The 55,573-nt window shown below is 69.0% G+C and carries 58 protein-coding genes, 1 tRNA gene and 1 other RNA gene (1 of these 60 cut by a window edge); 26 read left to right on the plus strand and 34 right to left on the minus strand.

Going from position 1 to position 55,573, the window contains the following annotated elements; translation table 11 throughout:
- Positions 1-246 precede the first annotated feature (246 nt).
- The 12 genes from A5692_RS28840 to A5692_RS04195 all read right to left on the minus strand — a co-directional run bounded on the left by A5692_RS28840 (position 247) and on the right by A5692_RS04195 (position 10,076).
- Positions 247-411, minus strand: a complete 165-nt coding sequence (locus tag A5692_RS28840) for a hypothetical protein (protein WP_156765921.1) — start codon at positions 409-411, stop codon at positions 247-249.
- Between the two features lie 127 nt (positions 412-538).
- A complete protein-coding gene (locus tag A5692_RS04150) occupies positions 539-733 on the minus strand; it encodes a hypothetical protein (RefSeq protein WP_068052515.1) in 195 nt (64 codons plus the stop codon).
- Positions 730-1,509: an HK97 family phage prohead protease gene (locus tag A5692_RS04155; RefSeq protein WP_068052518.1), complete on the minus strand. Its 780-nt coding sequence runs from the start codon at positions 1,507-1,509 to the stop codon at positions 730-732. Before A5692_RS04155 ends, A5692_RS04150 begins: the two co-directional genes overlap by 4 nt.
- A 1-nt stretch (position 1,510) precedes the next feature.
- Entirely contained in the window at positions 1,511-2,629 is a 1,119-nt protein-coding gene (locus A5692_RS04160; RefSeq protein WP_068052520.1) for a hypothetical protein, read from the minus strand.
- Between the two features lie 158 nt (positions 2,630-2,787).
- On the minus strand, positions 2,788-3,120 hold the full coding sequence (locus tag A5692_RS04165) for a hypothetical protein (RefSeq protein ID WP_068052523.1): 333 nt from the start codon (positions 3,118-3,120) through the stop codon (positions 2,788-2,790).
- Between the two features lie 159 nt (positions 3,121-3,279).
- On the minus strand, positions 3,280-4,428 hold the full coding sequence (locus A5692_RS04170; RefSeq protein WP_156765922.1) for a hypothetical protein: 1,149 nt from the start codon (positions 4,426-4,428) through the stop codon (positions 3,280-3,282).
- A 44-nt stretch (positions 4,429-4,472) separates the two neighbouring features.
- Positions 4,473-4,889 (minus strand): DUF2742 domain-containing protein, encoded by a 417-nt coding sequence (locus A5692_RS04175; RefSeq protein ID WP_068052530.1) that lies wholly within the window; start codon positions 4,887-4,889, stop codon positions 4,473-4,475.
- Positions 4,886-5,137: a hypothetical protein gene (locus A5692_RS27955; protein ID WP_082962351.1), complete on the minus strand. Its 252-nt coding sequence runs from the start codon at positions 5,135-5,137 to the stop codon at positions 4,886-4,888. The genes A5692_RS04175 and A5692_RS27955 overlap by 4 nt, the downstream gene beginning before the upstream one ends.
- Before the next feature lie 155 nt (positions 5,138-5,292).
- Positions 5,293-5,793: a hypothetical protein gene (locus A5692_RS04180; RefSeq protein ID WP_068052535.1), complete on the minus strand. Its 501-nt coding sequence runs from the start codon at positions 5,791-5,793 to the stop codon at positions 5,293-5,295.
- Entirely contained in the window at positions 5,790-6,692 is a 903-nt protein-coding gene (locus A5692_RS04185) for a tyrosine-type recombinase/integrase (protein WP_082962352.1), read from the minus strand. Before A5692_RS04185 ends, A5692_RS04180 begins: the two co-directional genes overlap by 4 nt.
- Positions 6,693-6,849: 157 nt before the next feature.
- Entirely contained in the window at positions 6,850-8,412 is a 1,563-nt protein-coding gene (locus tag A5692_RS04190) for an alpha/beta hydrolase (RefSeq protein WP_156765923.1), read from the minus strand.
- Positions 8,413-8,519: 107 nt separating this feature from the next.
- Positions 8,520-10,076: an alpha/beta hydrolase gene (locus tag A5692_RS04195; protein ID WP_068052540.1), complete on the minus strand. Its 1,557-nt coding sequence runs from the start codon at positions 10,074-10,076 to the stop codon at positions 8,520-8,522.
- 209 nt (positions 10,077-10,285) lie between these two features.
- Here A5692_RS04195 and panB point away from each other — a divergent pair, with 209 nt between their 5' ends.
- From panB to A5692_RS04210, 3 genes are all read left to right on the plus strand, one after another.
- A complete protein-coding gene (panB, locus tag A5692_RS04200) occupies positions 10,286-11,131 on the plus strand; it encodes a 3-methyl-2-oxobutanoate hydroxymethyltransferase (protein WP_068052653.1) in 846 nt (281 codons plus the stop codon).
- A gap of 144 nt (positions 11,132-11,275) precedes the next feature.
- A complete protein-coding gene (locus A5692_RS04205) occupies positions 11,276-12,457 on the plus strand; it encodes a cellulase family glycosylhydrolase (RefSeq protein ID WP_068052656.1) in 1,182 nt (393 codons plus the stop codon).
- A 112-nt stretch (positions 12,458-12,569) separates the two neighbouring features.
- A complete protein-coding gene (locus A5692_RS04210) occupies positions 12,570-14,108 on the plus strand; it encodes a CYTH and CHAD domain-containing protein (protein WP_068052543.1) in 1,539 nt (512 codons plus the stop codon).
- A 7-nt stretch (positions 14,109-14,115) separates the two neighbouring features.
- Here A5692_RS04210 and rnpB read toward each other — a convergent pair.
- Positions 14,116-14,516, minus strand: an RNA gene (gene rnpB, locus A5692_RS04215) — RNase P RNA component class A.
- A 76-nt stretch (positions 14,517-14,592) separates the two neighbouring features.
- Between rnpB and A5692_RS04220 the strand changes: the two genes are divergently transcribed.
- Complete coding sequence (locus A5692_RS04220) at positions 14,593-15,303, plus strand: 2OG-Fe(II) oxygenase (protein WP_068052658.1); 711 nt, start codon at positions 14,593-14,595, stop codon at positions 15,301-15,303.
- 2 nt (positions 15,304-15,305) lie between these two features.
- Here the strand turns inward: A5692_RS04220 and A5692_RS04225 are convergent, their stop codons facing one another.
- Complete coding sequence (locus tag A5692_RS04225; protein ID WP_068052546.1) at positions 15,306-15,935, minus strand: cyclopropane-fatty-acyl-phospholipid synthase family protein; 630 nt, start codon at positions 15,933-15,935, stop codon at positions 15,306-15,308.
- Positions 15,936-15,981: 46 nt separating this feature from the next.
- On the opposite strand from A5692_RS04225, the gene A5692_RS04230 reads away from it, so the two are divergent.
- From A5692_RS04230 to A5692_RS04245, 4 genes are all read left to right on the plus strand, one after another.
- On the plus strand, positions 15,982-16,557 hold the full coding sequence (locus tag A5692_RS04230; RefSeq protein WP_068052549.1) for a helix-turn-helix domain-containing protein: 576 nt from the start codon (positions 15,982-15,984) through the stop codon (positions 16,555-16,557).
- Positions 16,558-16,631: 74 nt separating this feature from the next.
- The gene (locus tag A5692_RS04235; protein ID WP_068052551.1) at positions 16,632-17,801 is read left to right on the plus strand and encodes a cytochrome P450; all 1,170 of its coding nucleotides are present in this window, start codon (positions 16,632-16,634) and stop codon (positions 17,799-17,801) included.
- The gene (locus tag A5692_RS04240) at positions 17,798-17,992 is read left to right on the plus strand and encodes a ferredoxin (protein ID WP_068052553.1); all 195 of its coding nucleotides are present in this window, start codon (positions 17,798-17,800) and stop codon (positions 17,990-17,992) included. Before A5692_RS04235 ends, A5692_RS04240 begins: the two co-directional genes overlap by 4 nt.
- Positions 17,993-18,009: 17 nt before the next feature.
- Positions 18,010-19,545, plus strand: a complete 1,536-nt coding sequence (locus A5692_RS04245; RefSeq protein ID WP_068052555.1) for a molybdopterin-dependent oxidoreductase — start codon at positions 18,010-18,012, stop codon at positions 19,543-19,545.
- Between the two features lie 4 nt (positions 19,546-19,549).
- On the opposite strand, the gene A5692_RS04250 is transcribed toward A5692_RS04245, so the two are convergent.
- The 6 genes from A5692_RS04250 to cobC are packed head-to-tail and all read right to left on the minus strand — an operon-like array spanning position 19,550 to position 24,391.
- On the minus strand, positions 19,550-19,750 hold the full coding sequence (locus A5692_RS04250) for a hypothetical protein (protein ID WP_067921468.1): 201 nt from the start codon (positions 19,748-19,750) through the stop codon (positions 19,550-19,552).
- Between the two features lie 22 nt (positions 19,751-19,772).
- On the minus strand, positions 19,773-20,354 hold the full coding sequence (locus A5692_RS04255) for a TetR-like C-terminal domain-containing protein (RefSeq protein ID WP_068052557.1): 582 nt from the start codon (positions 20,352-20,354) through the stop codon (positions 19,773-19,775).
- A gap of 23 nt (positions 20,355-20,377) precedes the next feature.
- Positions 20,378-21,487: a bifunctional RNase H/acid phosphatase gene (locus tag A5692_RS04260; RefSeq protein ID WP_068052559.1), complete on the minus strand. Its 1,110-nt coding sequence runs from the start codon at positions 21,485-21,487 to the stop codon at positions 20,378-20,380.
- Entirely contained in the window at positions 21,484-22,221 is a 738-nt protein-coding gene (locus A5692_RS04265; protein WP_068052561.1) for a zinc ribbon domain-containing protein, read from the minus strand. Before A5692_RS04265 ends, A5692_RS04260 begins: the two co-directional genes overlap by 4 nt.
- Positions 22,221-23,366 carry a Nif3-like dinuclear metal center hexameric protein gene (locus tag A5692_RS04270; RefSeq protein ID WP_068052564.1) on the minus strand — a complete coding sequence of 382 codons (1,146 nt, stop codon included), beginning with the start codon at positions 23,364-23,366 and terminating at the stop codon, positions 22,221-22,223. Before A5692_RS04270 ends, A5692_RS04265 begins: the two co-directional genes overlap by 1 nt.
- Positions 23,363-24,391, minus strand: coding sequence for an Rv2231c family pyridoxal phosphate-dependent protein CobC (gene cobC, locus A5692_RS04275; protein ID WP_068052567.1), 1,029 nt, complete (start codon positions 24,389-24,391; stop codon positions 23,363-23,365). Before cobC ends, A5692_RS04270 begins: the two co-directional genes overlap by 4 nt.
- Positions 24,392-24,502: 111 nt before the next feature.
- Between cobC and A5692_RS04280 the strand changes: the two genes are divergently transcribed.
- Genes A5692_RS04280 through A5692_RS04290 form a run of 3 tightly spaced genes read left to right on the plus strand, consistent with a single transcriptional unit; the run spans position 24,503 to position 26,457 of the window.
- On the plus strand, positions 24,503-25,141 hold the full coding sequence (locus A5692_RS04280; RefSeq protein WP_068052661.1) for an HAD-IA family hydrolase: 639 nt from the start codon (positions 24,503-24,505) through the stop codon (positions 25,139-25,141).
- Positions 25,134-25,625, plus strand: a complete 492-nt coding sequence (locus A5692_RS04285) for a low molecular weight protein-tyrosine-phosphatase (RefSeq protein ID WP_068052570.1) — start codon at positions 25,134-25,136, stop codon at positions 25,623-25,625. Before A5692_RS04280 ends, A5692_RS04285 begins: the two co-directional genes overlap by 8 nt.
- Position 25,626: 1 nt before the next feature.
- Entirely contained in the window at positions 25,627-26,457 is an 831-nt protein-coding gene (locus tag A5692_RS04290) for an SURF1 family protein (RefSeq protein WP_068052573.1), read from the plus strand.
- Here A5692_RS04290 and A5692_RS04295 read toward each other — a convergent pair.
- Together A5692_RS04295 and A5692_RS28845 are read right to left on the minus strand one after the other, a co-directional pair.
- Positions 26,439-27,383 carry a cobalamin biosynthesis protein gene (locus tag A5692_RS04295; RefSeq protein WP_068052577.1) on the minus strand — a complete coding sequence of 315 codons (945 nt, stop codon included), beginning with the start codon at positions 27,381-27,383 and terminating at the stop codon, positions 26,439-26,441. The genes A5692_RS04290 and A5692_RS04295 overlap by 19 nt on opposite strands.
- A 64-nt stretch (positions 27,384-27,447) precedes the next feature.
- Positions 27,448-27,600 (minus strand): hypothetical protein, encoded by a 153-nt coding sequence (locus A5692_RS28845; protein ID WP_156765924.1) that lies wholly within the window; start codon positions 27,598-27,600, stop codon positions 27,448-27,450.
- A gap of 76 nt (positions 27,601-27,676) precedes the next feature.
- Between A5692_RS28845 and A5692_RS04300 the strand changes: the two genes are divergently transcribed.
- Complete coding sequence (locus A5692_RS04300) at positions 27,677-28,492, plus strand: oxygenase MpaB family protein (RefSeq protein WP_068052664.1); 816 nt, start codon at positions 27,677-27,679, stop codon at positions 28,490-28,492.
- Here A5692_RS04300 and A5692_RS04305 read toward each other — a convergent pair.
- Positions 28,489-29,610 carry an epoxide hydrolase family protein gene (locus A5692_RS04305; RefSeq protein ID WP_068052667.1) on the minus strand — a complete coding sequence of 374 codons (1,122 nt, stop codon included), beginning with the start codon at positions 29,608-29,610 and terminating at the stop codon, positions 28,489-28,491. The genes A5692_RS04300 and A5692_RS04305 overlap by 4 nt on opposite strands.
- A gap of 78 nt (positions 29,611-29,688) precedes the next feature.
- On the opposite strand from A5692_RS04305, the gene A5692_RS04310 reads away from it, so the two are divergent.
- Positions 29,689-30,969 (plus strand): NRAMP family divalent metal transporter, encoded by a 1,281-nt coding sequence (locus A5692_RS04310; RefSeq protein WP_197514349.1) that lies wholly within the window; start codon positions 29,689-29,691, stop codon positions 30,967-30,969.
- 33 nt (positions 30,970-31,002) lie between these two features.
- Here the strand turns inward: A5692_RS04310 and A5692_RS04315 are convergent.
- The 4 genes from A5692_RS04315 to A5692_RS04330 all read right to left on the minus strand — a co-directional run bounded on the left by A5692_RS04315 (position 31,003) and on the right by A5692_RS04330 (position 32,695).
- Positions 31,003-31,077: transfer RNA gene (locus tag A5692_RS04315), tRNA-Val, on the minus strand.
- A 46-nt stretch (positions 31,078-31,123) separates the two neighbouring features.
- Entirely contained in the window at positions 31,124-31,585 is a 462-nt protein-coding gene (locus A5692_RS04320) for a peroxiredoxin (protein ID WP_068052583.1), read from the minus strand.
- Positions 31,585-32,007, minus strand: a complete 423-nt coding sequence (locus A5692_RS04325) for a DUF3052 domain-containing protein (protein WP_068052670.1) — start codon at positions 32,005-32,007, stop codon at positions 31,585-31,587. The genes A5692_RS04320 and A5692_RS04325 overlap by 1 nt, the downstream gene beginning before the upstream one ends.
- Before the next feature lie 106 nt (positions 32,008-32,113).
- A complete protein-coding gene (locus A5692_RS04330; protein WP_068052586.1) occupies positions 32,114-32,695 on the minus strand; it encodes a hypothetical protein in 582 nt (193 codons plus the stop codon).
- A 182-nt stretch (positions 32,696-32,877) separates the two neighbouring features.
- Between A5692_RS04330 and aceE the strand changes: the two genes are divergently transcribed.
- From aceE to A5692_RS04365, 7 genes are all read left to right on the plus strand, one after another.
- Positions 32,878-35,667 (plus strand): pyruvate dehydrogenase (acetyl-transferring), homodimeric type, encoded by a 2,790-nt coding sequence (aceE, locus tag A5692_RS04335; RefSeq protein ID WP_068052589.1) that lies wholly within the window; start codon positions 32,878-32,880, stop codon positions 35,665-35,667.
- Positions 35,668-35,783: 116 nt separating this feature from the next.
- Positions 35,784-37,112, plus strand: coding sequence for a CdaR family transcriptional regulator (locus tag A5692_RS04340; RefSeq protein ID WP_068052592.1), 1,329 nt, complete (start codon positions 35,784-35,786; stop codon positions 37,110-37,112).
- 137 nt (positions 37,113-37,249) lie between these two features.
- Positions 37,250-38,170 (plus strand): ACP S-malonyltransferase, encoded by a 921-nt coding sequence (locus tag A5692_RS04345; RefSeq protein WP_068052595.1) that lies wholly within the window; start codon positions 37,250-37,252, stop codon positions 38,168-38,170.
- Positions 38,171-38,252: 82 nt separating this feature from the next.
- A complete protein-coding gene (acpM, locus tag A5692_RS04350; RefSeq protein ID WP_067917886.1) occupies positions 38,253-38,597 on the plus strand; it encodes a meromycolate extension acyl carrier protein AcpM in 345 nt (114 codons plus the stop codon).
- A complete protein-coding gene (gene kasA / locus A5692_RS04355; protein ID WP_068052597.1) occupies positions 38,594-39,844 on the plus strand; it encodes a 3-oxoacyl-ACP synthase KasA in 1,251 nt (416 codons plus the stop codon). The genes acpM and kasA overlap by 4 nt, the downstream gene beginning before the upstream one ends.
- Before the next feature lie 80 nt (positions 39,845-39,924).
- On the plus strand, positions 39,925-41,184 hold the full coding sequence (gene kasB, locus A5692_RS04360) for a 3-oxoacyl-ACP synthase KasB (protein WP_068052600.1): 1,260 nt from the start codon (positions 39,925-39,927) through the stop codon (positions 41,182-41,184).
- Positions 41,185-41,231: 47 nt separating this feature from the next.
- Positions 41,232-42,653, plus strand: a complete 1,422-nt coding sequence (locus tag A5692_RS04365) for an acyl-CoA carboxylase subunit beta (protein ID WP_068052603.1) — start codon at positions 41,232-41,234, stop codon at positions 42,651-42,653.
- A gap of 77 nt (positions 42,654-42,730) precedes the next feature.
- Here the strand turns inward: A5692_RS04365 and A5692_RS04370 are convergent, their stop codons facing one another.
- The gene (locus A5692_RS04370; RefSeq protein WP_068052607.1) at positions 42,731-44,278 is read right to left on the minus strand and encodes an FAD-dependent monooxygenase; all 1,548 of its coding nucleotides are present in this window, start codon (positions 44,276-44,278) and stop codon (positions 42,731-42,733) included.
- A gap of 100 nt (positions 44,279-44,378) precedes the next feature.
- Between A5692_RS04370 and A5692_RS04375 the strand changes: the two genes are divergently transcribed.
- Entirely contained in the window at positions 44,379-44,810 is a 432-nt protein-coding gene (locus A5692_RS04375) for a nucleoside deaminase (RefSeq protein WP_068052610.1), read from the plus strand.
- Here A5692_RS04375 and A5692_RS04380 read toward each other — a convergent pair.
- Together A5692_RS04380 and A5692_RS04385 are read right to left on the minus strand one after the other, a co-directional pair.
- Positions 44,807-46,351 carry a glycerol-3-phosphate dehydrogenase/oxidase gene (locus A5692_RS04380; RefSeq protein ID WP_068052613.1) on the minus strand — a complete coding sequence of 515 codons (1,545 nt, stop codon included), beginning with the start codon at positions 46,349-46,351 and terminating at the stop codon, positions 44,807-44,809. The two genes, A5692_RS04375 and A5692_RS04380, sit on opposite strands and share 4 nt — an antisense overlap.
- Complete coding sequence (locus tag A5692_RS04385; protein ID WP_068052615.1) at positions 46,348-46,923, minus strand: TetR/AcrR family transcriptional regulator; 576 nt, start codon at positions 46,921-46,923, stop codon at positions 46,348-46,350. The genes A5692_RS04380 and A5692_RS04385 overlap by 4 nt, the downstream gene beginning before the upstream one ends.
- Before the next feature lie 47 nt (positions 46,924-46,970).
- Between A5692_RS04385 and A5692_RS04390 the strand changes: the two genes are divergently transcribed.
- Together A5692_RS04390 and A5692_RS04395 are read left to right on the plus strand one after the other, a co-directional pair.
- Positions 46,971-48,551: an FAD-binding oxidoreductase gene (locus A5692_RS04390; protein ID WP_068052673.1), complete on the plus strand. Its 1,581-nt coding sequence runs from the start codon at positions 46,971-46,973 to the stop codon at positions 48,549-48,551.
- Positions 48,548-49,456 carry a diacylglycerol kinase gene (locus A5692_RS04395; protein WP_068052618.1) on the plus strand — a complete coding sequence of 303 codons (909 nt, stop codon included), beginning with the start codon at positions 48,548-48,550 and terminating at the stop codon, positions 49,454-49,456. The genes A5692_RS04390 and A5692_RS04395 overlap by 4 nt, the downstream gene beginning before the upstream one ends.
- Positions 49,457-49,460: 4 nt before the next feature.
- Here the strand turns inward: A5692_RS04395 and A5692_RS04400 are convergent, their stop codons facing one another.
- The 3 genes from A5692_RS04400 to A5692_RS04410 form a co-directional block, all read right to left on the minus strand.
- Positions 49,461-49,973, minus strand: coding sequence for a DUF3145 domain-containing protein (locus A5692_RS04400; protein ID WP_068052621.1), 513 nt, complete (start codon positions 49,971-49,973; stop codon positions 49,461-49,463).
- Between the two features lie 141 nt (positions 49,974-50,114).
- Entirely contained in the window at positions 50,115-50,933 is an 819-nt protein-coding gene (locus tag A5692_RS04405) for a serine hydrolase (protein WP_068052624.1), read from the minus strand.
- Positions 50,933-51,994, minus strand: a complete 1,062-nt coding sequence (locus A5692_RS04410; RefSeq protein ID WP_068052628.1) for a class I SAM-dependent methyltransferase — start codon at positions 51,992-51,994, stop codon at positions 50,933-50,935. Before A5692_RS04410 ends, A5692_RS04405 begins: the two co-directional genes overlap by 1 nt.
- A gap of 82 nt (positions 51,995-52,076) precedes the next feature.
- Here A5692_RS04410 and A5692_RS04415 point away from each other — a divergent pair, with 82 nt between their 5' ends.
- Complete coding sequence (locus tag A5692_RS04415) at positions 52,077-53,162, plus strand: S-(hydroxymethyl)mycothiol dehydrogenase (protein WP_068052631.1); 1,086 nt, start codon at positions 52,077-52,079, stop codon at positions 53,160-53,162.
- Positions 53,162-53,785, plus strand: coding sequence for an MBL fold metallo-hydrolase (locus A5692_RS04420; protein ID WP_068052634.1), 624 nt, complete (start codon positions 53,162-53,164; stop codon positions 53,783-53,785). The genes A5692_RS04415 and A5692_RS04420 overlap by 1 nt, the downstream gene beginning before the upstream one ends.
- A gap of 45 nt (positions 53,786-53,830) precedes the next feature.
- On the opposite strand, the gene lnt is transcribed toward A5692_RS04420, so the two are convergent.
- Positions 53,831-55,366, minus strand: a complete 1,536-nt coding sequence (lnt, locus tag A5692_RS04425) for an apolipoprotein N-acyltransferase (protein WP_082962354.1) — start codon at positions 55,364-55,366, stop codon at positions 53,831-53,833.
- Here lnt and A5692_RS04430 point away from each other — a divergent pair.
- A protein-coding gene (locus tag A5692_RS04430) for an SDR family oxidoreductase (protein ID WP_068052639.1) crosses the window boundary here: on the plus strand, positions 55,365-55,573 show its beginning. 748 nt of this gene lie beyond the right edge of the window; 209 of the gene's 957 nt are visible here — the first part of the coding sequence; its start codon is at positions 55,365-55,367; the stop codon falls past the right edge of the window. The genes lnt and A5692_RS04430 overlap by 2 nt on opposite strands.

Below are 55,573 nucleotides of genomic sequence, written 5' to 3' on the forward strand. Positions count from 1 at the left end.
TTTTGGTGTCTGTGTTTAATACGCGAAACGCCGTGCTGAGCTGCGGAAATGCCGGGGCGAAAATTGACGTTTTGCATTGTTGCTGGTCAGGGCTCTTTTGGGTGGAAATAGTGAACGGTGCCCGGGCGTGTCGTTTTTCGGAGGCGTCTATCTTCATACAAACAATGGTTGGTACAACGGATACCCCCGGCGGGTAGGGGCGGCAGGCGGGTGTTGGGGTGCCGCCGGGGTGGTTGCTAGCAAACATTAGTCGTGTGGTTGGTGGAGGTCGGTTGCCTGTTGGTGGGTGGCGGTGGCAGCGGCGGTGAAGTCCTCCATCTGCTGTTGGGCCGGTTGGCTGTGGTAGGCGTCGACGGGGTCGCCGGGCCGGGCGTTGGAGTCGTGCTCAGGGCTGAAGGGGTTGGGATTCATGGTTGTTGCCTTTCTGTGGGGGTGGTTGTGGCCCGGCGGGGCGGCCAGCGCCCGAGCTGCTGCTGGCCGGTGCCCCGCCGGGTTTGTGCTCGGCCGCAGGGTGGCCGATCCCTGGGGCCGAGCAGGTTCACTGGCAGCTGCCCGATCGATACGACTGGCGTGGAGTCCCCGGGTAGTCGAATCTGCTTGGGTCGACGGCAGGTTCGCGGTCGACGTCGCTGCCACCGGGATTGCCGTGGTCGGGCCTGTAGTCCTCCTCGGCAAGGCTGCTGTCACGGGGTGCGTCGAACGGGTCGCGGAACGGGTCGATGAAGCCGGTCATCGGTGGGCCTTTCGTGGGTCCATGGCGCGCAGTTTGCGCTGCGCTTCCTCGCAGGACAGGGTGCTGACGATGGGGTCGTAGGGGCGGGTCTGGTAGAGCCGCAACTTGGCTTCTTGCCACGACAGCGTGCCGGCGGGGGCGAAGGCCCGGGCCCGGTCGGTGCGGGTGAACAGTTTCCGCAGTTCGTGGCGCTGGGCCAGGGCCACCACGTCGCCGACCGGAACCCCCTTGTGCGCGGCCAGGCTGCGCAGCCCGACGGTGGTGTCGGAGTAGGCGGCGACGGCGCTGCAGGGCGCGACGTCGAGGACCGCGCCGCTGATCAGGGTGCGCATCGCGGTGCCATCGGCGTAATTCCATTCGTCTAAGGCGTTAGCGAAGGTGAACGACGAAGCGTGGATGTCGCCGCGGGCAATCAGCTCGAGGACGTCGCCGCGGCAGCTCGGCGCGTCCACGCGGTATCTGAGGCCGACGTTGTCGACGTCCAGGCGGAGCGTGCCCGCCGCGGTGGTGCCCAACAGATATTCATCGGAGTGGTTGTAGCGGCACAGCACCCCGGCGCCTTGCTCGCCGGGCCAGCCGGCGGCGCGGGCTTGCTCGAAGAACCCGCGGGCGATGCGTTCGACGAAAGGGACACCCGCGCCACCCGATATCGTCCGCGATTCTCGGTCGAACTTCGCGGCGTAGCCGGCGATTTGACGCCCCTGGGTGCCGCCGAGGCTGCGCAGCTCGACGGCGCCGGACACTGCGCTGCGCTCAATGGTGGACGTCGTGCTCATCTCAAGCTCCTTCGGGGTCGTCGAATGCGACGGTTGACAGGACGTCGGGCTCGGCCTCGGCCTCGGGCTGGTCGGGGATGCGGCGGAAGGCGTCCCTCAGCCTGGACAACGGGCCACGCTTGGGCGCATCAGGGTTAGGAACCTCGCCTTCAGGATCTATGCGCCGCAACAGATGCCGACGCGCGTGCCCGTCCCAGACCGGCGCGACAACAATCGGCGCGGCCTGCCCGAACAGCACCAGCTCGCCCGGGTCGGGGTGCGCGCGGATGACGGCGTCGCACCGCACCAGCCGCGTCCACCGCCCACAGCGGGTGTTCTGCACCGTGTCGGGGGGCTCCGCGGTCACGGATTCGATGCTCAGCGCGGGGGTGTCAGGGTTGAGCGGTTTCGGTTCGGCCCAATCTTTCCAGCTGGCCCACGCGATGCGCTTGTGGATGCCGTCGACGTCCGCGACTAGCGGCAGCTCGAATACGTCGCGGGACACACCCAGACCGGTCGGCAACGTCACCGGCCGCACCAATTCCGCGGCCGCGGTCAGCGCCGGCAACAGGCCGTCGAGCTGGCCGGCGAACGCCAGCGCGTCCCGCCAGGCCCGCACCGTTTTGTCCCGGGCGTTGACCACCTCGCCGGGGTCGGCGCCGGGATCGACAACGCGGGCGCAACGCTCGAAACCCTGCGCGGCGGTGTCGAACTTGGAGGCCAACTCGCGATAGTGGGCCTGCGCGACCGGCATGTACAGGCCGCGCAGCTCTGCCTCCATCGCGTCATGGACCACCGCCAAGACTTCGGAGCGGCGCTCGACCGAGCCGGCCCCAGCTTCGGCCATCGCACACGAAAACCACAGTGCAGGATCACCGGTGCCGTCGCGCAGCGACGCGAACAGCCTGCCGGTCATGATTGGGGCGGCGGTCGCGGCCAGCTGGCTGAACGCCAGGAATCTGTCTCTCATCTCCACGAACGTGGGCGGCAACACGCAGCCAGATTCAGCGACGAGGCCGGTCATCTTCAGTAGCCCGGTCAAACCGACGCTGCGGTTCGGCATCGGGGTGTGGTCGGTGGTCTCGTCAAAGCAGTACCGGATGACGCCGGGGGCGAAACGGGAAGCGGATGGTGCGGTCATTTAGATGATCCTCTCGTGCGAAAGTGGTTGAACTGCTGGTCTTTTCGGGATTTCCGCGTTGGGGTCGGCGCGGCGTGTGGCGGCGTCACGGCCCACCAGGCAGTCCGCGCAAAAGCGGGAGCCGGCCGCGGCCCGCTCACACAAACAGGCGATGCAAATCAGGGCGCCCATGGGCTTTCCTCCTCCTTATCCTCGGGTTGGGTGCCGCCAACGCGACGGTGCCGGCGGGTGGTTTCGACGACACGCCGCAGCACCTCGATCGGTAGCGGGCCCGGCTGCTCGTGCGCGGGCGCCGGCCCGGCCGCGTACGGCACCTCGGGATTGTTGAGACCGGGCAGCCAGGCCAAGACGAGGTCGGTAGACCCATCCGGGTTGCAGACGACCGCGGCCCCGTACGCGTCGCCGCCGACGTCGTGCAGCAAGGCCGAGCGAGCATCGTCGACGAACACGGTGTGCTCAAGCTGGGCCTGCTTGTCAGCGTGCTTAGCCATGGTGGCGCCTTTCGGTGTTTGCTGGACAACCAATATTCGGGGTGCTGCCGGGTGCTGCCCGGTGCTGCCCGGCAGCAGTGCGAAGTGCTGCCCAAAGTGCTGCCCGCTGCTGCTGCCCGCTAGGGCGGGGCAGCAGCGGCAGCACTTGGCATCGGGCGGTCACGCTTCGCCGTCCTGGGCAGCACTCTGGGCAGCAGTGAAAGCGTTTGCTCCGTCGCTGATTAACCGGCCGGATGCGAGCATCGCGTGGACCGTGGCCGAGGCGTCGGCCTCGCGGAAGCTCTGACCCGCGTCGCGCATCAGGGCGTAGAGGGCGCGCTTGGACTTCACGCGATGATCAGGCAGCTGGGTCCAGGTGACTTCCCAGATGGTGTCGGCAAGTTTCGAGCTGGACAGATCCGCCGTGGCTGCGGTGTCCTCGGGTGTCGCCGCGTAGAACGCCAGGTCGAGCGGCTTGAACGGGTCCGAGGCGTCGACGACCAGCGTCCCCAGGTAGGTCTTGCCGACGGTGCTGCGGTCGGCCGAGCCGTGCTTACGCAGGTGGCCGGGGCGGTCCTTGGTCACGTACACGTTGGACCGTCCCCGCCGGTCCCGCCCGAACGGCTCCCGGTTTTCCAGAGCAATCCGAGCGCCGTCGATCGCGTTGCCTTTATGCACCGAGCCGTAAGCGTTCTTTCGGGTGCCGTCGGCGCCGCCGGGCAGGTGATCACAGGCGATCGTCGCCGCGCCGGCCCGCAGGAATGGGGCGATCAGGCGGCGGCGAAACAGCGCGGCGCCTTCGGCCGCGAGGATGTCATGCCCGTTGAGGGTCATCGCCTCGTTAACGCCGTCGTGGATTACTAGCGTCGGCGCTGGGTCGAGGAGGTCGGCGAGGTTGTCGAGCTGGGCGGGCTCGTTAGGGGCGACGAACCGGAACAGCGGACGCAGCATGAGCTTGTCCGGCACACCGAGGTCACGCAGCCGCTCGATGGTGCTCTCAGGGCCTGGCTCTTCGTAATGCACATAGACGACGGGGTTTCCGCGCAGCAGCTCGGCGGCGGTGCAGGCCAGAACGAACCATGATTTGCCGCTCTCGGTCTCGCCGACGACGACGTGCTCGCGGCTGGGGTAGATGAGGCGCACGCCGTCGCTGCGCGCCAGGCCGAGGCTCGGCGGGGCGGGCGGTTGGATTTCGCCGCGGAGGTAGGGGCCGAGGTCGATCGGCTGCCACGACTGGCCACACCTACCTGCCTCTTGGTCGTTGGTGGAGCGGCGGTGGCCGTTGCTGTTGTGCTGCCCAGGCGGCAGGTCGCCGTTCCACTCGCCCACCCGGAACTCCTCCAAGGTGTCCCAGTGTGGTTCAGGCAGCCCGGTCACGATGCGGCCCTGGGGATGTGGGCGCCGTTCCGGCGGCGGATCTCGCCGGCGATTGCCGACCAGTCCGCGGCGGCCGCTACCGCATGGGACGCCTCGCCGAACGTCAACTGCGCGGCCTCCACCCGCAATCCCCAATGCCTCGCGGCGTCGAGCACGGCGGCCCACTTGGCTGGATCGGTGTCGGGAAGCTCTACCCAAGCCGGGGTGCCGGCCATCGGCCAATCTCCAGCAGCGGCAAGCCACGGCGCCACGAATTCGTGCACCGACCACCAGCTGACGGCGCGCCCGTTTACACTCAAAGCGGCGCTCTCGGTTGTGGTGGCTGTAGTGGCGTCAGGTGCGAAGTGGGCGGTGGCCGGTTTCCTAGGCGGGGGCCGGCTTTCGTCATTAGGCGGCCCTAGGCCCCGGTTCATGCCGCGCCGCCGTCGAGGGTTTCGATTGCGGCGCCATCGCGGGCGGCCGCTTCGCGGGCAGCCTTACGCGCTTTACGGGATGCAATTGACTTGAGCGCCATGCGCTTGTAATGCGCTCGGCGTAGCGATTCAGCGCGTTTCGGGTCGCCGTCGGCCAGTTTCAGGAATCGGGCGTCAGCGGCACGACGACCATTCGCCGTGCGGGCCGCGCGATCAACCGTGTTTCCCCAGGACTGGTCGGCGGCCATCGACCGGGCCAAGGAAATTTCTGAATCTGAGCTCAACGCGAGCCTCCGAACTTAAGGCGTGAGGTATCACACCTTCTTCGGAGGCTCCGGCCGGAGGGGCATCCGGCTCGCTTCTACGCACAGCATACAACCAACGCCGTGCAAAGTTTTGTTCGCTACAGCAACCGATCCAGCTTGCGAAGAGAGTCCAGCGAGATTCGCGTAATGCCCTGCTCCCAAAGCCAATTGAATTGCTTGTTGGCCTCCGAACCGCTGCGCCGGACTTGATCGTCACACAGCGGGCAGCGGATACGGTAACGGAGGCCAAGCGGCAAGGCGACATCGGCGTCAAGACCGGAAACCTGACGGGCCCGGTCAATATCGGCCACCAACCGATCGGTTTTGCCAAGAGGATCGTCAGGCGTCACACGTCCCGAATCCCAAGACTGCACAACGCGGCCGGCGGCGTCGATGTACTCGATACCGCCGCCGCGGCGCGGAGACTTGATGTCGCCCTGTTCGCCACCGATGTGGTCGAACAGGTCCGGCATCCATGGGTCTTCACCACGTCGCGAGTAGGTCCGCTCCCACAGCTCATGGGATTGGGCGTCGCAGTACACCGTGATTTCGCCGCTTTTCTCTTCCTCCATGCCCTGAAATGGGCCGTCGGCGTTCACAATTCCGTCAGCCCCAGGCCAAGCCGGTCGAACTCCTCGGCGGCCAGCCTCTCCGAGGCGGTCTTGGTGTAACGGCCGATCATCGAGTTATCCGACCAGCCGCCATGCGCGCGCAGGCCGGTCTCCGAGCCGCCCGATTGCATCCACCGCACCGCAGCCGTGTGCCGCAGCCGGTGGACGTGGAAGCCGACCACCCCGGCATCAGCTGCACGGGCCTTGAGCGTGCCGACCAGGCCGGTGTACGACAGCCGTCGGCCCTGCGCCGACAGCCACACAGGCCCCTCCGCGGGGTGGCGCACCGTATTGCGGCGGGCCCGCAGGTAGCGGTCGATGAGGGCGGCCGTGCCCGGCGAAAACCGCACTCGCCGCGCCTTGCCGCCCTTGCCGTGGCGCACCTGCACCAGGCAGGCGTCCAAATCCAGGTCGGCCATATCCAGGGCGAGCAGCTCAGCCGCCCGCAGCCCCGTCTCGGCGAGCAGAGCCACCATCGCCTTGTCACGCTTGTCGCGCAGGTCCGTACCCTCACACGCCTTAAGCAATCTGCCCACCTCGTTGTCCGACAGGTCCGCGACAGCGGCCTGAGCCATCTTCGGGGGCCGGATAGCCAGAATCGGGTCGGCATCGAAACCCTCCTCGGCGGCCAACCAGGCAGCGAACCGCTTGACCGCGGCCAGCCGCAGCCGCACCGTCGCCGTCGAGCAATCACCCTGGGCGGCCAGCCAGTCCGTCACGGCGGCCTTCGTTAACGCCGCCGGCGCCCCGGTGTCGGCGCAGTAGGCCAGGTAGGCGTCCACCGCGCGGCGGTAAGCCCGCTGCGTCTGCTCGCTGCGCCGCTGGCCACGCAGGTGGCGCATCCACGAATTGAGCAGCTCAGCCAGATCCAGCAAACGCTTTGTCATGTCGTTACCCTACACTTACAACGCTGTGCAGGTTGCCTATCTAGTGTTTCCACAGCTAGAAGGATGTTTAGGCTAGCTCGTTTGGTGTAGTTAATTCTGTGTTACCGACGCGCGATCGGAACAATTGCGAAGATTGCAAACAGGCTGCTCAGTGCGGTCAGGACCGGCATCGGTAGCCCGCCGGCGGCAACGTGCCCGCGACGAGGTATCCCATCACGGCGCCGTCCACGCACTGGTCCCCGTTGAACACCGCGGTGTGCTGCGTCCCGTCGTAGGTGATCAGCGGGCCGCCCAGCTCGCGGGCCAGGTTGACCCCGGCCTGGTACGGGGTGGCCGGATCGTGCGTGGTGGAGACGACGACGACCTTGCCCGGCGCCGCGGGCGCCGCGACGTGCGGCGTCGACGTCGCCGGCACCGGCCACAGTGCGCACAGATCGCGGGGCGCGGCTCCGGTGAACTGCCCGTAGCTGAGGAACGGCGCCGCCTGGCGGATGCGCTGATCGGCGGAGACCCAGCTCGCCGAATCCTTCGGCGACGGCGCGTCGACGCATCGGATCGCGTTGAACGCATCCTGATCGTTGGTGTAATGACCGCCGCGGTCGCGGCCCTCGTAGTCGTCGGCGAGCACCAGCAGGTCGCCGGCGTCGGTGCCGCGCTGCAGGCCGAGCAGGCCGCTGGTCAGATATTTCCAGTGCGCCGGGGTGTAGAGCGCGTTGATGGTGCCGGTGGTCGCGTCGGCGTAGCTCAGGCCACGTGGGTCCGACGTGCGACCTGGCTTGGCGACCAACGGGTCGACCAGCGCGTGGTAGCGGTTGACGAACTGGGCCGGGTCGGTGCCCAGCGGGCAGCCCGCCGAGCGGGCGCAGTCGGTGGCGTAGTCGTTGAAAGCGGTTTGGAATCCCGCCATCTGCTGAACGTTCTCGTCGACGGGGCCGACGGTCGGGTCGATCGCGCCGTCGAGCACCATCGTCCGCACGTGGGCCCCGAACTTCTCCAGGTAGGCGGTGCCCAGCTCGGTGCCGTAGCTGTAGCCGAGGTAGTTGATCTGGTCGTCGCCCAGCGCCTGCCGGACCATGTCCATGTCGCGCGCCACCGAGGCGGTGCCGACGTTGGCCAAAAACCCGGGCCCCATGCGGCTCACACACTGCTGGGCCAGCTGCTGATAGAGCTGTTCGATGTGCGCCACACCGGCCGGGCTGTAGTCGACCATCGGCTCGCGCCGGTAGGCGTCGAACTCGGCGTCCGAGCGGCAGCGCAGGGCCGGGGTCGAATGCCCCACCCCCCGCGGGTCGAAACCGACGAGGTCGAAGTTGCGCCGAATCGGCGTGCCGTCCAGATCCGGCGCCATGCCGGCCACCATGTCGACCGCGGACCCGCCGGGACCGCCCGGATTGACCAGCAGCGAGCCGATCCGCTGGCCGGTGGCCGGCACGCGGATCACCGCCAGCCTGGCCTGCCCCGCTCCCGGGTTGTCGTAGTCGACCGGAACGGAGACGGTGGTGCACTGCGCGGTGGGGACATCGCTTGTGTCGGTGGCGAATTGACCGCAACTCCCCCACGTCTGCGGCGTCGCGGCCGACGGCCTCGGAGCAGGACTCTGCCCCGAACCCGGCTCCGGGGTGGCGCCCGCGACCGCCGGTCCCACCACCGATTGCGCGGCCAACAGCCCGAATGACACCAGCGCCGAACTCAACGTTCTCAGGCGCGACATGGCAGTCATCGTGTCAGCTTCGGGTTCCCGAAGCGGCGCGAAACGGTTACGCCTTGATCTCGTCTGCGGCCCGCACCGGGCGTCGAATTGCGCTGAGCGTCAGACCCGTACGCGCCCTAGCACTTTGCGCCGCTGGGCGGGGTCGCGCCGCCGACCAGGTACGCGGTGACGTAGTTGTCGATGCAACCGTCGCCCTGGAACACGACCGTGTGCTGGGTGCCGTCGTAGGTGAGCAGCGAACTGCGCAGCTGGTTGGCCAGGTCGACCCCGGCCTTGTAGGGGGTGGCCGGGTCGTGGGTGGTCGACACCACCACGGTCGGGGCCAGGCCGGGCGCGGAGATGGTGTGCGGCTTGCTCGTCGGCGGAACCGGCCAGAACGCGCAGGTGCCCAGTGGGGCGTCGCCGGTGAAGGTGCCGTAGCTCATGAATGGCGCGATCTCCCGCGAGCGGCGGTCCTCGTCGATCACCTTGGCGCGGTCGGTGATCGGCGGCTGGTCGACGCAGTTGATGGCGACCCGCGCGTCGGTGGCGTTGGTGTAGTGACCGTGCGCGTCGCGGCGCATGTACATGTCGGCGAGGGCCAGCAACGTATCGCCGCGGTGGTTGACCAGTTCGCTCAGCCCGTCGGTCAGGTGGTGCCACAACGTCGGCGAGTACAGCGCCATGATGGTGCCGACGATGGCGTCGCTATAGCTCAGTCCCCGAGGGTCCTTGGTGGGGGCCGGCCTGCCGACCATCGGGTTGTTCGGGTCTACCAGCGGGTCGACCAGGCTGTGGTAGACGTCGACGGCCTTGTCCGGGTCCGTGCCCAACGGGCAGCTCGACTGTTTCGCGCAATCGGTGGCGTAGTCGTTGAACGCGTCCTGGAAACCCTTGGCCTGACGCAGGTCTGCCTCGATGGGGTCGGCGTTGGGGTCGACGGCGCCGTCGAGGATCATCGCCCGCACCTTGTCCGGGTAGGCCTCGGCGTAGGCCGAGCCGATTCGGGTGCCGTAGGAGTAGCCCAGGTAGGTCAGCTTGTCGTCGCCCAGCGCCGCGCGGATCGCGTCCAGGTCCCTGGCGACGTTGACCGTGCCGACGTTGGCCAGGAAGTTCTTGCCCATCTTGTCCACGCAGCGGCCGACGAACTCCTTGGTCTCGTCCTCGATGTGGGCCACGCCGGCGGGGCTGTAGTCGACGTTCGGCTCCGTCCGCAGCCGGTCGTTGTCGGCGTCGGAGTTGCACCACACGGACGGCCGCGATGACCCCACCCCGCGCGGGTCGAAACCCACCAGGTCGAAGCGTTCGCGGACCCGCTTCGGCAACGACTGGACGACACCGAGGGCGGCCTCGATACCGGACTCGCCGGGCCCGCCGGGGTTGATCACCAGCGAGCCGATCTTGTCCCCGGTGGCGGGGAAGCGAATCATCGCCAGCGTGGCCACGTCGCCGTCGAGGTGGTCGTAGTCGACCGGCACCGCGAGCTTGCCGCACAGCGCACCCGCGGGGATCTTGGCCTTCGGGTTGGATGACCGGCACGGTGTCCATTCCACGGCCTGCCCCAGCTTGGGCTCGGCCAGCAGGGCGCGCCCGCCGACGACCCGAACGCAGCCCGCGACCAGGAGCGTCACGGCAGCGACCGTTGTCGAAACCAGCAGCATGCGCGCGAACTTGCCGCGGCGAGACAGACCCATGCCAACATATGCTGCCAGAGGGAAGCTGAGATTCTCGTGAGCGGCACCGCCGAGCGGTTACCGGCCGGCCGCATACGGCCGGGCATGGCATGTCTCACATCATCCGGACGGTGCGACTGCGCAGAAGAGATGGCAGAATGGCACCGTCAGACGAACCCGGGGACCCGTTGAGGGCCACGAGGATCGACCCGACCACCAATAGGACAATGATGTCTGAGCAGAACGTCTATGGTGCGGGCACGTCCGAACAGGCGCAGCCCCTCACCAAAATTCGCACCCACCACCTGCAGAAGATGAAGGCCGAAGGGCACAAGTGGGCCATGCTCACGGCCTACGACTATTCGACCGCCCGCATCTTCGACGAGGCGGGCATTCCGGTGTTGCTGGTCGGCGACTCGGCCGCCAACGTCGTGTACGGCTATGACACCACGGTGCCGGTCTCGATCGACGAAATGATCCCGCTGGTGCGCGGCGTGGTGCGCGGGGCGCGTCACGCCCTGGTCGTCGCGGACCTGCCATTCGGCAGCTACGAGGCGGGCCCGGCCCAGGCGCTGGCGTCGGCCACCCGGTTCATGAAGGAGGGCGGCGCCCACGCCGTCAAGCTCGAGGGCGGCGAGCGCGTGGCCGAGCAGATCGCCTGCCTGACCGCGGCCGGGATCCCCGTGATGGCGCACATCGGGTTCACGCCGCAGAGCGTGAACAGCCTGGGCGGCTTCCGGGTGCAGGGCCGCGGTGACGCCGCGGAACAGACCGTCGCCGACGCGATCGCCGTCGCCGAAGCCGGGGCGTTCTCCGTCGTCATGGAGATGGTGCCGGCCGAGCTGGCCACCCAGATCACCGGCAAGCTGACCATCCCGACGGTCGGGATCGGGGCAGGCCCGAACTGCGACGGCCAAGTTTTGGTCTGGCAGGACATGGCCGGAGTCAGCAGCGGCAAGGCCGCCCGCTTCGTGAAGCGGTTCGGCGACATCGGCGGGGAATTGCGCCGGGCCGCAAAGCAATATGCGAAAGAGGTGGCGGAGGGGGTTTTCCCCGCCGACGAGCACTGCTTCTGACGGGCACGACTAGGCGTTTCGCCCACCGGATCCTGTCAATTCCGAAAATCCTTGTGTGGCAGGCCGGTACGATTGTTCTTGGATGAGGTCTCTACTCCGAGAGCAAGGGTGAAACAGATCGACCGGGCGATTCATGGTGATTTCGTGCACCGTCGGACGGTGCTGAAGATGCCGCTGGTATTGGCAGGAGGCGCTGCACTGGCCCGAGCACCTCGCGCGGCCGCGGAACCGCCCCCCACCTCGCCGAAATCTGGCCCGTGGTCAGCAGACCGGGCCGGCAACTGGTACCGGGCTCAAGGTTGGCTGGTCGGCGCGAACTACATCACGTCGAACGCCATCAACCAGCTGGAGATGTTCCAGGCCGACACCTATGACCCGCAGCGCATTGATACGGAGCTGGGCTGGGCCCGGTCGGCCGGGTTCAATACGATCCGGGTCTTCCTGCACGATCTGCTCTGGGCGCAGGACTATCAAGGGTTCCAGGGCCGTCTCGCTCAGTTCGTCGACATCGTGGCGCGCCACGGCATCAAACCACTCTTCGTCTTGTTTGACTCCTGTTGGGACCCGCTCCCGCAAGCAGGTCCGCAGCGCCCGCCGAGGCCCGGCGTCCACAACTCCGGCTGGGTGCAAAGTCCGGGCGCGCAACGCATCGATGATCCCAACTACGCCCGCACGCTGCGTGACTATGTCACCGGAGTGCTGACCCAGTTCCGCAACGACGACCGCATTTTGGGCTGGGACCTGTGGAACGAGCCCGATAATCCCTCGCACCAATATCGCGCCGTCGAGAGGAAAGACAAAGAAGCCGTCGTCGCGAATCTGCTTCCGCAGGTGTTCGAGTGGGCACGCGCGGTAGATCCCTGTCAGCCATTGACGAGTGCCGTATGGCAAGGCGAGTGGGCAGACCCGGGACGCCGCAGCGCAATCAACGGCTTTCAACTCGACAACTCCGACGTGATCACGTTCCACTCCTATGACAAGCCGGCGTGGTTTGAGACCCGCATCAACGAACTCATCCCATACGGGCGCCCCATCCTGTGCACCGAATACATGGCCCGGCCGTTGGGCAGCACCATTCCGGGCGTGTTGCCCATCGCCAAGCGCTACAACGTCGGCGCCTTCAACTGGGGGCTGGTCGCCGGGAAGACCCAGACTTTCTTTCCGTGGGACTCCTGGGAGCACCCGTACACGGCCATGCCGGTGGAGTGGTTCCACGATCTGCTCGCGCCCGACGGACGGCCGTTCCGCGAGTCCGAGATTCAGACGATCCGCGAACTGAGCGGCCTGGCGCTGCATCTCCGCGAAGACTCGCCGCCGCCCCCGTAACGCCGCGCCGGTCAGCGGCCGGCGCCGCCATCCGTGTTACCGCGGTATGGCAGGCTATGGGAACCCATCATCCCTTCATGGCCGCGGCGACGCGCCTTCAACGGAGCCGAAAATGCCTGCAAAAGCGCCACAAACCTCGCGTCATCGCGAGGTGGAGCGCAAGTTCGATGTCGGCGAGTCCACCGTGTCACCTTCGTTCGAAGGCATCGCCGCGGTGGCGCACGTCGAGAAGTCGCCCACTCAGACACTGGACGCGACGTACTTCGACACCCCCGCACAGGACCTCGCCCGCAACAAGATCACCCTGCGCCGCCGCACCGGTGGCTCGGACGCGGGATGGCACCTGAAGCTGCCGGCCGGGCCGGAGGCCCGAACCGAAGTCCGGGCACCCCTGGACGCCTCGGGCCCGGGCGGGCCCGACACCGTGCCGGAGGAGCTGGTGGACATCGTGCTGGCGATCGTGCGCGACCGCCCGCTCGAGCCGGTCGCCCGCATCACCACCCAGCGTGAAACCCAGGTGTTGTACGCGGCCGACGACACGCCCCTGGCCGAATTCTGCAACGACCACGTCACCGCCTGGTCGGCCCGCGCTTCCGACGATGCCGACCTGGAGCCCACCCAGCAGGAGTGGCGGGAGTGGGAGCTGGAACTGGTCGAGACGGATGGGGTGCCGGACACCGGGCTGTTGAACCGGTTGGGCAATCGGCTGCTCGACGCCGGCGCCGCACCGGCCGGTCATGCCTCCAAGCTGGCGCGGGTACTCGGCACCACGCCACAGCCCGACGGCGCGCCGGCCGCCGAGCACCCGTTGCAGCGCGCGGTGGCCGATCAGATTCGCGAACTCTTGGTGTGGGATCGTGCGGTACGCGCCGACGCGTTCGATTCCATCCACCAGATGCGGGTCACCACCCGCAAGCTGCGCAGCCTGTTGCGCGACTACCAGGAGTCGTTCGGGTTGCCCGACGACGGGTGGGTGCTCGACGAACTGCGCGAGCTCGCCGGCATCCTCGGCATCGCGCGCGACGCCGAAGTCCTCGCGGAGCGCTACGAGCGCCAACTGGACGGGCTGACACCGGATTTGGTGCGCGGTCCGGTGCACGAGCGCCTGGTCGGCGGGGCGCAGCGGCGCTACCAGACCGGGCTGCGCCGGTCGCTGATCGCCATGCGGTCGCAGCGCTACTTCCGTCTGCTCGACGCCCTCGACGCGATAGCGGCGCAACCCCCGGCCGCCGCCCCCGGCGAAGAGCACCCTCCGGTCACCATCGACGCCGCCTACAAGAAGGTCCGCAAGGCAGCCAAAGCCGCCGCCCAGGTGGCCGGCGAACACCCGGAGGACCACCACGCGCGCGACGAATCGATCCACCGGATCCGCAAGCGGGCCAAGCGACTTCGGTACACCGCCGCGGCCACGGGCGCCGACAGGGTGTCCGAGCAGGCGAAGGCCGTTCAGTCGCTGCTCGGCGACCATCAGGACAGTGTGGTCAGCCGCGAACATCTGCGCCACGAATCCGAAGCCGCGCACGCCGCCGGCGAGGACACGTTCACCTACGGCCTGCTGTACCAGCAGGAGGCCGACCTGGCCGAGCGGTGCGAACAGCAGCTCGACGACGCGTTGCGCAAGCTCGCCAAGGCGGTGCACAAGGCCGGCTGAGCGGGGGCGGACGAGTTGGCCTGTAAGCCGGATTCTGTTCCGCGCATCTCCGGCAGCCGAAGATGCGCGGCGGCGACCATCCATCTGGACACACCGTCGCCGGGTGCCTCGAGCGGCCTACCCGCAGGCTCGGGCGAGCAACCCTCGAACGCCTGCGCGGCCGCACCTTTCGGTGCGGCCTTCTTGGCCTTGCTTCGGGTGGGGTTTGCCTAGCCACCCCGGTCACCCGGGATGCTGGTGCGCTCTTACCGCACCGTTTCACCCTTACCACCGCGAGGGTGGCGGTCTGCTTTCTGTGGCACTGTCCCGCGAGTCACCTCGGATTGCCGTTAGCAATCACCCTGCTCTGTGAAGTCCGGACTTTCCTCGAACCGCCTTGCGGCGGTCCGCGGCCGCCCGGCCAACTCGTCCGCGACGATCCAGGCTACTACCTGCGCGATCCCGGTGCCAGCAACCATCGCGCGCCGGCTCTATCGTGGACCGGGTGGACCGGTGGAAGAAGCGAGTCGACTCCGGCGACTGGGACGCCATCGCCAGCACGGTCAACGAAGACGGCGGGGCGCTACTGCCGAGGCTGGTCACCACCGGCGAGGCGGCCCGGCTCCGCAAGCTCTACAACGACGACAGCCTGTTCCGCTCGACCATCGACATGGCGCCCAAACGGTACGGCGCCGGGCAGTATCGCTACTTCCGGGCGCCCTATCCCGACCCCATCGACGAGCTCAAACAGGCGCTCTACCCGCGGCTGCTGCCGATCGCCCGCGACTGGTGGGGCAAACTCGGCCGCGACGCGCCCTGGCCTGACGGTTTGGACGATTGGCTGGCGATCTGCCACGCCGCAGGGCAAACCAGGTCCACCGCGCTGATGCTGAAGTACGGTGCGGGCGACTGGAACGCCCTGCACCGAGACCTCTATGGCGACTTGGTGTTTCCGCTGCAGGTGGTGATCAACCTCAGCGAGCCCGGCACCGACTACACCGGCGGCGAATTCCTGATCGTCGAACAGCGGCTGCGGGCCCAATCCCGCGGCCTGGCAACGCAATTGCCGCAGAGGCATGGATTCGTGTTCACCACCCGCGAGCGGCCCGTGGCCTCCAGCCGCGGCTGGTCCGCGGCGCCGGTGCGGCACGGCGTGTCGGTGGTGCGCTCCGGCGAACGCTACGCCCTGGGGCTGATATTCCACGACGCGGCCTGAGGTTATCCGACGCGCCGCAGAGCCATCACGTTATCCCGCAGGGCCGCGGCTTGTCCGTCGGGTCCGACCGCCTCCCGTTCCACCGTCTCCGTCCGCACCGGGGTCCAGGCGTTGTCCAGCCGCAACGATGCGAGCACCTCGTCGATCGTGGGAAAGGAGTGGTGGTGGTGCTCCGCCCACGGTGGGGCTGCCGCGTGGTCGACGATCAGCAGCACACCGCCGGGGCTCACATGCTCGGCCGCCCGCCGCAGCGCGGAGTCGCGGTCCAGCCGGGCCGGCGAGTGCAGAAACTGCGCCGATACTAGGTCGAACATCCCGTCCGGGAAGCTCTCGTTGAGGTCGTGGAGATGAAAGTCGATGCGCCCGTCCACGTTTCGCGCCGACGCCGCCTCCGCCGCGCGTTGCAGCGCGGTGGCCGAGACGTCGACCGCCACCACCTGCCACCCACGCTCGGCGAGCCACAACGCGTCGGCGCCCTCCCCACAGCCCAGGTCGAGAGCCCGGCCCGCAGGCAAGTCGGCAGCCACCTCGGCGAGGCGCGGGTTGACCCGTCCGCTCCACACCCGGTCGGTCGATCGGTAACGCTCTTCCCAGAACCGCTGGGCGTCATCAGGTTTGCATGAAGTTTCCATACCGCGAGCTTGCCCAGCCGCGTTCGGCTTGCCAAGCTTATTTGCCATGCAGGCAAAGACCGCTCCCGATATCGACCTTCAGGTGCGCCGGCGCCTGCGTGAACTGCGCACGCAGCGCGGCATGACGCTGCAAGAGGTCGGCGCGCGCGCCGGCATCGACGTCTCGACGCTCAGCCGCCTCGAGTCGGGAAAACGCCGGCTCGCCCTCGATCACCTCCCGCGCCTGGCGCGGGCGCTGTCGGTCAGCACCGACGAGTTGTTGCAGCCTTCCGAAACCCACGATCCGCGGGTGCGCGGCGCCGCCCACACCCACCACGGGGTCACCTATTGGCCGCTGACCCGTCAGGGTCCCGCTGGCGGTCTGCACGCGTTCAAGGTTCGGGTCAGCGCCCGGCGCCGCACCCCGCCGGCGGAGTTGCCGGTGCACGAAGGCCAGGATTGGATGTACGCCCTGTCCGGCAGGCTGCGGCTGCTGCTCGGCGACCGCGACTTCACCATCGCGCCGGGCGAAGCGGTCGAGTTCTCCACCTGGACACCGCACTGGTTCGGGGCGGTCGACGGCCCGGTGGAGGCCATCGTGATCTTCGGGCCGCACGGCGAACGGCTGCACCTGCACAGCTGAGCGCCGCGCGGCGATTGTGCGGCCGCTCAGCATTGACCATTGCCCGGCGGGGACGTTGGTGCCAGTCTGACCAGATGACAGATACCGAGGGGTTCGTCGACCAGACGGTGACCGGTCTGGCGGACCCACAGCCGATGTACAAGGCGTTGCGCGAATCGAGCCCGGTGTTCCGGTCACCGCAGGCCGTGGTGCTCAGCCGACTGGCCGACATCGAGATGGCGCTCAAACACACGGAGTTGTTCTCGTCGAACATGGACGCGGTCGACCTGGGCAACGTGCGGCCGCTGATCCCGCTTCAGATCGACCCGCCCGAGCATGCGAAGTACCGCCGCATCCTCGATCCGTTGTTCACTCCGCGGGAGATGGCCCGCCGCGAGCCTCGGGTCACCGAGCTGGTGAACGAGATGATCGACGGCTTCGTCGATCGGGGTGAGTGCGACTTCCACACCGAGTTCGCGGTACCCCTGCCGTGCACCGTCTTCCTGCAGCTTCTCGGGTTGCCGCTGGAAGACCTCGAGAAGTTTCTGGAATGGAAGGACGGTGTGATCCGCCCGGAGGGCGACTCCGGCTTCGACCGGCGACACGAGAGCGCCGCCGGGGTGGCGCAACAGATCTACGAGTACTTCGACCGCGCCATCGACGACCACATCGCCAGCCCCCGCGACGACGTGCTGTCGGCGATGATCGCCGCCGACGTCGCCGGGCGGCCGCTGTCGCGCGAAGAGCTCCTCGACATCTGCTTCCTGTTCCTGATCGCCGGCCTGGACACGGTGACCGACTCACTCGACTGCTTCTTCGTGTACCTGGCGCGCCACCCCGACCACCGTCGTCAGCTGGTCGAGCAGCCCGACATCCTGCCCAGCGCCGTGGAGGAGTTGTTGCGCTGGGAGACACCGGTGCCCGGTGTCGCGCGGGTCGCCATCCAAGACGTCGAGGTGGGCGGCTGCCCCATCCACAAGGGCGAACGGGTCAGCCCGTTGCTGGGCGCGGCCAACACCGACCCGGCCGAGTTCGCCGATCCGGAGCTGGTCGACTTCGCCCGCAACCCGAACCGGCACCGCGCGTTCGGGGGCGGTCCGCACCGCTGCCTGGGCTCCCACCTGGCCCGCATGGAGCTGAGGGTGGCGTTACGCGAGTTCCACCGGCGCATACCGGATTACGAGATCAAGCCGGGCACCCAGCTGACCTACACCGCGGCCCTGCGCTCGGTGGAGTCGCTGCCCCTGGTGTTTCCGGCGCCATGACCCGCATCGCCGTCGACGCCGACCGCTGCACCGGGCACGGGCGCTGCTACACCCTGGCGCCCGACGTCTTCGACGCCGACGACGCCGGCCACTGCGTTGTGCTCGTCGCCGAGGTCTCTGGTGAACTCGAGGCACAAGCCGTCACCGCCGAGCAGAACTGCCCCGAAGCCGCCATCTCCCTGGCGCGTTGAAGCGGAACGTATCTCCTATGGCCGGCGCGCCGTCGAACGAGCGGATGATCGCCGGGGTCGCAGCCGCATCCGTCGCGCTTGGGGTGGCCGAGCTGGTAGGCATCCCGTTCGGTGCGCGGGCCGACGCGCGGGCCGCGATCGGCGCGGCCGTCGTCGATCTGACACCGGGCCCGGTCAAAGAGTGGGCGATTGCGAGCCTGGGCTCTTCGGACAAACTCTTCCTAGCCGTAGCGGTGCTGGTGGTGATCGCCGCCACCGCCGCGATCGCCGGGACGCTCGAGACTCGGCCGCGCCCCCTCGGTAGCGCCGTGATCGTCGCGGCGGGCGCGCTCGGATGCGTCGCGGTGCTGTCGCGGCAAGGTACGACGCCACTCGACACGATCCCGACCGTCGCGGGCGCGGCCTGCGGCGTGACGACCCTGCGCCTGCTCACCGGCCGGTTTGGGTCCGGCCCAGAAGCACCCGAGCCCGACGAGCCGGATGCCGGCAGGCGCAGATTGGTCGTGCTCGGCGCGCTCGGATTCGGAGTCTTGAGCGGCGTAGCGGGTGCGGTCATCACACGGTGGATGCATTCGGTGGCCGCGGACCGCACCAGCTTCACGCTGCCCAAACCGCGCGCATCGGCGCCCCCGATACCCGCCGAAGTGCAGCCGAAAGGCGTTGCGCTGCCGAGCTTCGTCACACCCAGCGCCGACTTCTACCGGGTAGATACCGCGCTCACCGTCCCCCAACTCAGCCACACCGACTGGCGGCTGCGCATCCACGGCATGGTGAACCGCGAAACGACTTACAGCTTCGCCGACCTCGCCGGCTTCGACGTGGTCGAAAAGGTGGCGACACTCACCTGCGTGTCCAATCCCGTTGGCGGCGATCTCATTTCGACCGGCGTCTGGACCGGCTATCGAGTGGCCGAGCTGTTGGCCGCGGCCGGTGTGCGCCCGGAGGCCGACATGGTGCTGTCGATGTCGATCGACGGGTTCACCGCCGGCACCCCGGTGGATGCACTCATCGATGGGCGCGACGCGCTGCTGGCGGTCGCCCTCAACGGTGAACCCTTACCGATCGAGCATGGATATCCGGCCCGGCTGGTCGTCCCTGGGCTCTATGGGTACGTGTCGGCCACCAAGTGGGTCGTCGACATGGAGCTGACTCGCTTCGACAGGGCGAAGGCGTACTGGACGCGGCAGGGCTGGGCAGCGCGCGCACCCGTCAAGACCGAGTCGCGGATCGACGTGCCGAAAAATGGTCAGCGGGTGCCGGTGGGTCCCGTGGTTTTCGGGGGTGTCGCGTGGGCGCAGAATCGCGGCGTGCGGTCCGTGGAAGTCCGCGTCGACGACGGCGGGTGGCAGGCCGCAGAGCAGGGCGCAAGCTACTCCAACGAGACGTGGCGGCTGTGGAGCTTTCCCTGGCAGGCGAAAAGCCCTGGGCGGCACACCATCACGGTGCGAGCCACCGATAACACCGGGGCCACCCAGACCTCGGACAGGGCCGCGACGGTCCCCGACGGCGCTACCGGCTTGCACACGGTGGACTTCAGCGTGGCGGGGACATGAAGCACTATTTCGACGAGAGTTTCCGCCAGCTGACTACCGCGATCACGAGTCCGATCACCGCCGTGATGGGACCGATGATTGACCAGGTCGTGGTGTTGCTCATCGGGCTACCGCCAAGCACCCCGAATCCCTGCAGCGCCCAAATCGAACCGAACAACGCGACGATCAACCCGAAGGCGAACGTGGCGACGAATGTCCTTCTCATACGGCGGATGCTACGGCCGGGCTCATTTGCGCGCCAGCGCGTGCCACGCCATGTCGACGATGGCCGCACAGTACTCGTCGTCGACGGGAGCGTCGGAGAACACGACACGAATGTTGAGCGGCGCCAGCACGATCTGGACCGCGGCCAGGGTGTTGACGCCCTCACGCAGTTCGCCCCGCTCCCTGGCCCGGTCCACGACCGCGCGCACCGCGTTGAAATGCACCCGCCAGAACCTCATCCGGGTGGCTTCGTCGTGTCCCCCGCGCCGGTCCATCACCAGTGCGCGCAGGAGCGTGCGGCCGACCTCGCTGTTGATCCGGTTGGTCACGTTGCGGGCCAACGCCGCTAGGTCCCCGCGCAACGAGCCGGTGTCTGTTCCCGAACTCAGCGTCTCGACGTCGCTGAGCACCGCATCGACGATGAGCTGACGCCGATCTCCCCAGTACCGGTACACCATCGCCGCATCGAGGTGGTAACGCTCGGCGAGGGCCTCGATGCTGAACCGCTCGACACCCCAACGGGTCAGCTCGTCGAGCACCGCCGGCATTACCCGCGCCCGCACATCCGCGGGAACGGCCGTATGGACCGGCTCAGACGGCTGCATCGACGTCTCCTCACACCTGGTGGTTAAAGGTAGCCGGTCTGGTTCACCAGACGCACGGAGGACGCACCGTCGGGATAGAACTCGGCGATGCTCAGCGACGCGAGGTCGAGGTGCAGCCGGTACAGCATGCCCGGCCCGGCCTCCAGCGCCAGCCGCAGCAGCATCTTGATCGGCGTCACGTGCGACACCACCAGCACCGTCGTGCCCTGGTGCGCGGCGATGATGCGCTCGCGCGCCCGGACGACCCGGTCGAGCACGTCGTCGAAGCTTTCCCCACCCGGCGGCGTGGTCCCGGTGTCACGCAGCCAGCGGCCGTGCAGCTCCGGGTCGCGCTCGGCGGCCTCGCCGAAGGTCAGCCCTTCCCAGGCGCCAAAGTCGGTTTCGATCAGATCGTCGTCGACGGTCACGTCCAGGCCGAGCGCCTTGGCGGCCCTGGCCGCGGTGTCGTAGGCCCGCTGCAGCGGCGAGGCGAACACCGCGGAGATCCCGCCGCGCTGCGCCAGATAACGCGCCGCGGCGTCCGCCTGCCGCAGACCCACTTCCGTGAGAGCCGGGTTGCCGCGGCCGGAGTAGCGGCGCTGCACCGAGAGCTCGGTCTGGCCGTGTCGCAGCAACAGCAGCCTGGTCGGGGTGCCGCGTGCACCGGTCCAGCCGGGAGCCTGCGGGGATTGCGTCGCGGCGGTTTTCGCGGGCTCGGCCGCGGGTCGCGGGGTTTCCTGCACCGGGTCGCCGAAGGCGGCGTCCATCGCCTCGTTGGCCAGCCGATCGGCGTATGAGTTGCGGTCCCGCGGAATCCACGTGTAATCGATCCGATCGAACCGCGCCGCCAGCTTTCGGGCCTGCCCGTGCAGTTCGATGAGGTCGGGGTGCTTGACCTTCCACCGGCCCGACATCTGCTCCACCAACAGCTTGGAATCCAGGAAGACCGCGGCCTCGGTGGCGCCGAGCTCGAGCGCGTCGCCCAAACCGGCCAGCAGGCCGCGGTATTCGGCCACGTTGTTGGTGGCCCGGCCGATGGCCTGCTTGGTCTCGGCCAGCACCGTCGAGCGGTCCGCGGTCCACACCACGGCGCCGTAGCCGGCGGGGCCGGGGTTGCCGCGCGAGCCGCCATCGGCCTCGATCACCACTTTCACTGGTCGAGCCCCTGGACCCGCAACAGGATCGCGCCACACTCCGGGCAGCGCACCACGTCGTCCTCGGCGGCGGCGGAGATGCGGGACAGCTCGCCCCGGTCGATCTCGAGCCGGCACGCACCGCACCGGCGCCCCAGCAACGGCGCGGCACCCGACCCTCCCCCGGCGCGCTGCCGTTCGTAGAGCGCCGAGAGGGCGGGGTCCAACGCCGCGCTCAGCGTGTCGCGGCGCGACGAGTACTCCTGGCGGGCCTCGCCGATTTCGGCCAGTGCAGCGTCGAGACCCTCTTGGGCGCCGGCCAATTCGGCCTCCAGCGCCTCGACCTTGCCCTGCGAATCGTCCAACTGGGACTGCAGCTCCTCGCGGCGCTCCATCACGTCCAGCAGGGAATCTTCCAGGCTGGCCTGGCGCCGCGTCAGGGTCTCCAGCTCGTGCTGCAGATCCGACAGTTGCTTCGCGTCGGGTGTACCGGACTGCAGCAACGACCGGTCGCGGTCTTCGCGCTGCCGGACCGCCTCGATTTCGGACTCCAATCGCGACACCTGGATGTCGATGTCCTCCAACGCGATTCGAATGGCACCCACCCGGTCAGCGGCGGCGTTGAGTTCGCCCTGCACCCGCTCAAGGGCCTGTTGCTCCGCGAGGTGGCCGGCCCGGTGCGTGATGCGGGCCAGCTCGGCGTCCAGCTTCGACAGCTCGAGCAGCGAACGCTGCTGCGCGATTTCGGCCTTCATCACTGCTCACTTCCGATCTCGTCGTCGCACTGCCCCATATTCCAGGGGTCGGTGCGAATGGTGCACACCCGCACCGACAGGGCCGCACCGAAACGGGAGCGCAACAGGTCGGCGGCCTGGTCGCACCACGGAAACTCGCTCGCCCAGTGCGCCACGTCGATCAACGCCACGCCGGAGCCCCGGCTGTGCTCGTCGGCCGGATGATGCCGCAGGTCGGCCGTGACGTAGGCCTGCACACCGGCGCCGGCCGCGGTCGCCAGCAGCGAATCGCCGGCGCCACCGCAGACGGCGACGCGGAAGACCGGCATGTCGGGGTCGCCCGCCGCGCGGACGCCCCAGGCCGTCCGCGGCAGGGCGGCGCCGACGCGGAACACGAAGTCGCGCAGCGGTTCGGGCCGGGGCAAGGTGCCGATGCGGCCCAACCCGGCATCGCCCGGCAGGGGCAGCAACGCGAAGACGTCGAATGCCGGCTCCTCGTAGGGATGCGCGGCGCGCATCGCCGCCAGCACGGCGGGCCGGATCCGCGCGGGCGCGATGACCTCGAACCGGTCTTCGGCCACCTTCTCGACGGTTCCAACGCTGCCCACCGCGGGCGACGCGCCTTCGTGCGGCAGGAACTGCCCGATGCCGCTGACGGTCCAGCTGCAGTGCGAATAGTCGCCGATGTGCCCGGCGCCGGCCTCGAACACGGCCGCCCGCACCGCATCCGCGTGCTCGCGCGGCACGTAGATCACCCACTTGTCGAGATCGGGGGCGGCCGTTCGCGGCTCCAGGGCCGCTTCCACGGTCAGGCCGAGCGCCCGGGCCAGCGCGTCGGACACCCCCGGTGAGGCGGAGTCGGCGTTGGTGTGCGCGGTGAACAGCGAACGCCCCGTTCGGATCAGGCGGTGCACCAGCGCGCCCTTGGGGGTGCTGGCCGCCACCGTGTCGACCCCGCGCAGCAGCAGCGGGTGATGGGCCAGCAGCAGGCCGCCCTCGGGAACTTCGTCGACCACCGCCGGCGTCGCGTCGACCGCGACGGTCACCGACTCCAGCGGATCGTCGGGGTCGCCGCACACCAGGCCCACCGAGTCCCACGATTCGGCCAGCCGCGGCGGGTAGGCCTCGTCCAGCACGCCGATCACGTCGGCCAGCCGCACGCTCATCGGAGCGCCTCCGCAATCGCCTGGACCAGCAGCGGCCACTCCCGGCGCACCGCAGCCCGCAGGTAGCGCTCGTCCAAACCGGCGAAAGTATCACAGCGACGGATGGCGATCCCCCTGTCCCCCAGGCTCTTTCGAATCGAGGCGGCGTCCGGCATGCGGAACAGCACGAACGGGGCCCGGCCGTCGACCACCTCGGCGCCCACCGACGTCAGCCCGGCCGCCATCTCGGTGCGCAGTTCCGCCAACCGCACGGCACCGGCCGCCGCTTCGGCGACGGCCTGCCGGCCGCAACACGCCGCGATGGCCGTCAGTTGCAGCGTGCCCACCGGCCAGTGGGCACGCTGAGCCGTCAAGCGGGCCAACAGCTCCGGCGGGCCCAGAGCGTAGCCCACCCGCAGCCCGGCCAGCGCCCACGTCTTGGTCAGGCTACGCAGCACCAGCACGTCGGGCAGCGAGACACCGGCCAGCGACTCCGGTTCTCCGGGAATGGAATCCGCGAACGCCTCGTCGACCACCAGGATCCGCCCCGGCCGGCGCAACGCGAGCAGCTGCTCGCGGCTGTGTAACACCGACGTGGGGTTGGTCGGGTTGCCGACCACCACCAGGTCGGCGTCGTCGGGGATGGTCACGCCCTCCAGGCCGAAGGGCGGCTCGAGCACGACATGGCACACGGGCACGCCGGCGGCGCTCAACACGTCCGCCGGCTCGGTGAACGCGGGCGCGATGACGGCCGCCCGCGCCGGACGCAGGTTGGGCAACAACGCGAACCCCTCCGCCGCGCCCGCCAGCGGGAGCACCTCGTCGCGGGCGCGGCCATGCCGCTCGGCGATCGCGTCCTGCGCCGCGCGCACGTCCTGGGCGCTCGGGTAGTGCGCCAGATCGGTCAGCCGCGCAGCCAGCCGCCGCATCAGCCACTCGGTCGGTTGGGCGTGCCGGACGTTGACGGCGAAATCCAGCATCCCGGGTGCGACGGCCTGATCACCGTGATAGCGCACCGCAGGCGGGGTCAGGTTCAGACTCGCCATCCGAGAAACACTAGTGGGCGGCTTCCGGGCGCGGCAGCGACACCGTCACACCCGGCCCGGCCCATCGAGGACAATGGTGAGGTGACAGGCACAATCTTGACGGCCCAGCTGGTGATCTTCGACCTCGACGGCACGCTCACCGACTCCGCGGAGGGCATCGTGGCCAGCTTCCTGCACGCGCTCGACCAGGTCGGCGTCGCGGTGCCCGACGGCGATCTGGTGGCGCGGATCGTGGGGCCGCCGATGGACGACACCTTCCGCACCATGCTGGGCGAGGACGCCGAGCCGGCGATCGCCGCCTTCCGCGCCGAATACGGCAGCCGGGGCTGGGCGATGAACACCCTGTTCGAAGGCATCGAGCCGCTGCTGGCCGACCTGAAAGCCGCCGGCGTCCGGCTGGCCGTCGCGACCTCGAAGCTGGAACCGACGGCCCGGCGCATCCTCGCCCATTTCGGGCTCGATCAGCATTTCGAGGTGATCGCCGGGGCGAGCCCGGACGGCTCCCGCAAGACCAAGGTCGAGGTGCTCGCGCACGCGCTCGAACAGCTGCAACCGCTGCCCGAGCGGGTGCTCATGGTCGGCGACCGCAGCCACGACGTGCACGGCGCGGCCGCCCACGGCATCGACACCGTGGTGGTGGGCTGGGGTTACGGGCGCGACGACTTCCCCGCCGGCGCGACGGCGGCCGGGCCCACGGCGGTGACGCACGCCGCGACCATCGACGAACTGCGGGCGGTGCTGGGTGTCTGAGCCGCTGCACGTCACCTTCGTCTGCACGGGCAACATCTGCCGGTCGGTGATGGCCGAGAAGATGTTCGCCGACCAGCTGCGCCGCCGCGGCCTGGCCGACGCCGTGCGGGTGACCAGCGCGGGCACCGGCAACTGGCACGTCGGTGAATGCGCCGACGACCGGGCGGCCGAGGTGCTGCGCGCCCACGGCTACCCCACCGAGCACCGCGCCGCCCAGGTCGACACCGACCATCTGGCGGCCGACCTGGTGGTGGCCCTGGGCCGCAACCACCTGCGGATGCTGCGCGAGCTGGGCGTCGACGGCGAGCGGGTGCGGATGCTGCGGTCCTTCGATCCGCGTTCGGGTGCTCACGCTCTCGACGTCGAGGACCCCTACTACGGGGACGCCCAGGACTTCGAGGACGTGTTCACCGTCATCGAGGCCTCGCTGCCCGGCCTGCACGCCTGGGTCGACGATCGACTCACCCGCAACGGGTCGGGTTGACATGCGTCGGCTGGCATTCCTGCTGCGGCCGGGCTGGATCGCACTGGCGCTGGTCGTCATCGCCTTCACCTACCTGTGCTTCACGGTGCTGGCGCCCTGGCAGCTGGGCAAGCACAACCGGACGTCGCAGGAGAACCGCCAGATCGAGTATTCCCTCAACACCGAGCCCGTTCCGCTGAAAACGCTGTTGCCGCAGCAGGATTCGTCCGCCCCGAACGCGCAGTGGCGCCGCGTCACGGCCACCGGGCACTACCTGCCCAACGTCCAGGTGCTGGCCCGGTTGCGGGTGATCGAGGGCAAGCCGGCGTACGAGGTGCTGGCGCCGTTCGTCGTCGACGGCGGACCCACCGTCCTGGTCGACCGGGGATACGTCAGGCCCGAGCAGGGATCCCACGTCCCGCCGATCCCCCGGCCGCCCCGCGACACCGTCACCCTCACCGCTCGGCTGCGCGATTCCGAGGCCGTCGCCACCGGCAAAGACCCCCTCACCGAAGACGGTGCGTTGCAGGTGTATTCGATCAATACCGGGCAGGTGTCGGCGCTCACCAAGGTGCCCCTCGCAGGGTCGTATCTTCAGTTGACCGAGGACCAGCCCGGCGGGCTCGGGGTCATCGGCGTGCCCCACCTGGACGCCGGGCCGTTCCTGTCCTACGGCATCCAGTGGATCTCCTTCGGCATCGTCGCCCCGCTCGGACTGGGTTACTTCGCGTACTCCGAGCTCCGCGCCCGTCGCCGGGAAAAGGAACAGCGAGAGGCGGAGGGGCCGGCGGCGCAGCAGGCCCCGACGACCGTGGAGGCCAAACTCGCCGACCGCTACGGCCGCCGCCGGTAACACAGCGCCCCGGCCAGCAGCGCCGCGCCCGCCTGCACCATGCGCGACAGCGCCACCGCGCGGCGCAGGTCGGCCACCGTCGGCTCGTGGCCGTCACCCAACGTGGGCCGAATCTGCAGCTCGTGCCGGTATTGGGTGGGCCCGCCCAGCCGCACCCCGAGCGCCCCGGCGAAGGCCGCCTCGACCACCCCGGCGTTGGGGCTGGGGTGACGGGCGGCGTCCCGACGCCAGGCCCGCACCGCCCCCGACGGTGACCCGCTGACCAAGGGCGCGAAGAGCACCACCAGCGCCGCGGTCACCCGCGCGGCCACATAGTTGGCCGCGTCGTCCAATTTCGCTGCGGCCCAACCAAATCGGGCGTAGCGCGCCGATCGGTAGCCGATCATCGAGTCCAGCGTGTTGATGCCGCGGTACGCCAGCACCCCGGGCGCCCCGCCGACGGCCGCGCACAGCAGCGGCGCCACCTGGGCATCCGAGGTGTTTTCGGCGACCGATTCCAGCGACGCGCGGGTCAGGCCGGGGCCGTCCAGCCAGGCCGGGTCGCGCCCGCACAGTGCCGGCAGCAGCCGGCGCGCGGCGTCGATGTCCCCGCGTGCCAGCAGGTCCGACATCTCCAGGCCGGTGCGCGCCAGCGTGGTTCCGCCCACCGAGACCCAGGTGGCCGCGGCGAGGGCCGCGATCGAGGCGGGCCGGCCGGCGCGGTCGGCGGTGCGTTGCACCGCGGCGCCGAGCAGGGTCACGGCCCCGACCAGGACGCCGACGTGCACCACGCCCGCGGCCCGGCTGTCGCGGTAGGTCAACTGCTCCAGCCGGGCGGCGGCTCGGCCGAACACCGCGACCGGATGCCCCCGCGCCGGGTCGCCCAGCGCGACGTCGGCCAGGTAACCGGCCAGCACGCCGGCCAGCCGGGTCCGCGTCGCAACCACCCCGGCAGCGTCTCACACCCTGCCGCGCCGCCTACGCGGCCGACAAGACCAGAATCAGCGCGGCCTACGCCATGGCGAAGATGCCCGCGACGATCACCGCGGCGATCAGCACGACGATCACCCACCACATCAGGAGGGATGACTCGAACGCGCCCGCCGATGCGGTCGCCCGGCGGCGCGCCGGGCCGGTGGCCGAGACGCCGAATTGGGTGCTCATGCGGCTAGGCGTGCCCGTTTTCGGGCGGATATAACGTCCGGGACGTGGTTCACTCGAAGCCATGGCGTCGTCCGCGATGAAGCGGCCCGCGACCCGGGTCGCCGACCTGCTGAACCCGGCGGCGCTGCTGTTGCCGGCCGCGAACGTGATCATGCAGTTGTCCCTGCCCGGCGTCGGTTACGGCGTGCTGGAGAGCCCGGTGGACAGCGGCAACGTCTACCAGCATCCGTTCAAGCGGGCCCGCACCACCGGCACCTACCTGGCAGTCGCCACCATCGGCACTGAGTCCGACCGCGCGTTGATCCGCGCCGCGGTGGACACCGTGCACCGGCAGGTCCGCTCCACGTCGTCGAGCCCGGTGTCCTACAACGCTTTTGACCCTAAGCTGCAGCTGTGGGTGGCGTCGTGCCTGTACCGCTATTTCGTCGATCAGCACGAGTTCCTGCATGGCCCCCTCGACGACGACGCCGCCGACGCCGTGTATCTCGACGCCAGGCGGCTGGGCACCACGCTGCAGGTGCCCGAACGCATGTGGCCGCCGGACCGGGCGGCGTTCGACGAATACTGGAAGCGCTCGCTCGACGAGCTGCGCATCGACTCGCCGGTGCGAGAGCACCTGCGCGGCGTGGCGTCGCTGGCCTTCCTGCCGTGGCCGTTGCGCGTGCTGGCCGGCCCGTTCAATCTGTTCGCGACGACGGGGTTTCTGGCTCCGGAGTTTCGCGCGCTGATGCGGCTGGACTGGTCGCAGCGCCGGCAGCGCCGGTTCGAGTGGCTGCTGTCCGCGCTGCGGCTCGCGGACCTCTTCCTGCCGCACGGGATCTGGATCCTCGGATACCAGATCTACTTGTGGGACATGCGCTTTCGCGCGCGACGCGGCTGGCGGATCGTCTAGGGCCGCACCGTCGCGAAGAATGCGCGGACGTCCTCGACGAACAGCTCCGGTTGCTCGAAGGCGGCGAAGTGTCCGCCGCGGTCCATGGTCGTCCAATGCGTGATGTTGTAGACCGGCTCGCACCACGACCGCGGGGCGCCCAGGATCTCTTTGGGGAAAGCCGCGACGCCGGTGGGTAATTCGACGCGATCCATCTGCCCCCAGGCCCTGAAGCTCTCCCAGTACAGCCGGGCCGAGGACGCGCCGGTGTCGGTCACCCAATAGACCATGACGTTGTCGAGGAGCTCGTCGCGGGTGAACACGTTCTCCGGATGGCCGTCGCAATCGGCCCACGCCCAGAACTTCTCGACGATCCACGCCAGCTGCCCCACCGGCGAATCGGCCAGCCCGTAGCCCAGCGTCTGCGGCCGGGTGGACTGCTGCTTGGAATAGCCGGTGCCCCACTTGCGGTGCTCGGCCAATGCGGCCAGCGCCCGCTGCTCTTCTTCCGTCGGGTTCTTCAGGGACTCCGGCGTGGGCCGCCCGATCGGCATGTTGAGGTGGATCGCCGCGCAGTGGCCCCGGTTGTGGCCGATCTGGGTGGTCACGGCGGCGCCCCAGTCGCCGCCCTGGGCGCCGTAGCTGTCGTAGCCCAGGCGCAGCATCAGCGCCTCCCACGCCTCGGCGATCCTCTCCACGCCCCAGCCGGTGCGGGTGGGTTTGCCGGAGAACCCGTACCCCGGCAGCGACGGGCAGATCACGTGGAAGGCGTCTTCGGCGCGCCCGGACGCCGGATTGGTCAGCGGCTCGATCACCTTGTGAAACTCGACGATCGAGCCGGGCCAGCCGTGGGTGATCAGCAGCGGGAACGCGCCGTCGTGCGGTGAGCGCTGGTGGATGAAATGAAGGTCCAGCCCGTCGATCTCGGTGACGAACTGGTCGAAGCGGTTGAGCTCGGCTTCGCGTGCGCGCCAGTCGTATTCGTCGGCCCAATAACCGGCCAGGTCACGGGTGTAGGCCAGCGGCATGCCCTGGCTCCAGTCGTCCACGCATTCGGCCTCCGGCCAGCGGGTGCGGGCCAGGCGTGAGTGCAGGTCGTCCAGGACGTCGTCGGGCACGTCGATGCGAAACGGTTCCACGGGTTCACCATTCACGCCTCTGAGGCTAGCCCGCGAGCGCTAACGAGTTAGCCGTTCCCAATGTGTCATCATCGGGGCGTGTCCCTTCGTGCCCGCGCCGCGGCCGCCTGGCACATTCTGGGACCCGGGTTCGTCACCGGATCGTCCGACGACGACCCGTCGGGCATCCAGACCTACAGCCAAACCGGCGCCCAGTTCGGCTATGCCCAGCTGTGGGTGGCCGCCTGGACCTACCCGTTCATGGGTGCGATCCAAGAGATTTGCGGACGGATCGGCATGGTCACCGGCCGCGGCCTGGCGGCGGTGCTGCGCGAGCACTATTCGCGCCGGGTGCTCTACGTGGCTGTGTCGCTGCTGTTAGTCGCCAACACCGTCAACGTCGGGGCCGACCTCGGCGCGATGGCGGCAACTGGTCAGTTGCTCGTTCACGCCCCCTTGTTGGCATGGTTGGCGGTGATCGTCGGGATTTCGCTCGTCCTGCAGATCACGGTGCCCTACCCGGCTTACGCGCGGTTCCTGAAGTACGTGTGCCTGAGCCTGTTGGCCTACGTCGTGGCGGCATTCGTCGTCCACCATCCGTGGTGGCCAACTGTGGCGGTCAGCGCGTTGACCCCGCACATCGAATGGTCGCGCGACTACGCGCTGAACATCGTGGCGGTGCTCGGAACCACCATCACGCCCTACTGCTTTTTCTGGGAGGCCGACCAGGAGGCCGAAGAGGACTTCGCCCGCGGCCGGATGCAGTTCTACGGCAAGGGCGTGCCGGTCGTGCTCCAAAGCGACATCCGCGACATGCGCGCCGACACCGCCGTCGGGATGGGCTTCTCCAATGTCGTGCAGTTCTTCATCATCTTGACGTGCGCGTCCGTGCTGCACCCGGCGGGCGTGGTATCGGTGGACACCCCCGACGAGGCGGCGCTGGCGCTGCGGCCGCTGGCCGGCGACTTGACCTATCTGCTGTTCGCGATCGGGATCATCGGCGTCGGCTTCCTGGCCGTACCCACGCTGAGCGGCTCGGCCTCCTACGCGCTATCGGAGGCGCTGGGCTGGAAAGCCGGGCTGGGCTACACATTCCGCGAGGCGCGAGCCTTCTACGTGGTGATCGCCCTGGCGACGCTCGTGGGCGTCGGACTGAACTTCATCGGGATTCCCCCGTTCCGGATGCTCTACTACGCCGCCGCGGTCAACGGCGTGCTCGCCCCGCCGTTGATGGCGATGATCACCCTGGTCGGCAACAACCGGTCGATCATGGGCGGGCACACCAACAACCGGTTCGCCAACATCATGGGTTGGGCGATCGTCGCGATCATGGGTGTGTGCGCCCTGGCTTTAATCGCGTCGCTGATCGTCGGGCCGTGAGCGGGTGGAAGCCGCGAACGCGGGCCTCGACACTGGTGGGCGCGGACGGTATCGAACCGCCGACCGCTGGTGTGTAAAACCAGAGCTCTACCACTGAGCTACGCGCCCGTGCCCGAGGCAGGCTACACGCACAACGCCCGAGTACCCAAAACTCTCAGTCCCGCAATGCCCCCAGTGCGTCGGTCCACAGCCGCTGGTTGCGGGATTCGCCGGGCTGTTTGCATTCGGCGAACCGGATGATGCCGGAGCGGTCGATCACGAAGGTGCCGCGATTGGGGTAGCCGGCCTCGTCGTTGAACACGCCGTAGGCCTGGCTGACCTCGCCGTGCGGCCAGAAGTCCGACAACACCGGGAACGTGAACCCGCTCTCCAGCGACCAGATCCGGTGCGTGGGCGGCGGACCCACGGAGATGGCCAGCGCCGCGCTGTCGTCGTTCTCGAAGTCGGGCAGGTGATCGCGCAGCTGATCCAGCTCCCCCTGGCAGATGCCGGTGAAGGCGAGCGGGAAGAACACCAGCAGGACGTTCTTGGCGCCGCGGTAGGAGCTCAGGGTGACCCGCTGTTGGTTCTGGTCGCGCAGTGTGAAGTCCGGGGCGGTGGCGCCGACGGGCAGCATCAACGCTTCCCTGTTCGGGATTTCGGCTGCACCAGTCTGCTGGCGCTCCAGTTGCCCAGGTTCACCGACGAGGTCGGCATCAGGCCGGCGGTGGGCGCAGCCTCGGCGATCTCGGCCGGCAGCACGTGGCCGGGCTTGCCGGTCTTGGGCGTCAGCACCCAGATCACGCCGTCCTCGGCCAGCGGGCTGATCGCGTCCATCAGGGTGTCCACCAGGTCGCCGTCCCCGTCACGCCACCACAGCAGCACGACGTCGACCACCTCGTCGGTGTCCTCATCGAGCAAATCACCGCCGCACGCTTCCTCGACGTCAGCGCGGATCTCGTCGTCGGTGTCCTCGTCCCAGCCCCATTCCTGGACAACTTGGTCTCGTTGGATGCCCAGTTTGCGGGCGTAGCCCGGGGCGTGATCCGCCGCGACCACCGTGGAGCCTCCTTGCATCTCTCCGCAAGCCATCTGCGCGCTCTGCGATTGGGGATTATCGTCGCACAGCCACAACCCGGTCGTCACTCGTGCCTCACCAGGCGCCTCAGAAGGACGCCAGGCAGAGTTTCAGCGCCTTCGTCTTGGCGTCGTTGAGCCGGTCCACCCGCCGATTGAATTCCCCCGTCGGCGCGTGGGTGCCGATCGCGTTGGCCACGCCGCGGGCGGCGTCGATGTAGGCGTTGAACGCGTCCTTCAGCTGCTGGGACAGCGCATCGTTGAAGCTGTTGCCCACGGTGTCGGCGCTGCTGTTCAGCGCGTCGATGGCCGGCCCTTCCGTGGGGCCGGTGCCGCGGCCCGCGTTGAAGGCGCCGACGAAGACGTTGACCTTGTCGATCGCGTCCTTGCTGGAGGTGGCCAGCGTGTCGCACGAGGTGCGCACCGCCCGGGTGGTCAGCGACTGCTGCCGCTGCGACTCGCGCACGCGCGACGTCGCCGAGGAGGCCGACACCGACGCCGACACCGACTGGCGATAGGCCGGGGCCACCTGGGTGTCGGGTGTGGCCGTGCCGTTGGTGACGCTGGTACACCCCACGATCCCCATCAGCGTCGCCGCGATACATCCGAGCGCCAGAGCGCCTCGCCTGGGGAAGCTCCCCGCAGGGACGGCACGCCATCCGATGAGCACGCCCTGACGTTACCGGGTGGCTTCGCCGAAAGTCCCGCCACGCACGCGTTCGTGTCGGCCCGGTGGACCCGCGTCGGCTACCGGACGTCGGCTGGCCCCGCCAAAGGCCGGTGCGGCACGATAGAGGGAGACGGTGCGCAGCACCCGAGGGCACATCCCCCGCCAACTACAGGAGCAGTGCGTTGACAACCGAGTTCGCGCGCCACAATCTGGCCAAAACCCCTAGCAGCGCAAGCGAACCCGACCGGGTTCGGGTGATCCGCGAAGGTGTCGCGTCGTACCTGCCCGACATCGACCCCGAAGAGACCTCGGAGTGGCTGGAGTCGTTCGACGACTTGCTGGAGCGCTCCGGACCGGCGCGGGCGCGATATCTGATGCTGCGGCTGCTGGAACGGGCCGGCGAGCAGCGTGTCGCCATTCCGTCGCTGACGTCAACCGATTACGTCAACACGATCCCGACGGAACTGGAGCCGTGGTTCCCCGGCGACGAGGACGTCGAACGGCGCTTCCGGGCGTGGATCCGGTGGAACGCCGCCATCATGGTGCACCGCGCCCAGCGGCCGGGAGTCGGCGTGGGTGGCCACATTTCGACCTACGCGTCGTCGGCGGCGCTGTACGAGGTCGGCTTCAACCACTTCTTCCGGGGCAAATCGCATCCCGGCGGCGGCGACCAGGTTTTCATCCAGGGCCACGCGTCGCCCGGGATCTATGCGCGCGCCTTCCTCGAAGGCCGGCTCAGCGAGGATCGGCTGGACGGCTTCCGCCAGGAACACAGCCACGCCGGGGGCGGGTTGCCGTCCTACCCGCACCCGCGGCTGATGCCCGACTTCTGGGAGTTCCCCACCGTCTCGATGGGGCTGGGCCCGCTCAACGCCATCTACCAGGCGCGGTTCAACCACTACCTGCACGACCGGGGCATCAAGGACACCTCCGACCAGCACGTGTGGTGTTTTCTCGGCGACGGCGAGATGGACGAGCCGGAGAGCCGGGGAATGTTGCACGTCGGGGCGCTCGAAGGCCTGGACAACCTGACCTTCGTGATCAACTGCAACCTGCAGCGGCTCGACGGCCCGGTGCGCGGCAACGGCAAGATCATCCAGGAGCTGGAGTCGTTCTTCCGCGGGGCCGGCTGGAATGTCATCAAGGTGGTGTGGGGCCGCGAGTGGGACGCGCTGCTGCACGCCGACCGCGACGGCGCGCTGGTCAACCTGATGAACACCACCCCCGACGGCGACTACCAGACGTACAAGGCCAACGACGGCGCCTACGTGCGCGACCATTTCTTCGGCCGCGACCCGCGCACCAAGGCGCTGGTGGAGAACATGACCGACGCCGAGATCTGGAACCTCAAGCGCGGCGGCCACGACTACCGCAAGGTGTACGCCGCCTACCGCGCCGCCGTCGACCACAAGGGTCAGCCGACGGTCATCCTGGCCAAGACCATCAAGGGCTATTCGCTGGGCGCGCACTTCCAGGGCCGCAACGCCACCCATCAGATGAAAAAGCTTGCACTGGAAGACCTTAAGCACTTCCGGGACTCCACGCGGATCCCGATCAGCGACGCGCAGCTGGACGAGAATCCCTACCTGCCGCCCTACTACCACCCCGGTCCGGACGCGCCGGAGATCCGCTACATGCTCGACCGTCGCCGCGCCCTCGGCGGCTTCCTGCCCGAGCGCCGCACGAAGGCCAAGGCGCTCAAGCTTCCCTCGCGTGACATCTACGCCGCGCTGAAGAAGGGGTCGGGCACCCAGGAGGTCGCCACCACCATGGCGACGGTGCGGACCTTCAAGGAAGTGTTGCGGGACAAGGAGGTTGGCCCGCGGATCGTGCCGATCATTCCCGACGAAGCGCGCACGTTCGGCATGGACTCCTGGTTCCCGTCGCTGAAGATCTACAACCGCCTCGGACAGCTGTACACCGCCGTGGACGCCGAGCTGATGCTGGCCTACAAGGAGAGCGCAACCGGGCACATCCTGCACGAGGGCATCAGCGAGGCGGGGTCGGTGGGCTCGTTCATCGCGGCCGGCACCTCGTACGCGACGCACAACGAGCCGATGATCCCGATCTACATCTTCTATTCGATGTTCGGCTTCCAGCGCACCGGTGACGGCCTGTGGGCGGCCGCCGACCAGATGGCCCGCGGCTTCCTGCTGGGGGCCACCGCGGGGCGCACCACGCTGACCGGCGAGGGTCTACAGCACGCCGACGGCCACTCGCTGCTGCTGGCGAGCACCAATCCGGCGGTGGTGGCCTACGACCCGGCCTTCGCCTACGAGATCGCCTACATCGTCGAAAGCGGCCTGGCGCGGATGTTCGGCGAGGATCCCGAGGACGTGTACTTCTACATCACCATCTACAACGAGCCGTACGTGCAGCCGCCGGAGCCGGAGAACTTCGATCCCGAGGGCGTGCTGCGGGGCATCTACCGGTACCGGCCCGCCACCGAACAGCGCGCGAACACGGCGCACATCCTGGCCTCCGGCGTGGCCATGCCGTCGGCGCTGCAGGCGGCCGAGATGCTGGCGGCCGAGTGGGACGTCGCCGCCGACGTCTGGTCGGTGACCAGCTGGGGCGAACTGAACCGCGACGGCGTGGCCGTCGAGAAGGCGAAGCTGCGCCACCCCGACCGGCCGGCCGGCACCGCCTACGTGACCCAGGCCCTGGCGAACGCCAGCGGCCCGGTGATCGCCGTCTCGGACTGGATGCGCGCCGTCCCGGAGCAGATCCGGCCGTGGGTGCCCAACACGTTCGTCACCCTGGGCACCGACGGGTTCGGTTTCTCCGACACCCGGCCCGCCGCCCGGCGCTACTTCAATACCGACGCCGAGTCGCAGGTGGTGGCGGTGCTGGAGGCGTTGGCGCGCGACGGCGAGATCGACCCCTCGGTTCCCGTCGCGGCCGCGCGCCAGTACAAGATCGACGACGTGCAGGCGGCACCCGAGCAGACGTCCGACCCCGGCGTGGCCTAGCGGGCCAGCGCCTTCTGCCGAGCGTGAAGCTAGCTTCACGTTCGCGGGTGCTCGGGCACCCAAAACGCACCCACCCTTTGGGGGATCCTTCTAGAAAAGTGGCGTAGGTTTTAGGGGTGAATGACAACCCGTTCGCCGGTCCGTTCGCCAAGCAGCCCCGGTCTCCGCTCGAGCTGCTGGACACGGTGCCTGATTCCGTGCTGCGCCGGCTCAAGCAATACTCCGGCCGGCTGGCCACCGAAGCGGTCTCGGTGATGCAGGACCGGTTGCCGTTCTTCGCCGACCTGGAAGCCTCGCAGCGGGCCAGCGTGGCGTTGGTGGTGCAGACGGCCATCAACAACTTCGTCGAGTGGATGCAGGACCCGCACAGCAACGTCAGCTACACCGCCCAGGCCTTCGAGCTGGTGCCCCAGGACCTGGCGCGCCGGATCGCGTTGCGGCACAGCGTCGACATGGTGCGCGTCACGATGGAGTTCTTCGAGGAGGTGCTGCCGCTGGTGGCCCGCTCCGAGGATCAGTTGACCGCGCTGACCGTGGGCGTGTTGAAGTACAGCCGCGACCTGGCGTTCACCGCCGCGTCGGCCTACGCCAACGCGGCCGAGGCGCGCGGCACCTGGGACAGCCGGATGGAGGCCAGCGTGGTCGACGCGGTGGTCCGCGGGGACACCGGCCCCGAGCTGCTGTCCCGGGCCGCGGCACTGAACTGGGACACCACCGCCCCGGCCACCGTCGTGGTCGGGGCCCCAGCCCCGGGCCGAGACGGGACCACCGGGCCGGGCGACAGCCAGCGGGCCAGCCAGCACGTCCGCGACGTGGCCGCACGGCACGGCCGCGCGGCCCTCACGGACGTGCACGGCACCTGGCTGGTCGCCATCGTGTCGGGCCAACTGTCGCCAACCGACAAATTCCTCGGCGAACTGCTGAGCGCGTTCTCCGACGGGCCCGTGGTGATCGGACCGACGGCACCGATGCTGACCGCGGCCTACCACAGCGCCAGCGAGGCGATTTCCGGGATGAACGCCGTCGGCGGCTGGCGGGGGGCGCCGCGGCCGGTGCTGGCGCGGGAGCTCCTGCCCGAACGCGCCCTGATGGGGGACGCCTCGGCCATCGTGGCGTTGCACACCGACGTCATGGGGCCGCTGGCCGACGCGGGGCCCACGCTCATCGAGACTCTTGACGCTTACTTAGATTGTGGCGGCGCGATTGAAGCTTGTGCCAGAAAGTTGTTCGTTCATCCAAACACGGTGCGCTACCGGCTCAAGCGGATCACCGACTTCACCGGACGCGATCCCACCCAGCCCCGCGACGCATACGTGCTGCGAGTGGCGGCGACCGTAGGGCAGCTCAATTACCCCACCGCCCCCGCCAGCGTCGCCACCAAACCGATGCCTCCCGTTCCGCTGCCGGTCAGGGCCGCTATCGTGGGGCAATCCGAGTCAGAGTGACCCAGGCAACAGGTCGCAGCGCGGTATCGAACACGTAGCTTACGGAGCTATTTTGTAGGGACCACACAAAAACCTAAGACCAGGTTCATAATCTGTTACACCCGCCAAAACCGTTTCCACAGTGTTCTCTTAAACACGTGATTGCATTGCTTGCGCCCGGACAGGGTTCGCAGACCGAGGGGATGCTCTCGCCGTGGCTCGACCTGCCGGGCGCCGCGGATCAGCTCGACCTGTGGTCGAAGGCCAGCGGCCTCGACCTGGTCCGGTTGGGCACCACCGCGTCGACCGAAGAGATCACCGACACCGCGGTCACCCAGCCCCTGGTCGTCGCCGCCACCCTGCTGGCCCACCAGGAACTCACCAAGCGCGGCCTGCTTGCCGCCGAAACCAAGAATGCGGACCTGATCGTGGCGGGCCACTCCGTCGGCGAGATCGCGGCGTACGCGATCGCCGGTGTGATGGCCGCCGACGACGCCGTCGCGCTGGCCGCCACCCGCGGCGCCGAGATGGCCAAGGCGTGCGCCATCGAGCCGACCGGCATGTCCGCCGTGCTCGGCGGTGACGAGGCCGAGGTCTTGGCCCGCCTCGAGCAGCTCGACCTGTTCCCCGCCAACCGCAACGCCGCCGGCCAGATCGTCGCCGCCGGCCCGCTGACGGCGCTGGAGAAGCTGGCCGAGGACCCGCCGGCCAGGGCCCGGGTCCGCGCGCTCGGAGTGGCCGGGGCGTTCCACACCAAGTACATGGCTCCGGCCCTCGATCGCTACGCCGCCGCTGCCGCCGCCGTCGCGACCGCCGAGCCCACCGCCACGCTGCTGTCGAACCGCGACGGGCAGCCCGTCGCCTCCGCGGCGGCGGCGATGGAGGCGCTGGTCGCCCAGCTGACCCAGCCGGTGCGCTGGGATCTGTGCACGGCCACCATGCGTGACCGCGAGATCACGGCGGCCGTGGAGTTCCCCCCTGCGGGCACTCTCACGGGTATCGCCAAACGAGAACTTCGGGGGGTCACGACCCGCGCCGTCAAGGCACCCGCAGACCTGGACGCACTGGCAGAACTCTAAAAGCCGCATCCAGTACAACCACATACAGCTCTATAAGAACGCTCTGTTCGATTAACACAACACATTACGAAGGGAAGACGCTGTGGCCGTCAGCCAGGAAGAAATCATCGCCGGTATCGCGGAGATCATCGAAGAGGTCACCGGTATCGAGCCGTCCGAGGTCACCCCGGAGAAGTCGTTCGTCGACGACCTGGACATCGACTCGCTGTCGATGGTTGAGATCGCCGTGCAGACCGAGGACAAGTACGGCGTGAAGATCCCGGACGAGGACCTCGCCGGTCTGCGCACCGTCGGTGACGTCGTCTCCTACATCCAGAAGCTCGAGGAAGAGAACCCCGAGGCCGCCGAGGCCCTGCGCGCCAAGCTGGAGACCGAGAACCCCGACGCCGTCGCCAACGTCAAGGCGAGGATGGACGCGGACAAGTGAGCAAGCCTTCCACTGCTAATGGCGGTTACCCCAGTGTTGTGGTAACCGCCGTCACGGCGACGACGTCGGTCGCGCCGGACATCGAGAGCACGTGGAAGGGTTTGTTGGCCGGCGAAAGCGGCATCCACGTTCTCGAAGACGAGTTCGTCAGCAAGTGGGACCTGCCCGTCAAGATCGGTGGCCACCTCAAGGAGCCCATCGACGAGCACATGAGCAGGCTCGACCTGCGGCGGATGTCCTATGTGCAGCGGCTGGCCAAGTTGCTGAGCACTCAGCTGTGGGAGTCCGCCGGAAACCCGGAGCTCGACCCCGACCGGTTCTCGGTCGTGGTCGGCACCGGGCTCGGCGGCGCCGAGCGGATCGTGGAGAGCTATGACCTGATGAACGAGGGCGGCCCCCGTAAGGTGTCGCCGCTCGCCGTTCAGATGATCATGCCCAACGGCGCCGCGGCGGTGGTGGGCCTGCAGCTCGGGGCGCGCGCCGGGGTGATCACCCCGGTGTCGGCCTGCTCGTCGGGCTCCGAAGCGATCGCCCACGCGTGGCGTCAGATCGTCATGGGCGACGCCGATGTCGCCGTGTGCGGTGGCGTCGAGGGCCCCATCGAGGCGCTGCCCATCGCGGCGTTCTCCATGATGCGGGCCATGTCCACTCGCAACGACGAGCCCGAACGCGCATCACGGCCGTTCGACAAGGACCGCGACGGCTTCGTGTTCGGCGAGGCCGGGGCGATGATGCTCATCGAGACCGAGGAGCACGCCAAGGCCCGCGGCGCCAAGCCGCTGGCCCGGCTGATGGGTGCCGGCATCACCTCGGACGCCTTCCACATGGTGGCGCCGGCGGCCGACGGCGTGCGCGCCGGACGGGCGATGACGCGGGCGCTGGAGTTGGCTGGCTTGTCCCCCAAGGACATTGACCACGTCAACGCTCACGGGACGGCGACACCGATCGGCGACACGGCCGAGGCCAACGCCATCCGGGTCGCCGGCTGCGAGCAAGCGGCGGTGTACGCACCGAAATCCGCACTTGGCCACTCCATCGGAGCGGTCGGTGCGCTGGAATCTGTTCTCACGGTATTGAGCCTTCGGGACGGCGTGATACCGCCAACACTCAACTATGAAACCCCTGATCCCGAGATCGACCTTGATGTTGTCGCGGGCGAACCTCGCTACGGCGAATTCCGTTACGCCATCAACAACTCGTTCGGATTCGGGGGCCACAACGTGGCGCTCGCCTTCGGGCGGTACTGAGCACGGCGTCGGGCGACGACCCGGGCCGTGATCGACCCGGGAAGGAGCCGACAAGTACGGAAGGAACGTTCGCAAGACCCATGACAGAGCTGGTTACCGGGAAAACGCTCCCGAACGTGGTCGTCACTGGCGTTGCCATGACGACCGCTCTGGCAACTGATGCCGAAACCACCTGGAAGCTGTTGCTGGACAGCCAAAGTGGTATCCGCAGGCTCGAGGACCCGTTCGTCGAGGAGTTCGACCTGCCGGTGAAGATCGGCGGCCATCTGTTGGAGGAATTCGACAGTCAGATGACCCGCGTCGAGCTGCGCCGGACGGGTTATCTGCAGCGGATGTCCACCATCTTGAGCCGGCGGGTCTGGGAGAACGCCGGCTCGCCCGAGGTCGACTCCGACCGCTTGATGGTGTCCATCGGCACCGGCCTGGGCTCCTCGGAAGAGATGGTCTTCAGCTACGACGACATGCGCGCTCGTGGCATGAAGGCGGTCTCCCCGCTGGGGGTGCAGAAGTACATGCCCAACGGCGCCGCGGCGGCGGTGGGCCTGGAGCGGCACGCCAAGGCGGGAGTGATCACCCCCGTGTCGGCGTGCGCGTCCGGCTCCGAGGGCGTCGCCCAGGCGTGGCGCAACATCGTCTTCGGTGAGGCCGACATCGCCATCTGCGGCGGTGTGGAGACCAAGATCGAAGCCGTGCCGATCGCGGCGTTCGCCCAGATGCGCATCGTGATGTCGACCAAGAACGACGACCCGGCGGGTGCGTGCCGGCCGTTCGACCGGGACCGCACCGGCTTCGTGTTCGGCGAGGCGGGGGCGCTCATGGTGATCGAGACCGAGGAGCACGCCAAGGCTCGTGGGGCCAACATCCTGGCCCGCATCATGGGTGCCAGCATCACCTCGGACGGCTACCACATGGTGGCGCCCGATCCCAACGGGCTGCGGGCCGGGCACGCGATGAGCCGGGCGATTCAGCTCGCGGGCTTGTCGCCTTCCGACATCCAGCACGTCAACGCCCACGCCACCGGCACCTCGGTGGGTGACGTCGCCGAGGGCAAGGCGATCAACAACGCGCTGGGCCCCCACGGTGGGAACGCCGCGGTCTACGCGCCCAAAGCGGCGCTGGGACACTCGGTCGGCGCGGTGGGTGCGGTCGAGTCGATCCTGACGGTGCAAGCCCTGCGGGACCAGGTCGTTCCGCCGACGCTGAACCTGGAAAACCTCGACCCGGAGATTGATCTGGACGTGGTGTCGGGTAAGCCGCGGCCGGGCAACTACGAGTACGCGATCAACAACTCGTTCGGATTCGGCGGGCACAACGTCGCGATCGTGTTCGGGCGGTACTGATCACCGCTTCTCAACCGAGAGCACACCGGAGAACAGGAGACCTTGCGATGACAATCATGGCCCCCGCGTCGGTCGGCGAGTCGCTCGACCCCAGGGACCCGTTGCTGCGTCTGAGCAACTTCTTCGACGAGGGCAGCGTCGAGCTGCTGCACGAGCGTGACCGCTCCGGTGTGCTGTCGGCGTCGGGCACCGTCAACGGTGTGCGCACCATCGCCTTCTGCACCGACGGAACGGTGATGGGCGGCGCCATGGGCGTCGAGGGCTGCGCGCACATCGTCAACGCCTACGACACCGCCATCGAGGAACAGAGCCCGATCGTGGGGATCTGGCACTCCGGCGGGGCCCGACTGGCCGAGGGCGTCAAGGCGCTGCACGCGGTCGGGACGGTGTTCGAGGCGATGATCCGCGCGTCCGGATACATCCCGCAGATCTCGGTGGTCGTCGGTTTCGCCGCCGGCGGCGCCGCCTACGGCCCCGCGCTGACCGACGTCATCGTGATGGCGCCCGAGAGCCGGGTGTTCGTCACCGGGCCCGACGTGGTGCGCAGCGTCACCGGTGAGGACGTCGACATGGCGTCCCTCGGCGGCCCGGAGACCCACCACAAGAAGTCCGGGGTGTGCCACATCGTCGCCGACGACGAGCTCGACGCCTACGAGCGCGGTCGTCGCCTGGTCGGGTTGTTCTGCCAGCAGGGGCATTTCGACCGCACCAAGGCCGAAGCGGGTGACACCGACATCCACGCGCTGCTGCCGGAATCGTCGCGGCGGGCCTACGACGTGCGTCCGATCGTGACCGCGATCCTGGACGACGAGACCCCGTTCGACGAGTTCCAGGCCAACTGGGCGCCGTCGATGGTGATCGGGCTGGGCCGGCTGTCCGGCCGGACGGTCGGCGTGCTGGCGAACAACCCGCTGCGGCTGGGCGGCTGCCTGAACTCCGAAAGCGCCGAGAAGGCAGCGCGTTTCGTGCGACTCTGCGACGCGTTCGGCATCCCGCTGGTGGTGGTCGTGGACGTGCCGGGCTACCTGCCCGGTGTCGACCAGGAGTGGGGCGGCGTGGTGCGCCGCGGCGCGAAGCTGCTGCACGCCTTCGGCGAGTGCACGGTTCCGCGGGTCACGCTGGTCACCCGAAAGACCTACGGCGGGGCCTACATTGCGATGAACTCCCGGTCGCTCAACGCGACCAAGGTGTACGCCTGGCCGGACGCCGAGGTGGCCGTGATGGGCGCCAAGGCCGCCGTCGGCATCCTGCACAAGAAGAAGCTGGCCGCCGCGGCCGATCATGAGCGCGAGGCGCTGCACGACGAGCTCGCGGCCGAGCACGAGAAGATCGCCGGTGGTGTCGACAGCGCCATCGAGATCGGTGTGGTCGACGAGAAGATCGACCCGTCGCACACCCGCAGCAAGCTCACCGAGGCGCTGGCCCAGGCGCCGGCGCGTCGCGGACGCCACAAGAACATCCCGCTGTAATTCGCCTGTTGCCGCGAGCCTAACCACACTGCGAAAAATCCCAGAGAAATTCGCAGTGTGGTTAGGCTCGCGGCGTTCTAGCGACCGAGGATCGTCGTAAGCGCCTGCCGCAGTTCGCCTTCCGGGTCGGCGGGTAGCGCGTCACAGCGCCAGCCGACGAAGTCGTCCGGGCGGATCAACAGTGCCCCCTCGAGCGCCAGCCCGGTGACCGCCGCCCACTCGTCGCTGTAGACGCGCTGCGCGGCCACCGACGCCGAAGTCGCGGCGGCACACCAGCGCTCGTCGCCGGTGAGCACCGTGAATCCCGGGCCCAGCAGGTCCAGCGTCGAGACACCGTCGCGTACCCACACGTGCGGGACCCGGGTGCCGGGCTGGGCGCGCAACTCCGAGACCAGTTGCACCGCGTCCGGCTCGCCCGGACCGTTCACAATGGCCGCCGAGTGGTAGCGGTATCCGATGAGCAACTCGAACATCGAGCACTCTTCGTCGGCGGGCAGCTGCGGGCGGTCGTCGCTCAACGGGAGCACCGCAAGCGTCGGGCCGGTCAGCGACTGGCGCGCCGCGAATCGCCCCACCGGATGGCGTTCGGCGTGGTAGGTCTCCAGCAGCGCCGGACCTGCGCTCCCGTCCAACACGGCGGCGAGCTTCCACGCCAAGTTGTGCGCACTCTGGATCGCGGTGTTGGCTCCCCCGGCCTTGAACGGCGGCATGGTGTGCGCCGAATCGCCGACGAGAAAGACACGGCCGCATTGGAATTGGTCGGCGACCTGCTCATGGGGCTGCCACGCCGCGACTTCGATGACGTCGATGTCGATCGGCTCGCCGATCGCCTTGGTGAGCAGGTCGCGGCACCGTTGCGGCGTGAACTGGTCGGCCGTCTCGCCCCTGCCCGGGAAATACATGGTGATGAACATGCCCAGATCGCCTTCGACCCGCAGGAAGATGCCGTCGACGTCGGCGTTCTTGACCTGCACGCCATCACCGTCGGCCAGGTGCGAGACGAACTTCGTCCAGGGCGCCCGGAAGTAGATGAACACGACGTAGATCGGCAGTGCGCCATAGCCGGATGTGGTGATGCCCAACCAGTTTCGGGTCGGGCTGTGCACGCCGTCCGCGCCCACGAGGTAGTCGGCGCGGATCGTCTCCGACTCCCCCGACTTCCGGTCGCGCACCACCGCGGTGACACCGGCCCCGTCCTGCTCGAGCGACAGCAATTCCGTCCCGTAGCGCACCTCGCTACCCCGTCGCCGGGTTTCGGCGAGCAGGATCGGCTCCAGCCTGCTCTGCGGGCAGTACTGCGCCGCGGGCTCCGGGCTCAGCGCGTCGAGGCCCGCGAAGACCGCGTTGACGTCGATGGCCAGCTTTTCCTCGGGGCTGTTGAGCGCGGGCCTGACCATCATGGTCGAGACACGGTCGGCCACCGCGTGTACCTCGTCGCTGAGACCGAGGCCGCGCAGAATCTCCAGGCTGCGAAAGCTCAGGTTGCGGGCCTTCGGATAGATGAAGACCTCATGCCGCTTCTCGACCAGCAGCGAACGCACCCCATGCCTGGCGAGCAATGCGGAGGTGGCGAGGCCGCCGGCGCCGGCGCCGACCATGAGTACGGGAACGCGCGTGGTCGTCATAGACAAAATGATAGTAACTATCATTCGATATTTACAGCCATAATCGCCCGGAATCTCCGCGCTGACGGAAGATGACGTCGTGACTCTTCCCCCGGCGGCGATGATGGACGTCGCGTTCGATGAGGCGCGGGCAGGCCTGGCCGAGGGCGGCATCCCGATCGGGGCCGCGCTGTTCACCGCGGGCGGGGTGCTGCTCGGGCGCGGTCGCAACCGCCGTGTGCAGCACGGCGATCCCTCGTTGCACGCCGAGGTCGACGCGTTCCGTGCGGCCGGCCGGCAGCGGGACTATCGCGCCACGGTCATGGTGACGACGCTCTCCCCGTGCTGGTACTGCAGCGGCCTGGTGCGCCAGTTCAACATCGGTTCGCTCCTGATCGGCGAATGCCGGAACTTCAGCGGCGGCCAGGACTGGCTGGCCGCCAACGGGGTCAGGGTCACGGTCCTCGACGACGACCGCTGCGCGGCGATGCTGTCGGCCTTCATCGCCGAGCATCCCGACCTGTGGCACGAGGACATCGGCGTGGCGCCCTAACCGAACCGCTGCACGAACTCCTCGGCCACCGCGGCCACCCGCTCGCGGTCGGACTCCACCAACCCGATGCGGGTGCGCCGATCCAGGACGTCGGCGGCGTCCAGGGCGCCCTCATGGGTGATCGCGTACTCGAATTCCGCCCGGGTGACGTCGATGCCTTCGCCCACCGGCTCCGTCGGGCGCTTGCAGGAGGCGGTGGCGACGACCTTGGCCGCCTCGGCCCCGTACCGCCGCACCAGCGACAGGGGCAACCCGGCGACCCCACCCGTACCGGGCGCCCCGGGGTTGCCTGGCGCGCCGATCAGCGGCAGGTCGTGCGTCCGGCACTTGGCGGCGCGCAGGTGCCGCACGCTGACGGCGCGATCCAGCACGTCCTGCGCCATGTACCGGTATTCGGTGAGCTTGCCGCCGATCACACTGATGATCCCGGACGCCGACTCGACGACGGCGTGCTCGCGCGAGACGTCGGCGGTGCGGCCCTCGCCGGTGTCGATGAGCGGTCGCAGCCCCGCGTACGCGCCGATGACGTCGGCCGGGCCGAGCGCCGCCCCCAACGCCGTGTTGACCGTGTCGAGCAGGAACGCGACCTCCTCGGCCGACGGGGTGGGCACGTCCGGGATCGGGCCCGGAGCCGCTTCGTCGGTCAGCCCCAGGTAGACCCGGCCCAGTTGCTCGGGCATGGCGAAGACGAACCGGTTGAGCTCGCCGGGTATCGGAATGGTCAGCGCCGCAGTGGGATTGCCGAAGGTGCCGGCATCGAACACCAGATGCGTGCCGCGACTGGGGCGCAGCCGCAACAGGTCGTCGATCTCGGCCGCCCACACCCCGGCGGCGTTGATGACCGCCCGGGCCGAGACGTCGAACGACTCCCCCGTGCGCTGGTCGGTCAGCCGGACCGCGGTGCCGGTCGCCTTCGACGCCGCCACGTAGGTCAGGATCCGGGCGCCGTGCTGTGCGGCGGTGCGAGCGACCGCGGTGACCAGCCGGGCGTCGTCGATCAGCTGCCCGTCGTAGGCCAGCAGGCCCCCGTCCAGGCCCTCACGTCGCACGGTCGGCGCCATCTGCGCGACGCGCTCCGGCCCGACCCGGCGCGACCGCGGCAGGATCGACGACGGCGTCCCCGCCAGCACCCGCAACGCGTCGCCGGCCAGGAACCCGGCGCGCACCAGGGCGCGTTTGCCCCGGCTCATGGACGGCAGCAGGGGAACCAGCTGCGGCATGGCGTGGACGAGGTGGGGCGCGTTGCGGCACATCAGGATTCCGCGTTCGACGGCGCTGCGCCGGGCGATGCCCACGTTGCCGGTGGCCAGGTAGCGCAGCCCGCCGTGCACCAGCTTGGAGCTCCAGCGGCTGGTGCCGAAGGCCAGGTCGCGCTTTTCCACCAACGCCACCCGCAGGCCCCGGGAGGCGGCGTCCAGGGCGATGCCGGCGCCGGTGATGCCGCCGCCGATCACGAGGACGTCCAGCGGCTCGCCCTCGGCGAGCGCCGTCAGGTCCGCCGCGCGGCGTGCGGCGTTCAGCGCGGTGGGGTCGGGTATCACGACAGGTATCCGTTCAGCGAGTAGGCGAGCTCGCCGGCCAGCGTGTCGGCGTCCAGGATCGGTTCGACGATCTGGGCCGACTGAATGGTCGACTGGGCGATCAGCAACACCATCGTGGCCAGCTGGACGGGGTCACCGGCGCGGACGCTGCCGGTGCGCTGGGCCACTTCGAGCCGGGCGGCCAGGGCGTCGATCAGCATGTGCTGGCTGGTCCCCAGGCGTTCGGTGATGTAGATCGGCGCGAGCTCGGAGTGCAGGACCGACATGACGAGCCGGTCCCGTCGCAGCAAGTCGGCCACCGTGACGATCTGTCGCACCAGCGATTCCCGGTCATCACCGAGCAGCGGCGCGTTCCGCATCGCCTCGGTGACGTGCCCGGTCAACAGCGCCGCCACGATCGACTTCGTGTCCGGCCAGCGCCGGTACACCGTGGGCCTGCTGACGCCGGCGCGCCGGGCGATTTCGGCCAGGGTGACCCGGTCCACCCCGAAGTCGACCACACAGCTGGCTGCCGCCGCGAGGATGCGCTCCCCCGTGTCCACCACCGCTGGTGCGTTACTGATTGACAGCATGTGTAATACTGTAACGCATGACGCAACCCGAGGGCCTCCTCCCCCCGATGAAGTGGAACGCGTGGGGTGACCCCGCGGCGGCCAAGCCGCTCTCCGAGGGAATCCGGGCACTGCTGAAACAGGCGGTGGGAGTGGAGGATTCCGGTGCGGCCGAACTCGCACCCGACGCGGTGCGCGTGCGCCCGTCGGCGTTGTCACAGGCGCATCGCGAGGCGCTCGCCGAATTCGTCGGCGCCACCTACTGCCGCACCGACGACCGGGATCGACTGCTGCACGCCGGTGGCAAGTCCACGCTCGACCTGCTGCGCCGCAAGGACACCGGGGTGCAGGATGCGCCCGACGCCATCCTGCTGCCCGGCGACGAGGACGCCGTTGCCACGATCCTGCGCTACTGCTCCCACCACCGCATCGCCGTCGTTCCGTTCGGCGGCGGCACCAGCGTGGTCGGCGGGTTGGATCCCATTCGCGGCGAGTTCCAAGCCGTGGTGTCCCTCGACCTGCGCCGCCTCGACCGACTGATCTCGCTCGACGAAGTGTCCGGCCAGGCGGTGTTCGAAGCCGGCGTCACCGGGCCGGATGCGGAACGTTTGCTTGGCGCCCAGGGCTTTTCGCTCGGCCACTTCCCGCAGAGCTTCGAATACGCGACGATCGGCGGCTTCGCCGCGACGCGCTCGTCCGGGCAGGACTCGGCGGGCTACGGCCGGTTCAACGACATGGTGCGCGGCCTGCGCGTGATCACGCCGGTGGGCACCCTGGACCTGGGCCGCGCGCCCGAGTCCGCCGCGGGCCCTGACCTGCGTCAGCTGATGATCGGGTCGGAGGGCGTCTTCGGGGTCATCACCCGGGTGCGGCTGCGCGTGCACCGGGTGCCGGAGGCCGTCCGCTATGAGGCGTGGTCCTTCCCCGACTTCGAGACCGGCGCCGCGGCGCTGCGCGCCGTCACCCAGACGGCTACCGGCCCCACGGTCATCCGGCTTTCCGACGAGGCCGAGACCGGGGTCAATCTGGCCACCACCGAGTCGATCGGCGAAAGCCAGGTCACCGGTGGCTGCCTGGGCATCACGGTGTTCGAGGGCACCAAGGAACACGTCGAAAGCCGGCACGCCGAAACCAGCTCGCTGCTGGCGGCTCACGGCGGAACGTCGCTGGGTGAAGCGCCGGCGCGGGCGTGGGAGCACGGGCGGTTCGGTGCGCCGTATCTGCGCGACTCGCTGCTGTCGGCGGGCGCGCTGTGCGAGACGCTCGAGACGGCCACCGACTGGTCCAACATTCCCGCGCTCAAAGCCGCTGTGACGCACGCGCTTACCGATGCACTGTCCGCGAGCGGCACGCCCGCGCTGGTGATGTGCCACATCTCGCACGTTTACCCCACCGGCGCGTCGCTGTACTTCACCGTCGTCGCCGGGCAGCGCGGCAACCCGATCGAACAATGGCGGGCCGCCAAAAAGGCGGCGTGCGACGCGATCATGGCCACCGGCGGGACGATCACCCACCACCATGCGGTCGGCGCCGATCACCGGCCGTGGATGCGTGACGAGGTCGGCGAGCTCGGGGTGCATGTCCTGCGTGCGGTCAAGGCGACCCTGGACCCGGCCGGAATCCTCAACCCCGGCAAGCTGATTCCATGAGCCGGCGCGAGATCGCGAAGGTGATCGCGCTGACCAATCCGGTTTCGGGGCACGGCGCGGCGATCCGGGCGGCACAGCTGGCGATCGCTCGGCTGCACCACCGCGGCGTGGAGGTCGTCGAGATCATCGGCGACGACGCCCAGGACGCGCGCTATCTGGTCAGCGCGGCTCTGGACAAGGGCGCCGACGCCGTCATGGCGACCGGCGGCGACGGCGTCGTCTCCAACGCGCTGCAGGTGCTGGGGGGCACCGACGTCCCGTTGGGCATCGTCGCGGCGGGCACGGGCAACGACCACGCCCGGGAATTCGACCTTCCCACAAAGGATCCGGAAGCCGCGGCGGACATCGTCGCCGACGGCTGTACCGAAACCGTCGACCTGGGGAAGATTCGCGACAGCAACGGGCGCGAGAAATGGTTCGGCACGGTGGCCGCCACCGGATTCGACTCCCTGGTGACCGACCGGGCCAACCGGATGACCTGGCCGCACGGGCGGCTGCGCTACTACCTGGCGATGCTCGCCGAACTATCGCAACTGCGGCTCTTACCGTTTCGCATGGTGCTCGACGGGACGCGGGAGATCGATGACGACATCACGCTGGCGGCCTTCGGCAACACGCGCAGCTACGGCGGCGGCATGCTGATCTGCCCGCACGCCGATCCCACCGACGGCCTGCTCGACATCACTATGGTGCACTCGGCGTCGCGGACGAAGCTGGTCCGCCTGTTCCCCACCGTGATGAAGGGCACCCACATCGACCTCGACGAGGTGAGCACGACGCGGGCCAAGTCGATCCACGTCGAGTGCCCCGGGATCAACGTCTACGCCGACGGCGACTTCGCCTGCCCGCTGCCCGCGGAGATATCCGCGGTTCCGGGCGCGCTGCAGATCCTGCGCCGGGGCTGAGGGGCTAGCCGACGCCGCGGCTGAGCCAGGTCACCTCGCCGACCTCGCCGCCGTCGCGGTACGCCTCCAGGGCGTCGTCCCACGCCGTTCCGAGCACCGTGTCCAGCTCGGCGGCCAGGGTGTCGGCGCCCTGCGCCATCAGCGCCCGCAGCCGCATCTCCCCGACCATGACGTCGCCGTTGGCGCTCATCGACCCGCTCCACAGGCCGAGCTGTGGGGTGTGGCTGAACCGCTGGCCGTCCACTCCCGGGCTGGGGTCCTCGGTGACCTCGAACCGCAGCACCGACCAGGAGCGCAAGGCGTTGGCCAGCCTCGCGCCGGTGCCCACCGGCCCGACCCAGTTGGTGACCGCGCGCAATTGTCCGGGCATGGCCGGCTGCGGGGTCCACGTGAGGTTCGCCTTCGAACCGAGGGTCGACGACAACGCCCACTCGACATGCGGGCATACCGCCGCCGGCGAGGCGTGCACGTACACCACGCCAGTCGTCACGTCGGCGAATTGATTCGACGAACGCATTTCCTGCTCCTTCGGTTCCGCGAGGGACGTCTTCCCCAACGACCTGGCGGCACCTGGAAAGCAGGATTGCTAACTATTTTGTGTGTCGTGCGTGTCTATTGTGCCTTGTGATACCCGTGTTGCGCTAGTGTGCATTTTCCCTTAGGCGTATTCGGCCAGCACGGCGTCGGAAAGCGCAGGCCACGGCTGCCGCGCCCAGTCCCCGAAATCGCGGTTGGTGAGGGCCACCAGGGCCAGGTCGCGTGCGGGATCCGCCCAGATGAAGCCCCCCGCCTGGCCGAAATGGCCGTAGGTTCGCGGCGAGTTGCCCGCGCCCGTCCAGTGCGGCGATTTCGCGTCCCGGATCTCGAAGCCCAGCCCCCAGTCGTTGGGCCGCTGGACGCCGTAGCCGGGCAATACGCCGTCGAGGCCGGGAAACTGCACGGTCGTCGCCTCGGCGTGCAGCTCGGCCGAGACCGTCGCCGGTCGCAGCAGGTCGCCGGCGAAGGATGCCAGGTCGGTCACGGTCGACTTCGCCCCGAACCCGGCGGCCGCCGCGCCGCCGTCCAGCCGGGTGGCCGCCATGCCCAGGGGTTCGCACACGGCCTCGGCCAGGTAGCGGCCGAAGTCGATCCCCGACTCGCGCTCCACCGCCTGGGCCAGCACCGTGAAGCCGTGGTTGGAGTAGATGCGCCGCGCCCCGGGGGCGGCCAGCACGTGATCGTTGTGCATGGCCAGGCCCGACGCGTGCGCCAGCAGGTGCCGGATGGTGGCGCCCGGCGGCCCGGCGGCGGTGTCCAGGTCGACGACGCCCTCTTCGACGGCCACCTGCACGGCGCGCGCCACCAGCGGCTTGGTCACCGACGCCAGCTCGAAGACCCGCCCGGTGTCGCCGTGGCTGGCCAGTACCCCGCCGGGCCCAATCACCGCGGCGGCGGCGGCCTCGACCGGCCAGTCGTCCAGGGCGTCGAGGGCCGCCATCACTTGGAGGCGATGTAGTAGTTGTTGATCGGGTCGGACTCGATCTCCACCACTCGAACGTCGCCGAACCCGGCGTCGCCCAGCATCGCCGTGGCCAGCTGTGTCCCCCAGGCGGCGCCCAGACCGGCGCCGTCCAAGGCGAGCGACACCGTCATGCAGTGCATCAGCGAGGTGGTGTAGAGGTAGGTGCTCATCGGCACGCCGACGTTGTCCTCGAGCCGGCTGGACGCCTTGATGTCGGCCATCAGCAGGACGCCGCCGGGCCGCAGCGCGCGGTGGATGTTCTCCAGCACCCGCGCGGGCTGGGCCTGGTCGTGGATGGCGTCGAAGACGGTGATGAGGTCGTAGGCCTCGGCCTTGTCCAACTCAGCCAGGTTGTGGCTCTCGAAGGTCGCGTTCGCCAGGCCGAGGTCGGCGGCCTCGCGGGCACCGACGGCGATGGCCTCGTCGGAGAAGTCGATGCCGGTGAAGCGGCTGGCCGGGAACGCCCAGGCCATCACGTTGATCGCGTGGCCGCTCCCGCAGCCGAAGTCCGCCACGTCAGCTCCGCGGCGCAGGCGCTCGACGAGCCCGTCGACGAGCGACAGCACGACGTCGACCAACGCCTTGTCGTACACGACGCCGCTCTGCTCGGCCATCAGCGCGTGGAAGCGGGGGAACTCGCCGTAGTGCAGGCCGCCGCCGTCGCGGAAGCAGCCGATGATCTTCTGTTCGACCTCGGCGAGCTGCGGGACGAACAGGGCCACCAGGGCCAGGTTGTCCGGCCCGGCCGCCCGGGTCAGCACGGCGGCGCGGTGCGCGGGCAGCGAGTAGGTGGCGGTGGCGGCGTCGTAGTCGACGACGCGTCCGGTCGTCATGCCGGCCAACCACTCGCGCACGTAGCGCTCGTTGAGGCCGGCCGCTTCGGCGATCTGCGCGCTGCTGGACGGCGCCAATCCGGCCATCGTGTCCAGCAGACCGGTCTGGTGCCCGATGCTCAGCAGCAGGGTCAGGCTGGCGCCGTCGATGGCCGCGGCGATTCGTCCGGCGAATTCCTCAGCGGTCTCGGGTGCTCCGTTCATATGCGCCGCTCCTCCTCATCGCTTAGCTCTGCATCGTCACCGGCGCGCATGGTCAGCGACGGTACACCGTAGGTTGGTGGCCATGAGTCAGACAGTGCGCGGCGTGATTTCACGAAAAAAGGGCGAACCCGTCGAGCTGGTGGACATCGTCGTTCCGGACCCCGGACCCGGCGAGGCTCTGGTGGACGTCATCGCCTGCGGGGTGTGCCACACCGATTTGACCTACCGCGAGGGCGGCATCAACGACGAGTACCCCTTCCTGCTGGGCCACGAGGCCGCCGGCCGGGTCGAGGCGGTCGGGCCCGGGGTCACCGCGGTCGAGCCGGGCGACTTCGTGATCCTGAACTGGCGGGCCGTCTGCGGTCAGTGCCGGGCCTGCAAGCGCGGCCGCCCGCACCTGTGTTTCGACACCTTCAACGCGGCCCAGAAGATGACGCTGACCGACGGCACGGAGCTGACGCCCGCGCTGGGCATCGGGGCATTCGCCGACAAGACGCTGGTACACGCCGGCCAGTGCACCAAGGTCGATCCCGCCGCTGACCCGGCCGTCGCGGGCCTGCTCGGCTGCGGGCTGATGGCCGGCATCGGCGCGGCGATCAACACCGGCGCGGTGACCCGCGACGACACCGTCGCGGTGATCGGCTGCGGCGGCGTCGGCGATGCCGCGATCGCCGGCGCCGCGCTGGTCGGGGCCAGGCGCATCATCGCGGTCGACGTGGACGACACCAAGCTGGGCCTGGCCCGCACGTTCGGCGCCACCCACACCGTCAACGCCCGCGAGGCCGACGTCGTCGAGGCCATCCAGGACCTCACCGACGGGTTCGGGGTCAACGTCGCCATCGACGCCGTCGGCCGGCCCGAAACCTGGAAGCAGGCCTTCTACGCCCGTGACCTCGCGGGAACCGTTGTGCTGGTGGGAGTTCCGACGCCCGACATGAAGCTCGAGATGCCGCTGATCGACTTCTTCAGCCACGGCGGGTCGCTGAAGTCGTCGTGGTACGGCGACTGCCTGCCCGAGCGCGACTTTCCCACCCTGATCGACCTCTACCTGCAGGGCCGGCTGCCGCTGGAGAGGTTTGTCTCCGAGCGCATCGGCCTCGGAGACGTCGAGGAGGCGTTTCACAAGATGCACGGGGGCAAGGTGCTGCGGTCGGTGGTGATGCTCTGATGGTGAACATCGAGCGGGTGGTGACCCACGGCACGTTCGAATTGGACGGCGGCAGTTGGGAAGTCGACAACAACATCTGGCTGATCGGTGACAACTCCAACGTGGTGGTGTTCGACGCCGCGCACACGGCCGAGCCGATCATCGAGGCGGTGGATGGACGCCACGTGGTCGCGGTGGTGTGCACGCACGGCCACAACGACCACGTGACGGTCGCGCCGGAGCTGGGCAAGGCGCTCGACGCGCCGGTGCTGCTGCACCCGGCCGACGAGGTGCTCTGGCGAATGACGCATCCCGACAGCGACTTTCGCTCCATTTCCGACGGCGAGACGCTCACGATCGGCGGGACGGAGCTGCGCGCGCTGCATACGCCGGGCCACTCCCCGGGGTCGGTGTGCTGGTATTCGCACGACATGGGTGTGCTGTTCAGCGGGGACACCCTGTTCTCCGGCGGCCCGGGCGCGACCGGCCGCTCGTATTCGGATTTCCCGACCATCCTGCAGTCCATCTCCGAGCGGCTGGGCAAGCTGCCCGGCGAGACGGTGGTGCACACGGGCCATGGCGACAGCACCACGATCGGCGACGAGATCGTGCACTACGAGGAGTGGGTGGCCCGGGGTCACTGAGGTCGCGTCCGCGGGCGCCCCTCGAGGATCCGGCGCTTCGGCTGCTCATCCACGCCGTGTGGCGCTGCGGGCCGGGCGATGCCAGCGCACGAACCCTAGGACGAGGACGACGAAGGCCAGCACCGGTAGCCAATCGCCCATCCGTTGGTAGGGCGTGACGCGCGAACGCAGCGGCACGCTCACCACGGTCACGCCGCGAACGTTCGACGAGCACCACGCCAGCCGGTGGCCTTGCGCGTCGAAGGCCGAGCTGTCGCCGGACAATGCGGCGTGCACGGCCGGGCGGCCCGCCTCGACGGCGCGCACCGCCGGCTGCGCGGCCAGCTGCGGCTGCGCCCAACTCCCCTGGTATGACGACGTGGAGCTCTGATAGACCAACAGTTCCGCCCCCAGTTGCGCCTCCCGGCGGGCGAGGTCGGAGAACAGGGTCTCGTAGCTGACCAGCGGGCCGATCGCCACGGCGCCGGCGTGCAACACGACGGGCCCGGTCCCGCGCTGCCGGTCCTCGGCCGCGGCCCTGCTGTGGCGGGTGATCCAGCCGAAAAGCGGTCGCAGCGGCACGTATTCGCCGAACGGCACCAGCCGGGTCTTCTGATACGTGCCCAACGTTCCGCCCGGCCCGATGAGCACCGCCGACTTGTAGATCCCACCGCCGGGCGCGGGCGCGTCGACGTTGACCAACAGGTCCGCGCCCACCCGCCGGGACAATTCGGCAAGCCGCGCCACAACCTCCGGGTGGCTGGAGAGGTCGGATCCCACGCTGCTTTCCCCCCAGACCACCAAGTCCGGGCGCTGCCCCGCCACCGAAGCGGTGAGCCCCTCGCTTGCGGCCTGACGCGCGCCGGCATCGGCGATGTCGCCGGGCTGCACCAGCGCCACCCGCACCGTGCGACCGTCGGCGGGCGACGGGCCCAGGAAATACCAGGCCGGGCCGACCGCCGCGAGGCCCACCGCGCAGCCCAGTGCGACGAGCCGACCGAACACCTCGCGGTGCACGACAGCACCCACCAGAGCCGTATTGACCGCGGCCACAAGGAAACTCGTCAGCCATACCCCGCCCAACGACGCCGACGCCAGGGTGACGGGCTGCGCGGATTGGGACGCGCCCAGTGCCGCCCATGACCCACCGAGCGGCGGCCAGGACCGCACGGCGTCGGCCGCCACCCACGCGCTGGGCAACACCACCATGGCGGCGACCGTTCGGCCCAGTTCGGCCGGCGCGGACAGCAACCGATGCGCCAACCAGCCCCAGGGCAGCCAGAGCGCACCCAAGCCGGCGGCCATCACCGCCAGCAACGGGCCGACGAACGTCACCAGCCAGTAGTGCGTGGCCAGCATGTATCCGGCGACGCCGAACCAGGCCCGCACGGCCCCGTCCCATTCGGAAGGTGCGGCCCGCACCAACAGGAGCAGCGGCACCAGGCCGAACCAGGCCAGCCACCACCACGACGGCGCGGGAAAGGCAAGCGCCGGCAGCGTACCGAGGACCAACGCGGCCGCCCAGCCGCGGATGCGCTGTCGACGAGCCGACACAAAGAGCACACTATGACGGGGCGCACACACGAAGGGAGTGATTCGCATGGCCAACGATCTCGTCGCCACGGTGCCCGACCTGTCGGGCAAGCTGGCGATCGTCACCGGCGCCAACAGCGGCCTGGGCTTCGGCCTGGCCCGGCGGCTCGCGGCCGCCGGCGCCGACGTCGTCATGGCGATCCGCAATCGCGCCAAAGGCGAAAAGGCGATCGAAGAGATCCGCGCCACCGTGTCCGACGCCAAGCTGACCATCAA

Source organism: Mycobacterium sp. E342 (genome assembly GCF_001667665.1).
Classification (GTDB): Bacteria; Actinomycetota; Actinomycetes; order Mycobacteriales; family Mycobacteriaceae; genus Mycobacterium.

Excerpts from the sequence above, each read along its gene's own strand:
- A5692_RS28840 (WP_156765921.1), bottom strand. The coding sequence starts at position 411 with ATGAATCCCAACCCCTTCAGCCCTGAGCACGACTCCAACGCCCGGCCC.
- A5692_RS04150 (WP_068052515.1), bottom strand. The coding sequence starts at position 733 with ATGACCGGCTTCATCGACCCGTTCCGCGACCCGTTCGACGCACCCCGT.
- A5692_RS04155 (WP_068052518.1), bottom strand. The coding sequence starts at position 1,509 with ATGAGCACGACGTCCACCATTGAGCGCAGCGCAGTGTCCGGCGCCGTC.
- A5692_RS04160 (WP_068052520.1), bottom strand. The coding sequence starts at position 2,629 with ATGACCGCACCATCCGCTTCCCGTTTCGCCCCCGGCGTCATCCGGTAC.
- A5692_RS04165 (WP_068052523.1), bottom strand. The coding sequence starts at position 3,120 with ATGGCTAAGCACGCTGACAAGCAGGCCCAGCTTGAGCACACCGTGTTC.
- A5692_RS04175 (WP_068052530.1), bottom strand. The coding sequence starts at position 4,889 with ATGAACCGGGGCCTAGGGCCGCCTAATGACGAAAGCCGGCCCCCGCCT.
- A5692_RS27955 (WP_082962351.1), bottom strand. The coding sequence starts at position 5,137 with ATGGCCGCCGACCAGTCCTGGGGAAACACGGTTGATCGCGCGGCCCGC.
- A5692_RS04185 (WP_082962352.1), bottom strand. The coding sequence starts at position 6,692 with ATGACAAAGCGTTTGCTGGATCTGGCTGAGCTGCTCAATTCGTGGATG.
- A5692_RS04190 (WP_156765923.1), bottom strand. The coding sequence starts at position 8,412 with ATGACTGCCATGTCGCGCCTGAGAACGTTGAGTTCGGCGCTGGTGTCA.
- A5692_RS04195 (WP_068052540.1), bottom strand. The coding sequence starts at position 10,076 with ATGGGTCTGTCTCGCCGCGGCAAGTTCGCGCGCATGCTGCTGGTTTCG.
- panB (WP_068052653.1), top strand. The coding sequence starts at position 10,286 with ATGTCTGAGCAGAACGTCTATGGTGCGGGCACGTCCGAACAGGCGCAG.
- A5692_RS04210 (WP_068052543.1), top strand. The coding sequence starts at position 12,570 with ATGCCTGCAAAAGCGCCACAAACCTCGCGTCATCGCGAGGTGGAGCGC.
- A5692_RS04225 (WP_068052546.1), bottom strand. The coding sequence starts at position 15,935 with ATGGAAACTTCATGCAAACCTGATGACGCCCAGCGGTTCTGGGAAGAG.
- A5692_RS04230 (WP_068052549.1), top strand. The coding sequence starts at position 15,982 with ATGCAGGCAAAGACCGCTCCCGATATCGACCTTCAGGTGCGCCGGCGC.
- A5692_RS04235 (WP_068052551.1), top strand. The coding sequence starts at position 16,632 with ATGACAGATACCGAGGGGTTCGTCGACCAGACGGTGACCGGTCTGGCG.
- A5692_RS04240 (WP_068052553.1), top strand. The coding sequence starts at position 17,798 with ATGACCCGCATCGCCGTCGACGCCGACCGCTGCACCGGGCACGGGCGC.
- A5692_RS04245 (WP_068052555.1), top strand. The coding sequence starts at position 18,010 with ATGGCCGGCGCGCCGTCGAACGAGCGGATGATCGCCGGGGTCGCAGCC.
- A5692_RS04250 (WP_067921468.1), bottom strand. The coding sequence starts at position 19,750 with ATGAGAAGGACATTCGTCGCCACGTTCGCCTTCGGGTTGATCGTCGCG.
- A5692_RS04255 (WP_068052557.1), bottom strand. The coding sequence starts at position 20,354 with ATGCAGCCGTCTGAGCCGGTCCATACGGCCGTTCCCGCGGATGTGCGG.
- A5692_RS04265 (WP_068052561.1), bottom strand. The coding sequence starts at position 22,221 with ATGAAGGCCGAAATCGCGCAGCAGCGTTCGCTGCTCGAGCTGTCGAAG.
- A5692_RS04270 (WP_068052564.1), bottom strand. The coding sequence starts at position 23,366 with ATGAGCGTGCGGCTGGCCGACGTGATCGGCGTGCTGGACGAGGCCTAC.
- cobC (WP_068052567.1), bottom strand. The coding sequence starts at position 24,391 with ATGGCGAGTCTGAACCTGACCCCGCCTGCGGTGCGCTATCACGGTGAT.
- A5692_RS04290 (WP_068052573.1), top strand. The coding sequence starts at position 25,627 with ATGCGTCGGCTGGCATTCCTGCTGCGGCCGGGCTGGATCGCACTGGCG.
- A5692_RS28845 (WP_156765924.1), bottom strand. The coding sequence starts at position 27,600 with ATGAGCACCCAATTCGGCGTCTCGGCCACCGGCCCGGCGCGCCGCCGG.
- A5692_RS04300 (WP_068052664.1), top strand. The coding sequence starts at position 27,677 with ATGAAGCGGCCCGCGACCCGGGTCGCCGACCTGCTGAACCCGGCGGCG.
- A5692_RS04320 (WP_068052583.1), bottom strand. The coding sequence starts at position 31,585 with ATGCTGCCCGTCGGCGCCACCGCCCCGGACTTCACACTGCGCGACCAG.
- kasB (WP_068052600.1), top strand. The coding sequence starts at position 39,925 with ATGACAGAGCTGGTTACCGGGAAAACGCTCCCGAACGTGGTCGTCACT.
- A5692_RS04365 (WP_068052603.1), top strand. The coding sequence starts at position 41,232 with ATGACAATCATGGCCCCCGCGTCGGTCGGCGAGTCGCTCGACCCCAGG.
- A5692_RS04370 (WP_068052607.1), bottom strand. The coding sequence starts at position 44,278 with ATGACGACCACGCGCGTTCCCGTACTCATGGTCGGCGCCGGCGCCGGC.
- A5692_RS04375 (WP_068052610.1), top strand. The coding sequence starts at position 44,379 with ATGATGGACGTCGCGTTCGATGAGGCGCGGGCAGGCCTGGCCGAGGGC.
- A5692_RS04385 (WP_068052615.1), bottom strand. The coding sequence starts at position 46,923 with ATGCTGTCAATCAGTAACGCACCAGCGGTGGTGGACACGGGGGAGCGC.
- A5692_RS04390 (WP_068052673.1), top strand. The coding sequence starts at position 46,971 with ATGAAGTGGAACGCGTGGGGTGACCCCGCGGCGGCCAAGCCGCTCTCC.
- A5692_RS04395 (WP_068052618.1), top strand. The coding sequence starts at position 48,548 with ATGAGCCGGCGCGAGATCGCGAAGGTGATCGCGCTGACCAATCCGGTT.
- A5692_RS04400 (WP_068052621.1), bottom strand. The coding sequence starts at position 49,973 with ATGCGTTCGTCGAATCAATTCGCCGACGTGACGACTGGCGTGGTGTAC.
- A5692_RS04405 (WP_068052624.1), bottom strand. The coding sequence starts at position 50,933 with ATGGCGGCCCTCGACGCCCTGGACGACTGGCCGGTCGAGGCCGCCGCC.
- A5692_RS04410 (WP_068052628.1), bottom strand. The coding sequence starts at position 51,994 with ATGAACGGAGCACCCGAGACCGCTGAGGAATTCGCCGGACGAATCGCC.
- A5692_RS04415 (WP_068052631.1), top strand. The coding sequence starts at position 52,077 with ATGAGTCAGACAGTGCGCGGCGTGATTTCACGAAAAAAGGGCGAACCC.
- A5692_RS04420 (WP_068052634.1), top strand. The coding sequence starts at position 53,162 with ATGGTGAACATCGAGCGGGTGGTGACCCACGGCACGTTCGAATTGGAC.
- lnt (WP_082962354.1), bottom strand. The coding sequence starts at position 55,366 with ATGCGAATCACTCCCTTCGTGTGTGCGCCCCGTCATAGTGTGCTCTTT.